Consider the following 57,671-nt stretch of genomic DNA (forward strand, 5'->3'; position numbering starts at 1 on the left):
AGCTGTTGCTGCCGAGCTGGTCTTTATCGCCCTTTTTCACCTTGTCGCCAAACGGTGGGTTACCCACCACCAAGTCGAATTGCTCTCCACGCGCAAGCACAGGGTTGGAAAACGTGCTGTCAAGACAGCTGCGATCTCCCTCTATATTAGAGTTACCGTCGTGGTGGATGAGCAGATTGATTCGACAGATCTGAGCCAGCGTTGGATGGATTTCGACGCCGAATACGCAATTCTGCGAGTACTCGAGTTTGTTTTGGGCGACGAGGAGGGGTCGACCGGCGTAATCGCGGTCTATTTTCTGCCATACCTGAAGTATTGCCTCAAGCAAAAAACCGCCGCTGCCGCAGGTAATATCGATAACCTTCTGGTTGCGCGTGGGATTGAGCATGGCCACGGCGAAGCGCGCCAGTGGGCGCATGGTGAAGTACTGCCCCAGCTCGCCACGGAACACGGAACCGAAGAAGAACTCGAATGCCCTGCCAATGGCATCGAGGTCGGTCTCCATGAATGAAACGTCCTGCAAAACGGAAACCACTTGGGTGATTTTGTCGTCGGGCAGATTTATTTCCTCGTCACCCGAAAAGATATCGGGGTTTTTAGCGCATGCCTCGCCAAACAGGGCATGCACCCTATTGGCTATTTCCACGTCATCTTCGTTCGTGCCCACCTGAAATTGACGGGGCTCACCCGTCTTAGCGCTCTTTTCGTCTTCTATCTTGGTGAGGATAAGCTTGCTCCACTCGCGAAACGCCGTAAGCGGATCGCGTTTGCCGCCAGCCCAAATGAGCGAATGAGCACGACGCACTTTCGCCTCGAGCACCTTCGCTCCCACCGGCTTGATATCGGCATTGGCGTCGCCGGCAATAAGACCGTACCGAGGGGCCCTGCCAAACCGCTCGGGAACCGAATCGCGTGTGCCCTTCCTATTCTGTTCGCGCTCCTCGGGCGGATAATTCAGCACGTCAAACAACACCGACCCGTCACCCGAGTCTAACAGCCCCCATTTGCTGCGCAGGCTGTTAGCGTTGCCGAAAAGCTGCTCTATGCCCTGGTCCTTTTCCCTGGCAGAAATCCCTTCGCGCTTTGCCTCAACCACAAGAAAGGGTATCTTGCATTCCTTGTCCTCGTAAATCACCACGTCGGCCCAATCATTGGGAGTACGACGCGGCACCTTGACCTCCGTTTTCATGCAGGAAGGCGCATACGCCTTGACGAGGATGAGATGCGCGATGACCTTCGCACGCACCAGCTCCTCAGGATCGCTCAGCATATATCCCTTCGTCACGCGCAGATGATAATAGATCTTGTCGCCCTTGAAAGAGAAATACCCCCTGCGCAGCGCTTCGGCCACCAGATGGTTTTCTTCGTAATCTAAGGTTGTTATCACTGCCTACGCCTTTCGTGCCATACACCAGTCACAACCCATAATACAGGAACATTCGTTCTAAATTATCTAGAAATCGTAGCTGGGATACAGCGGGTGCGCATCCAGGATGCCGCGAACCTCGGCCGCGACGGACTCGAGCTTGGCATCGTCGCCCTGCGCGAATACGGTTGCGGCAATGAGCTCGCCTACGCGGCGGAACTCCTGCGCGGTGAGGCCGCGCGTAGTGGCTGCAGCCGACCCCACGCGAATGCCGCTTGTCACAAAGGGGCTACGCGGCTCGTTGGGAATGGAGTTCTTGTTCACCGTAATGCCCACGCGCTCGAGCAGCTTCTCGGCATCTTTGCCGGTCACGTCGGCGGGAGTGAGATCAACCAGGCACAGATGGTTGTCGGTGCCGCCCGAAACAAGGCGCAAGCCGCCCGCCGTAAGGCCTTCCGCCATCGCGGCGCAATTGGCCACCACGCGGTCGATGTACTCCTTGAACTCGGGGCGCAGCGCCTCGCCGAACGCCACGGCCTTGCCCGCGATCACATGCATGAGCGGGCCGCCTTGGCTGCCGGGGAACACCGCCTTGTCGATCTTTTTGGCGATTTCTTCATCGTTGCACACGATCAGGCCGCCGCGCGGACCGCGCAGCGTCTTGTGGGTGGTAGAGGTGACCACATCGGCATAGGGCACGGGGCTTGGATGCGCGCCCGCGGCCACGAGCCCGGCGATATGCGCCATGTCCACCATGAAGTAGGCGCCCACCTCGTGTGCGATAGCCGCCATGCGCTCGAAATCTATCACGCGCGGATACGCGCTCGCGCCGCCCACGATGAGCTTGGGGCGCAGCTCGTGAGCCATGCGCTCAAGGGCGTCGTAGTCGATGGTCTCATCCTCGGTGAGGCCGTATCCGTGGAAGTCATACAGGCGACCGCTGAAGTTAACCGGCGAGCCGTGCGTGAGATGCCCGCCGTTATCCAAGCTCATGCCCAGCACCGTATCGCCCGGTTTGATAAGCGCGAAATAGGCCGCCAGGTTGGCGTTGGCACCGCAGTGGGGCTGCACGTTGGCGAAGTTGGCGCCGAAGAGCTCTTTGGCGCGATCGCGCGCGAGATCCTCCACGATGTCGACTTTTTCGCAGCCGCCGTAGTAGCGCTTGGACGGATAGCCTTCGGCGTATTTATTGGTAAGCACGCTGCCCACGGCCTCCATGACCGCAGTGCTGGTGAAGTTTTCCGAAGCGATAAGCTCGATGGAGCCACGCTGACGAGTGAGCTCGGCCGAAATGGCGGAGGCAACAGCGGGGTCGGCTTGGGCAAGATAGGTGAAGGGCATGGCGGATCCTTTCTTTGGGGCGCCGTTGGCAAGACGAGCCAAATGGCCCTGAAGACATGCGGCGAACCCCAGCCTTGAAGCTCCGAGGCGCGCAGTCGTCTTGCCGCGATTCGTTAGAACCTCGCCATCCTACCACCGACGGCGCGCGACCCACACGCGAAAACGGCCACGAAGCCCAAGCGCCCCGTGGCCGTTACGAAGATTACACAGAATGCTCCACGCCCGTCGAAAGGCGGCGCGTTCTACCCGCGCACCACGTTGCCGTTGGCATCCGTGCTCACGCCACCCTTGTCGGCGTCGAGGCGCATAATTTTGGCGACGCGCATGGCATGGCGGCCACCCTCGAACTTGGTGGTGAGGAACGTATCCACGATCTGCTTGTTGGTTTCCAAATCCACGAAGCGACCGGAAAGCGTAACCACATTGGCGTCGTTGTGCTGACGGCACAGTTCCGCGAACTGCACGTTGATCACGTTGGCGGCGCGAATGCCCACAACCTTGTCAGCCGCGAGCGCCATGCCGATGCCCGTGCCGCACACCAGCACGCCGCGATCGGCGGTGCCGTTCGACACATCGTGCGCCACGGCAGCCGCGTAATCGGGGTAGTCTACGCGGTCATCAGAATCGGGGCCGCGGTCGATGACCTCGTAGCCCTCGCCTACCAGATAGTCCACCAACTTCTGCTTCTGCTCGAAGCCAGCGTGGTCGCTTCCGATGGAAATAATCATGTGTGCATCCTTTCGACTGCAGGACGATTAGCTTGATCCTGCGCCATCATACCGTATTTGATAGGCATGCGGCCCGCATGCGGCACCCGCTCACTTGGTCATCACGCGGCGGACGGCCTCGTGCCAGCCCGCCATAAGGCCCTCGCGCTCTTCGGCATCCATCTTGGGCGTAAAGTGGTCGTCGTGTTCGCGTAGCGCAAGAATCTGTGCCATATCCTCCCAGAAACCAGTAGCAAGGCCCGCCAAAAACGCCGCGCCTGCGCCGGTGCTTTCGATGACTTTGGGGCGGTTGAGGCTCGCCCCCAAGATGTCGGACTGGAACTGAAGGAGGAAGTCGTTGCCCGAAGCGCCACCGTCAACGTTGAGCTCGGTGATGGCGATGCCGGAATCCTTCTCCATGGTGTGCGCCACATCGGCCACCTGGAACGCCATGGACTCGAGCGCCGCGCGGACGATATGCGCCCTGTTCGCACCTCGCGTAAGCCCCAGAATGGCTCCGCGTGCCTCGGAATCCCAGTACGGGGCGCCCAGTCCGGTGAACGCCGGAACCACGTACACACCCGCGGTGTCATCCACGCTGCGGGCGAGCTCCTCGCTTTCAGACGCGCTAGAGATGATGCCCAGCTCGTCGCGCAGCCACTGGACGAGCGCGCCGGCCACGAACACACTGCCCTCGAGCGCGTATTCCAGCCCCTGCACGCCCGGAGCACTCGCCGCCACCGTGGTGACCAGGCCATGCGACGATGCGACCGGCGTGGAACCCGTATGCATGAGCAGAAAGCATCCGGTGCCGTAGGTGTTTTTCGCGCGACCAGCCTGCGTGCAGCACTGGCCGAACAGCGCCGCTTGCTGGTCGCCCGCGACGCCACGGATGGGGATGCCCTGAGGCATGCCCGGATACGCCGTAACGCCGAAATCGCCCGACGAAGAGCGGACCTCGGGCAGCATTGAGGCAGGAATGCCGAACAGGTCGAGCAGCTCCTGGTCCCATGTGCCCTTGTGAATGTCGAACAGCATGGTGCGGCTAGCGTTGGTCACGTCGGTCGCATGCACCGCCCCGCCCGTCAGCTGCCAGATAAGCCACGTATCCACCGTGCCGAATGCAAGCTTGCCCTCTTCGGCCGCCTCGCGCGCGCCCTCCACGTTGTCCAGGATCCACTTGATTTTGCTGGCCGAGAAATACGCATCGGGCACCAGGCCCGTCTTGGCGGTCACGCGGGCGGCTACAGCGGGATCGCCGCACACGGCTTCCACGATGTCGGTTGTGCGGCGGCATTGCCATACGATGGCGTTGTATACCGGCTCTCCCGTTTCGCGATTCCACACGATGGTTGTCTCGCGCTGATTGGTGATGCCGATGCTATCCACCTCTTCAGGGCGCACCCCGCTCGACACCAGTACCTCAGTCACAACGCCCAGCTGGGATGACGCGATTTCGCGAGGATCGTGTTCCACCCAGCCCGGCTGGGGGTAGATCTGACGAAACGGATGCTGGGCAATGCCGCGAATGAGTCCGGCGTGGTCGAACAGAATCGCACGGGACGAGGTGGTTCCCTGGTCGAGTGCAAGCACGTATTTCTTGGTCATGATGGTCGCCTATCTGTTGAGCTACCGCGAACGGGGCGCCAGCACGCCCCGCGTCCCCAAACATTTATCCCCTCAATTATACGATTCGACGCGCATGACGCCCGCCGCAGCCCGCACCCGGCCCTGACCCGACCCGATGCGTGCCGTTGGTTGAGCTAATCCTCGATGCCGTAAATCTCGAACATACCCAACGTGGTTTTGAGCGCGACTTTCTGCGCAAGCAGCTGATTGCCCACCGCGCCCTTGATGGTTCCGGCCGCTTTACGCTCCTCCACTTTCACTTCGAGATCCTCATAGCGCGCTTCAAGATCGTCGTGCATGTCCTCATAAGCGGCAAGACGCTGAATCGCCTCCTGCATCATGTCCGGGTCGACGGACGCCGTACCGTCCTCCGCCCTCATCGTCAACCTGCGCGCCATAGCGTCCTCCTTGTTGAGCTTCTTTCATTTCGTCGGAAGTATTGTAGGCCAAATCATGGCGGTCGCGCACATCGCACCGCAGGGAACGGCGCCAGCAGAGGCCGGCGGCACACCGACGGATTCATCGGGGCGACGCGGCGGAGGGGGCGTCCCCGGCATCAGCGCGACGGGTTCGCCACAGCGACGCGGCGGTGGGGCAAGCGGCAGCGGACGCGACGGAGCCAGCAGACGCAGGGCAGGACGCCTGGGCTTCGGCGCCGCCTCCGGAGTCGGCGAGGGGCAGATTCCGGCGTCCGGATGCAGCGAACGCCGATTCGCCGCAGCATAAACGTCGCTCCGCAAACGAACGCCGATTTGCTGCAGATTTTGCGCGGTGCCTCGAGTACACCGCCGTTTGGCTTCGCGTTTCCCCAGCTCATGGCCTCGCTCCGATTGGGCTACTCGAAGGGGTGTCCGAAAACTGCAGCAAATCGCCGTTCGTTTCTAAACCCCACGCCTCGGGCGTCCCCGGCAGCGGCGGGGCGGACGCGGCGGCGGGAGCCGGCGGCACACCGACGGGTTCGCCAGAACGATGCGGCGGCAGCGGGGGCGGAGCCGGCCTTTGCCCGATAATGGACGTGGCACACGGAGCTGCTGGCGGCCGCCCCGGAAGCCCCTCCCCCGGGCGTCAGACTCCCTGGGCGCCCCAAACGTCCCCGGAAGCCCCCAGGGCGTCAGACTGCCCGAGCTTCGAGTCGAGCGGCAATCAAGTACGCGGCTCTCTCTTACTTTCCCTGCGCCTTCAGCGACTCAATCATTTTTTCGAGCGATCCGTCTGAAAAGCCCTCGGAATATGCGCTGGGTATGACCACTGTGCCTCCTGAACCCTTTACGCTCTCATAGAGCAGGTGCATGGTGCGCAGGCGCAGCGCGACGTCATTGCCTTGATATTGCTCGGCAGCCTCTACCAGCATGCTGGAAATATCTTTCTCCACCTCGGCGAGCACCATACGGGCATTCTTTTCACGTTCGGCCTGAGCCTCGGCACTCATAGCCTCCTGCAGGCTTTCGGGAATTACGATGTCGCGAATCTCCACCGAGAGAATGGTGATGCCCCACTCGCTGGTTTTCTCCTCGATGACCTCCTGCAACTCGGCATCCAACTGGTTGCGGCGCACGGCAACCTCAGAGGCGCTCGCGCGGCCAATGGCATCACGCAGAGCGGTTTGGGCCACCAAGCTCACGGAGTTGTAATAGTTTTCCACTTCGAGCGCGGCCTTCTCGGCATCCCACACCATCCAAAAAAGCACAGCATCCACGTTGATGGGCACAAGATCGCTGGTTAACGTCTCCTCAGCGGCAAACCCCGTGAGCATCACGCGCTGGTCGGCGCACAGGGCAATTTGCTCGATGAACGGAATGGTGAAATAGATACCCGGTCCTTTGGTACGATGGAACTTGCCCAAACGCAAAACCACCACTTTCTCCCACTGCAGGGCAATGTGGATAGACATGGTGGCGAGCAAGGCAACAAGCGTGGCCACCACAAAACCCCACACGCTTGGCTCGCCCATGAGCAATAGTTCGACGGCGACAACCGCACAAAACGCCGCGACGAACACGAATGCTGAAAACATCATGGCGCCATTTTGCGAGGTACGCCGATCTGCACGTGAATTGTATTTTTCTATAGGAAACGTACGGCGATCCTTGCCGAAACGCTTAGAGGCCTTTCCGTCTTTCGTTTCTCTCATAGAGCATCCTCTTTTCCTGAGCGAGCGCGCCGCCCTCTTCTTGCACCTTGTGAGCAACGTCCAGCATGCGAAGCTTCACCTCATCAAGCGACATGCCCATGGACATGCAACGTTTTATGGCGTCCTCAATAACGGTGTCCACCGCGCTGAGCATTTCTTCGCGGGAGGATTCGGGCGTCTCGCGCACGAATACACCACGACCGCGCACCGACATGACGTAGCCCGTATGCTCAAGATCCACGTAGGCCTTGCTCACGGTGTTGTAGTTGATGGAGATTTCAGCGGCAAGGCTGCGCACGCTGGGCAGCTGATCACCGGGTTTGTAATAGCCGGTTTTAATCAGATAAATGAATCGGTTGCGCAGCTGGACCCACACGGGCAGACCGGAAGTTTCATCTAATTTGAAGTCTGGCATGCGGGTTTCCTACTACGCTTTCTTGAATAGATGGCATGCAGTTGACGAACGCAAGGGTGCGAGCGCCACAGCACCCCAAGGCGCTCGATGGGCCGTAAAACGGAATTTGCTCAATTGTAACCATTCGAGCATCGTTTGTGCGGCACGACAACAAAGAGGTGCAAAGCAACCCCATTTTGAGGACAAGCTGCATTTCACACGCACTTTGTACTCCCCTTCTGCAAAAGAGGGCCAGTTTGCATTCCGGATTTGCATTTTGGAGTCGTTTTGCACTCCCGAAAGGTACAAACCGGCTCTCACTCGAAAACGAGCTGCAAAACAGATCCGCTTTGCGCCTTCCTCTGCATTTCGGAGTTGCTTTGCACCCCCTCGGTTCTCTGCGCTTCCTCTACGCTTCGGGTCGTTTTGTGCCCCAGCATTTAGGGTCAAATTGCGTTCCGGCCTTCGTCACCCCGCTCGAAGCCTTTTGACGCCTTTCACCATCTCAGTGCAACCCGGCTGCCACCAAGCAGTATCGTAGCGCATAGCCTCCGAACAGGCACAACGCATCTGGCAAAGGGAACGTGCGCGTGCGGCGCAACAACGCACATGCGATTTCACTCCCCAGGGGCACAATGATGCCGGCAATGCATACGCCGCCCACAAACCATACGCGCAAATCGCCCGCGAACAACAGAGCGAGCGAAGAAGGCGCCTCACCCCGACCGGTAGCCGACACATACGCAAATGCCGCAAGCGCAAACGCCTCCAGCACAAGCACTGCGACATGGATGCCATGCAGGCGAATAAGCCCGAAGTCAATGTGCCACGAATCTCGCATGAACGCAGCGAGTATGACAACGATCGCGACACCCGACGATACGGCCGAAAGCACGAACAATATGGGAACAAGAAGGGTATCCCAGAACGCAACCGCCTTGGTGGATTGCAGATACACCCCCGTATACGTCATGACGGCGACGGCGAGAATCGCGCAGATGATTTCGGCAGCTGCCTTCATACGAGCTGACACGCGAGGCGCGTAGAAGTTGTTGGCAATTGCAAGAAATCCCGATACCGCAATCATGCCCGCAAGCACAAACGTTCCGAACGCAATGACCGATGTTGCAGAGGGGCGCAGGAACAGCAGCACGAAGCGCTCGGGGCGCCCAAGATCGGCAAGCAGACACAGTGCCGCAAGGCATGCGACTACAAAGCCCACGGCAAACGAACGATTGCGCAACGCACGAAAGGCGTCGGTTTCGGGTCGCGTGCGATCGGTGCCCAGGTGAAATGCGAAGCTCCAGAGCGACGACACCAGCAACACGCCAGCGCTACATCCGCCAAGGAACAGATATAAAACCACGAACGGACCGAACACGGCGCACTCCCCCCTTTCGCCGTGACGCATTATAGTGCCTTCGCGTCTCATGCATACCCGGCCGCTTGCCGAACGTGATGACTACGCCCCCTCTTCCTCACGCGCCTTTGCGCTCAAGACGTATGAAAAGGTCCCATCCTCCTCGTTGCATTCGATGCCGAATCGCTTCGCATATGCACGCTCGAGGCCAAACACCAACTCGCCTACGCCGCGATAATAGTCGGTCTTGGCGTGATTTTTCACCAGAAAGCGCCAGGCAGATGCCCAAGGCAACATATGGGCAACCAGGAAACTTTCGAGCGACTGAGCGGCTTTTGCAGCTGCGGCAGAATCGAACGCCTCCAGGGCATCTAGCTCACGGCCCATGAGATAGGAGCAGAACGCCAGCATGATGCCGAGGGCATCGTCAGGTTCATGTGCCTTACGTTCAAACTCAAGGCCCCATTCCTTATAGGCAGCACGCACTTCAAGCGTAGAGCGCCCGAACATGGTGGAGTTTGGCTCAGTGTAATACGACTCCCAAACCGGAGCCTCGGGCGTCCCAAGTCCGACAAACAACCGCAGCCATTCGCGCTGAATGGCGGCTGTTTCCTCTTCCAGATTGTTACGGGCAACAGTACACCAAGAAGAAAGCAGGGCAAGGCCCGAGGTAACCGCCTTGTCGCCCTCGCCGAACGGAGCGGCGGCGAACATATCATTGCCGATGCAGGAATGTACCCATTCCTCGGTGGGATCCTGGCTGATTAAACCGGCAGCGAAGCCGAACGCCGCCTGAGCGGCCTGGAGTGTTTCCTTGTCGAAATCCATAAGGAGCCTCTTTCTCGTTCCATTGGGCAGCATGCCCAAAGCGCTCGCGCGATTCGTTCGCTTTTTGGCTATCCGAACGATAACCCAAAGCGCTCCTAGTATAAGACCGGCGCCGTGAAGCCTAAATGCCTCACGGCGCCGGAAGCGGGCGGATTAAGGGAGGGATGGAGAGGAGGGGTCCGCCCGCTGGAAGATGCCTCTCGCGCTGAACCCTGCCAAGTAGGGTTCCGGTGCGATAAGGACTGCCGGAAGCTACTCGGCCAAATCGAGCTCTTCAGCGAAGCTCACGACCGAACCAGTACCCGATCCAGTTGCCTGCGCCGCAGGATGCGGATTGATGATGATGCTCGGGTTAGTGGTGTTTTCGGGCAGCGGCTCGATTTCCACGTTGCCTTCGCCATACTTCTCGCGAAGCTCGTCGATATCACCCCAGTCGAGAGCACGCATGGGGCAAGCCGCCACGCACACAGGCTTACGGCCCATGGCGATTTCGTCAGCGCACATGTCGCATTTGGTGACCAGCCCTGTTTCCTCCACGAACGTAGGAGCGCCGTAAGGGCAGGCGGGAATGCAGGTTTTGCAACCGATGCAAGCTTCCTGGTCGATAATCACCATGCCGGTTTCATCATCCTTGGAGATGGCGCCAGTCGCACAGTTCGCCATGCAGGCAGGCATCTCGCAATGATTGCAGGCCATAGAGACCTGATAGCTGAATACATCCTTGGGTACGTAGAAACCAGCTTCCGTCGATTCCCAAGATCCACCTTGATAGCTATATACGCGACGCCAAAGATTGTTAGCGGCAAGTTTATGGTTTTCTTTGCAAGCAACCTGGCAGGTCTTACAACCAGTGCACTTTGCGGAGTCAAAATAGAATCCATACGTCATGATGTCCCCCTCCCTTTATTCCTCGATGCCGACGGGCACAACAATGGGGCGATCCTTGTCGGGAACGAGCTCCAACGGACCATCGTATTTCTCAACTTGACAAATGGTACCGGTCCACGCCTGGCAACCACCACCGGAAGACTTGGGCGCCTGCAAGACATTGGGGCAACCACCAATATCGATACCGGTCTCTTCATCGATTTCAAACCAAGCTCCATCCTGGATGGCAACCGCACCCGGAACGAGCGTAGGAGACACCTTGGCAGGACGCAAAACTTTGCCGTGCGGACTAGTCATCAAAACGGGATCGCCGTTCTTGATACCGCGAGCCTCGGCATCGACGGTGGAGATGAAGCACTCCTGTGGAAATGCCTCGCGCAGACTTACCACATTGTCGTTTACCGAATGGGCGCGACGCAGGCTGTGCGGCGTCCATAGCAGCAGCGGGTATTCATCGGTACGAGCAGTAGCACCCTGTTCGGGATCGCCCACCTGATACATACCGATAGGCTGTATAGTCGAGTAACCCACAGAGTTAATCATGTATGCCAAAGTTTGGCAATAAATTTCGAATTTGCCGGATGCAGTAGCCAGCGGGCTGCCCTCGGGATCCGCTATGAACGCAGCGTAGGGCTCGGGCACAACCGTGTCCTCAGAAAGCTCCGCCTTAATAATGCCCTTCTCTCGGAACTCCTGGAACGTGAACTTGCCCTCCTGCGGCTGCCCACCCGCTTCGGGGAAGTACTGATCGAGCTCTTCCTGCGTGATAGTGAGCAATGGCTCGCTTTGGAATGTGGTGCCGTCAGTGTAGGTAGCGTCACGTACAGTGGCATAGGTGCGCTCTGCGTCGGTCATCGTATTGACCGTCTTAGGGTCAAGCCCCAAACGAGTTGCCAGTTGCTCGGCAATCCAGCTTTCCGGTTGAGCTTCGTACAGCGGATCCATAATCTTGTCGAACCAAAGCATGGAGGAGCTATCTCCGCCAAAAGCCTTGTTCGGCTTCTCCCAGAACGTGCAGCACGGCAGCAAAACATCGCAGTATTGACGTGTGGAGTCGAAGAATGGATTGCAGCCCCATACGAAATCAAATCCACGAACAACTTCAATACCAGTCATGGTGTCAGGAATCTGGTTCAACGTGCTCATATGGCCACCGAAATAGGCTGCATGGATATCCAGCTTGCGCTTCCCAGTGGGCCAACAATCACGACCATACTCGCCAGCCTTGATGGAACGCCAGCATTCTGACGGCTCAAGATTCAGCCAACTTTCCGGATCCTCTAATACATCAAACTGAGGAATTGGATAATACATGTAGGTAGGCGAGCCCGCAGGGGCAAGCGGATTCGCAGGGTCTGCGTCCACAGGACAATACGAACCGGGAGCGACGCTGCTGCTCATAAAGTCCTTGATGCCCGACCAGCTAAAGTAATGACCGGGGGTTCCAATGCCACCATGCATGAGGGCCATGGTATAGAAAGCTTGGACAAACTGCTCACCTGCAGGAATCTTAGAAGTAGATTGCGATGAGAAGAAATCCACCTTATCCGTTGCAGCAATTTCTTCAGCAAGCGAGCGGATGGTGTCGGCAGGAACACCGCAAATTGCCTCTGCCCATTCGGGCGTCTTCTCCACCATATCGTAGCCGGTGCCCATCACGTAATCTTTCCAGGAGGAATTCGCCGGGGCGCCCTCGGGCATATGATCGCCGTCAAAACCGATGGTGTATGTGTCAAGAAATTCCTGGTCGTAGGTATCGTTCGCAATCCACTCGTGACAAATAGCGACACACAATGCAGTGTCGGTGCCAGGCAGGATGGGAATCCACTCGTCAGCGATGACCTGAGCCGTCTGGTTCAGCCACGGATCAATAACGATGACCTTGGCACCGCGTTTGCGGCATTCGTCCATGTACCATGTATGGTTGCCCGCCTTGTTGGCCGCCCAATTACAGCCAAACATCACATGCAGCTCACTTTGAAGCATTTGCAGATGGTGCGGTGTATTGGCCATAGCGAAGCCACCCACCATGTGCGTATCGGCGACCGCCCAGGAGCCGAACGAAACCGTACCGGCCTCAATATGGACGGAGCCACCCAGCGCATCAAGCAGACACACATTTTGATCGTAATAGCCATCACCAATATTTGAAGAAGCACCGCATAGAATGCCAGTGGGGCCATACTGATCGAGAGTCCTCTGAATGCCCTCCGCCACCAGGTCAAGCGCCTCTTCCCAGCTGATACGTTCCCATTCATCTTTTCCGCGCAATTCACCTTGAGGATTATCCAAGCTGAAATTCTTGCGCTTCATGGGATATTTGATTCTGACAGGAGAGAGCACCTCGCTCATCTTGGCGCGACCACGCAAGCATGCACGTCGCTGTGGCATAGCGTAGGTATCGTCTCCGTCCTCATCAGTGCGTGTTTTAAGAGGCACGCCATCCTCAACGTACACCCGATTGAGGCAACGCGACGAACCACAACTACAGTTGTTGTAGCACGGAGCGTTCATCCACGTTCCTGTCTCTTGGACCTGGGTTTCACCTCCCTGCTCACCCTCGGTTGAAGGAGCGCAGCTTGCCAGACCAACCATAGAGGTTGCACCTGCCGCCACAGCACCCCATTTCAAGAAGTTACGACGAGTCAACGATGTATCCACGTTTCCCCCTTCCCTCGCCGCGCAGACGCTCAATCCAAGCATCTAGGTAATTTGAAATCTATCCCACTGTCCTATTTACATAGGATAGTTTTCATAGTGCCAGAGTATCCACATTTCCTCCATATGTCAATAATCCTGATATATCTCATTTGAGCATAATGGGAGTTTTTCAGCATATTCGACAACCTGTTTAATATGACAATAGTACTGTTATTCGGAAAGACTGCCATTCTATTTTATAAAGAACTGTACTAAGATACTGTGACAGATAGAAACGACGTTCCGGCATCATGTCTCAAGGGGGAAGATATGAGATTCATCGTCGCTTTCGCAATCGTCTTCACGCTCGCATTCTTATGCGCCAAGCCCGTCAGAAAAGCGCCCGTTGCGCTCTACGCCATTGCGGTTGCGCTTGATCTACTCTACCTTTACGGTATGACGAGCGGCGCGAACACCGGAGCATCCACCGGGTTTTGGGCTGCATTCCTCCCCTTCATGCAGCGCTGCACTCTGGCATTCGCATTTTTTGCCGTGGTTATGTTCATCGGCGTGCTTAAAGAGGGGTCGCCCGTCAAAACTAAGCTCATGGCCATTCGCCGTCAACTTTCCATTACGGCATGCATTCTGACGCTATGCCACATCGCGTACTATGTGTACACGTATTTCTTCCAGGTAATTCAGGCCACCGGCGACGTGCCCACAGCGAATCTCGCCATATCGTTCACCATCTCGGGTATTCTGCTGGTGCTTTTCGTCGTGCTGCTTATTACGTCGTTCAATGTCGTGAAACGTCGCATGCATGCCAAAACCTGGAAAAGCGTGCAGCGCTGGGCATATGCATTTTTCGGGCTAATGTATGTGCACTTGGCAGTAATTCTTCTGCCGCCCGTACTTGCAGGAAAAGAGATTGCCATCACGAGCATGACCGTGTACACCATCGTATTCGCCGCATACGCTATTTTGCGCATTTGGCGAGCCAGAGCGGACACGCCCAAATAACGCCCCGTCCAAACCCGCACAGCCCGATTCCGCACGTCGCCGCCCCTTTTTCAAAAACGCGTACGGCATTCGGGCTCATGCGCGTTTCATCGATATCTATTTCTCAATCGCAGACGACGAAGGCATGTTCCTTATGAGAGATGGATCTTCGAATAGCGCCTCGCATAGCATGTCGCGCGAACGCAAATCGTTATCTGCCCCGCAGAGCATGTTCTCCAAAAAGCGAATCAAATACTTCAAATCCGGCATGATGCCCGCTTTGGCGTTGCGGTAATTAGCTCTCACAAGCGCGTTACGAAAATACCGGGCATTATTGGCAAAGGGCTCGTTTGCCGCATCGAATCCCAAATAATCAAGATACAGTTCCGTGAATGCGGCAATCGTCCTCGTGTTGCCTTCCTTGAATGGATGCACCTGCCAGATGTGCGAAATAAATTCCGCAAGATGAGCAACATCATCTGCCGATGTAACGGGGCCGTATACATACGATGCCTCACTGGCGAAAAACATCGCGAGAGCGTTATCGATGAACTCCGGGGCACCGTACAAAACGCTGTCCCCATTCAAAATATACTCTCGCTTTACAAGCTGATCGGTCTTGTACAAGCCCGGAGCGTATGTCTTTTCGTCGAGATCCTGGAAAAGATGCTGATGGATATGGACAAGCATCGACGGTGCCATAATAAAAGCGCGGCGGGACAACAACTCGGTTATCCGCTGGCTTACGAGATCGGCTTCGCGTTCGCCCATATCTGTGGCTTCACCAGATTCATCCCGCAGCTTGTAATAGGCGCGAATCGCCTTGCCAGCAGCACTAAGCGACAAGTCGCCTTCTATAGTTTCCGCAGCTAGCGAATGCAAGTATTTCGACGGCTTCAACCCATCAACATCTTGCAAGCCAATAGCAACGCGCCACGATGCATCAAGGTTGTTGGAGGTCATAGGCTCATACGGGTAGTCCCCTTTATCGCATGCAGTCATGAAACCTCCTCCTAGGCCGTTTTCGTTTGGGATATTGTAGGCCAAATCACGGCGGTCGCGCACATCGCGCCGCAGGGGCCGGCGCCAGCGGGGGCGGACGCAGGGGCGGGGCCGGTGTCGGCTCGGCGGATTCGCCAGGGCAGCGCGATGCCAGCGGACGCAGGGGCGGGACCGACGGCGGCGGACGCGGGCCAGGACGTCCGAGCTTCGGCGCCGCCTCCGGACTCGGCGAGGAGCGGACCCCGGCGCCCGGATGCAGCGAACGCCGATTCGCTGCAGCATAAACGTCGCTCTGCAAACAAACGCCGATTTGCTGCAGTTTTCGCGCGCCTCCCGAAGTAGCCCAATCGGAGCGAGGCTGTGACCTGGGGAAACAGAGAGCCGAACGGCGGTGTACTCGAGGCACCCCTCGAAAACTGCAGCAAATCGCCGTTTGTTTCTAAGCCCCGCGCCCAGGCGCCCCCTCCCAAACGCCCCCGGGCGCCCCGTAGGCGTCAGGCGCCCTGGACACCCCAGCGTCCCCGGGCGTCCCGGGCGTCAGATTCCCTGGGATTCGAGCCAGGCGGCGACGTCCTCGCGAACCTGTTTACCCTCGGGACGATTCACGATCTCGTGGCGCATCCCCTTATAGAGGCGCACATCCACCGTTCGCACGCCGGCGGAACGGTATTCCTCAACCGCGGCAACAACACCTTTGCCCTTACCGCCCACCGGATCCTCCGCGCCTGATATAAACAGCATCGGCAGGTTTTTGGGAACACGACCGGCACATTTAGGAGACACCGCCTCCAAGGTGGCACCAGTCAACGCTGCATATCCGCCCACGGTGAACATGAACCCGCATGACGGGTCGGAGGCATACTCATCCACGGCGGCGCGCTCGGGCGAAATCCAATCGTATTCCGTCTTAGCGTTGGGTACCTGACGCGAAAACGCGCCCACGCCCAAAGAGTCAACCAAGCCGCTGTGGTAACGCTCGCCATGCATCGCACCCAGCAGATGCGTCACCGCTATGCCTACGCGCGACAACCACTGCGGCGTCTGGCCCGTGCCACACAAAATGGCAGCCGCCAGTCCCTCGCCGTGCCTCGTGACGTACGCGCGCACCACATAGCTGCCCATCGAGTGCCCGAACAGCACATACGGCACATCGGGAAATCTACGCTGCATCATGCAGCGCAGCGTATGAGTGTCTTGGATGAGGATATCTGCGCCGTTGAGTTGCTTGCTAGAGGAAGCGCCGTCATCGGAATCGGCATGAAACGGAATATGCCCGTACTCTTTTGGGCTCGGCGCCGTTCTGCCGTGGCCCACATGATCATGAGCGCACACGACAAACCCCTGATCAACCATAAACTCGGCAAAAGGCACATAGCGGCTCTTGTGCTCCGCCATGCCGTGAACGAGCTGGACCACGCCACGCACATCGGCATCGGCATCGGCGACGACATCCGGACGCCACATGAGCGCCGCGGCTGTCGAGGCGCCATCGGCGCTAGGAAATGCGATTTCGGTTGTCTTCATCCTTCTCACCTTCGTAAACGCAAACACCTTCCGAAACCTTTAGCGGCGTGCGGCAAGATCGCCCGGCTTAGCTTGCAAATCTTCGTATGCCTGCCTTTCAAACAGCTCGATGAGGCTGTCTTTGCCGGAGGTTGCGGTTTTGGCATAGACGTTCTTGATATGCGTCCACACCGTGTTCTCGGAAATCACCAGCTCCTCGGCGATATGGCGCGCAGACCGTCCACGCACAAGATAGGAGCAAATTTCGGACTCGCGGCGCGTGAGGCCGTAGCGTTTCGAAAACGTTGCCAAAATGGCAGGCCAATCAGGCTGCTCAGCACCTCGATCGGAAAGCTGGTCGGGAACTTGCCCGGGAGACCGTTCGAGCCGGCCAGAACCCCAATCGGACGACTGGTCGGGAATTTGCCCGGAAAGTCGCTCGGAAACCTCACTGGAGAGCTGCGCCGAGCCCTGATTTGAAAGACGCTCGGAAACCTGCTCCGACTCCGCAGAATGACTTTGCTCAATTTGAGCACCCTCGCGCTTCTTGCCCCTTCGCATAAGCACGACAAAGGCAATCCCCAGCGGATACATGGCGGCAAACGCCAGCAGCGTGAGCAACGACACGCCATAATCGGCACTCGCAGCGCCCAATCCAAGGCCAATGGCCAGCCCAAGGCATAAAAACAGGTTCGATCCGCCCAGGTACACGCCCGACAGCACATAGCTGCGCCATCCATGACGATGCGCGGCGCCCACGATGTAGAACAAAAACAGCATGCCGCACACATCATTGCAGGCAATCATTACCGTGCCGGCGAACGAGCCCAGCAGCTGTCCAACAAACGGAAGCAGTGAAAGCAGCACCAGCATTACCGGCAAACACGCCTTGTACACGGCGGTCGGATCGGGCAGACGCATGGCCACCACGGCAAACGCCGCCGTGATAAGCGTGGCGACGCCCAGAGGAACCGCCATAGAAACGTCTCCGACGATATGCTCCGATGCCGAACCGAGCACGGAGGTATGCAGGATTCCCACGACGCCCACGAGTACAAACAGGCACATGAACGGGTTGCCGAATCGGTGCAGAAAATCACGCACATTGACACGCGAGCGCGATTCCGTCCGAGCGAGCCCTATGGCATCGGCATCGTGCTCTCTGTTCACCACGGCGAAGCAAAAAGCCGATACGACCAAGAATACCAGCGCCGAAACCACCAGAGCAACCTGAGAGAGCACGGCAGACGCAGCAACTGCGACGAGCTGGATGAACAGTCCTATTACCATATGCCGCGGAGCCTCACGCGAGCTTTGGCGAGCGAATTCCTCCAGCCACGTGCACGAAAGCATCACCGACGAGATGCCGTAAAGCGCACCGAGCACGCCCGCACCCACAGCGGCAGGGATGTTCGCCAGCGCGCCCGATGCGCTCAGCGCGAACCCCGCGGCAAACGTCACCCACGCCGGCCACTGAGGAACCGTCGCGGATTGCGGCGCCTTTGCCGCCCAAGCAACTATGATGCAGGCGAGAACGATGGATACCGCCTCGCTTGCGAGCATGAACCACAGCTCGGTTACGAACCCGATATTGTGAACCACCGATCCCATGGCGGTGAGATATCCGATCGAGGTGGCCGCCTTGGACATGCCGAAGCCCAGAGCAGAGCAGGCACCCCGCTTTGTTATAGATCCGACCACTGCTCCCCTCCACTGCTTGCAATTGGCCTGACGCCATTGTACCCGACCGCGTAGGGCGCGCCCAGCCGACACGAAGTCATGGGTGGATCGAGAGCCCGCGAAAACCCGACTTCTGCTCTCCGAAGTGCGGCCTCTGTGGACGTTGTGACAAAAACCTTCGTTTGCTGCAGTTCGTATTCATAGGCGATTCACCAGGCGATACGTAAATCTCACCGATAGTCGGTGAGGACTTTGACGGCGCGAGCGCGTACTCTCGGACCATTCCGGATGCCAATTATTGCGCAGGAGGGCGCACGGCATCCGAGCTTTCGGCCATTCCGGCGCGGAAGCATATCCAAGGAAGGGGATACACTATGGATTTCGAACTCTCTCGCCGTAATTTCCTCAAGGGAACCGGCGCAGTTGCCGCTCTTGGCGCCGTAGCCGCGATGGGCGTGGGCTGCTCCCCCGCCGCCGACTCCGGCACCGACGCTGCCGCAGAAGCGGCCGCGCCTAAGAGCCCGGTTGAAACCACCTATGCCGCAGCCTCCAAGCCCACCGATGGCAAGTACGTGACCAAGGCGATGGGCCACGAGAACTGGGTGTTCGTAGAAACCACCGTCACCGGCGGCGCGCTTGCCGGCCTGCGCGTGCTCTCCCACGACGAGACCGTGGGCGTGGGCAGCCTTGCCTGCACCATGTGGCCCGCTAAGGCTCTCGAGGCGCAGAACCTCGATGTGGACGTCATCTCCGGCGCCACCACCACCTGCATGGCCATCAAGAACGCCGCGCTGGAGGGCCTTGCCAACGCGGGCGTGGATTCCTCTGCGTTTTTGCTTGGCCCCGAGGAGCTGACCGGAGGCACCGCGCAGGAGATCGAAAGCGATGTGGTTGTGATGGGCGCCGGCACCGCGGGACTCACCGCCGCCACTCGCCTTTTGGAGAAGGGCTACACCGTGACGCTCTTCGAAAAGCAGGACATCCCCGGTGGCTCCATGTCCATGACCTACTCCGGCCTCGCCTGCGCCGGCAGCCAGCTGCAGAAAAACTACTCGCTGGGCCGCTTCGACGACAGTCCGTACTTCGACAAGACCGCCATGCTGGCGCTGCTGTCCAACTACGTGAACCCCGAGTTCGACCGCTACGACAAGGCGATGCCCTACGACGACGCGATGTACACCGCCTCCCCCAACCTGGTGGACTGGCTGCATGAGATCGGCGTGGGCTTCTACAGCCTGGGCGTAAACGCCGCCTACGGCGTGACCCCGTACCTGGCTCCCGGCTGCTATGAAGGCGGCTGCGGATATGCCATGCAGTACCTAGTCGACCGCATTGGCGCGCTGGGCGGAACAATCATCTACGGTGCCACCGTCACCGACATCACCATGACCGACGGCCGCGCGACCGGCCTGGTGGCCGAGGGCAAGGACGGCTCCACCTACACCGCCACCGCCAAGGCCGTGCTGCTGGCCTCCGGCGGCTTCGGTGCCAACCAGGAGATGGTCGATCAATACTATCCCGATTACGCGGGCCGTTCGTTCAACTGCTGCCCCGCTTCCACCGGCGACGGCATCGTGCTGGGTCAGAAGGTGGGCGCCGCCATCGAGTGCATGGGTCGCGAGCTCGGCGCATTCATGAGCACCACCGGTCAGGCGGGCAGCCGCATGGAGATTGCCTTCATGTACCAGACCACCCCGGGTATCATGGTGAACGCCACGGGCGACCAGTTCGGCAACGTGATGAGCTCCAACCACTTCGTCATCGGCCGCGCCCTGTGCGACGACGCCAACGGCGGCAAGTTCTACTGGATCACTGACGAGTCCGGCGCCGTGACCACCATGAACAACCTCACCTATGCCTTCGACACCTACAAGGCGCTGTTCGAGCGAGGCGACATGGTGCACTATGCCACCGTGGAAGAAGCCGCCGAGGCCACCGGCATGACCAACCTGGCCGCCACCATCGACACCAACAACCAGCATGCGCTGGCAGGCGAAGCCGACGAGTTCGGCCGCGAGAACCTGCCCTTCATCGACACGCACGACGGCATCTGGGTATGCGGCGTTGAGCCCACGTTCTATCTGACCACGGGCGGCCTTGCCATTGACACCGAGGCCCACGTGCTCGACGAGAACGAGGAAATCATTCCCGGCCTGTACGCCGCCGGCGACGTGTGCGGCTCCATTGAGGAGAAGGACGGCAAGCAGTACGGCATGGGCTTCGATGCGGCCATGAACTTCGGCTACATCATGGGCGAAACCGTGGCAAGCGAAATCAAGTAAATTCGCAAGCGACGTAATCCTTCGCCGAGACTCTCGCAGCAGACGTTCTAAAGCATCGGTGCGCAAAAGCAAGATGACCGATGAGATTGGGCTAGACATCAACTCAGCTTGAACGCCTGCCACACATAAAGCGACGCGGCACCTCCCTCCCTTGGCCGCGTCGCTTTTTTGCACGAAAATGCCCCGCACCGGAATGCGATGCGGGGCATATAGCACAATCTGATTGCCGAAATACGTCAGGCTCTGGCGAAAAACTACGCCCTTGCCAGGCCGTCTACGGAAAGCACCACGCCCGTGACGTCGGATGCAAGGTCACTTGCCAGGTACAGGTACGCATTCGCGATGTCCTCAGGTTCGGTCATGCGGCCCAGCGGAATGGTGGCGATGAGCGGCTTGATCATCTCGTCGGGCAGCGCGGAAACCATATCAGTGCGGGTGATGCCCGGCGCGACGGCGTTCACACGAATGTTGTCGGGCGCCAGCTCGCGGCCCAGCGACTTGGTGAGGCCGTTGACGGCGAACTTGGAGGCAGGATAGGCGCAGCCCGACGGCTGGCCGTAGATGCTTACCATGGAGCTGGTGTTGATGATCACGCCGCCGCCCTGCTCCTTCATGATGCGCGCAGCAGCCTGTGAGCAGTAGAACACGGCGTTCACATTGAGGTCGATGGTCTTGCGGAACGCCTCGGGATCGTAGTCGTAGATGCTCTCGCGCGCCGAGACGCCGGCGTTGTTGCCCATGATGTCGATGCGGCCCCATGCCTCTTTGACCTGGGCGAGCGCCTCTGCGACCGATGCGGGGTCAGTCAGCTTGGGCGCAATGCCCATGACCTCCCAGTCGGGGTTCTCTTCCTTGAGCTTGGCAACCGCGGCGTCGGCCGACTCTTGGCGGCTTCCGCACAGCGCAACCTTGGCGCCGTTTTCCAGGAACTTCTTCACGATGGCGAATCCGATTCCGCGCGTGCCTCCCGTGACGACGGCGACCTTTCCTTCGAGCAGCTTATCCATCGGAGAACCTCCAATCATGTCGGGCACCACACGTTAGGCAAATTGAAACGGTTTCTACCCATCGACGATAGCCCCTTGCCTTGCGGCGCAGCGTGCGCATTTTCTATGCGATGGCCTAATTGTAAGTTCGACGCTCGCATTTAACTCTGTTAACCGCTCCGCGCGTTCGCGAACGGCGTTCGTCGCTGCGGAGCGGCGCTCATTTGACGGCGCATCCACAGAACCTCCACCATCGCGCGCATCTTTTGCCTTGACTTGAAGCGCACTCAAATGAGTAAAGTATGAGCCGCACTAAATCGAATTATGAGGGGGAATTATGAGCAACGACCTTCTGAACACGCCTAAGCTGGGCTTTGGATGCATGCGCCTGCCGCTTTTGGACGCAAATGACCAGACCAGCATCGACATCGAGCAATTCAAGCAGATGGTCGACGAGTTCATCGCCGGCGGCGGCACGTATTTCGACACCGCCTTCGTGTATCACGAGGGCACCTCGGAGGCCGCCGTGCGTCAGGCGCTCGTGGAGCGCTACCCACGCGACGCCTACACCATTGCCACTAAATGCCTCGCATGGGCGGCTCCCGACGCCGAGACCGCTAAGGGCAATCTGGCCATTTCGCTGGAGCGTTTGGGCGTGGATTACGTCGATTTTTACCTGCTGCACAACGTGGGCGGTCCGCGTACCGCGAAATTCGACGAATACGGTATGTGGGATTTCGTGCGCGAGATGAAGGAGCAGGGAAAGATCAAGCATGTGGGCTTCTCCATGCACGACGGCCCCGAAACGCTCGATGAGCTTCTGACCGCGCATCCCGATATGGACTTCGTCCAGCTGCAGGCAAATTATCTGGACTGGGACGACCCGGTGGTGCAGTCCCGTAAGTGCCTGGAAGTGGCGCAGAAGCATGGCGTACCCGTGGTGATCATGGAGCCCGTGCGCGGCGGCCGTCTGGCCGATCTGCCGGAACGCGTGGCGAACGTGTTCAAGGCGACCGACCCCGACAAGAGCCTCGCCTCGTGGGCGTATCGTTTCTGCTACAACCTCCCCAACGTCATCACGGTGCTCTCCGGCGCATCCACGCTTGAGCAGATGAAGGAGAACGTGGCGGAATGGAAGGCGAACGCGCCCTTCAACGAGGCCGAGCAGAAAGCCATGACCGAAGCGACCGAAGTGCTTCGTTCGATGGCGAGCATCCCCTGCACCAACTGCCGCTATTGCGTGAAGGACTGCCCGCAAGGCGTGGCCATCCCCAACATTCTGGGTCTTTTGAATCTGGAGGCCATGACCGAGAACAACGAGTTCGTGAAGGGCCAGTACGCTTGGCAGGCGAAGGCGCCGGCGAGCGAATGCATCGAGTGCGGCGCATGCGAGGATATGTGTCCTCAGGGGATTGATATTATTAACCAGCTTAAGATTGCTGCGGAGCATTTCGAGTAGCAGCGCGTTCCAAAGGGGGAAAGGAGAGGGGATGTTTCCCCTCTCCTTTCCCCCTTTGCATCCCCCTTTTCTCACCCCTCGCTCCAGTTCACATGAGAAACCGGCAAATCGGAGCTTCATCGCCCACATGGCGGGCATCGCTTTCGCTCGCCCGCTTCCTAGGCGGGACGTTCTCCCATTTCGTCGAGGTGTTGGACAATCCAGGTTTTGATGACTGCTTGGCGGCCTACGCCTATACGCTTTGCTTCGCGGTCGAGCGCCTCTACCACCCATCTGGGAAAATCCACATTCACACGACGTGTTTCGTCATCGGACCCAATCTTGATGTGCCTTACGGCAACCTTTTCTTCTGGGTAAACCATCGCTCCATGTTCAAAATCAAAATAATCCGATACGTCCTCACCTGCATCGAACTTTTCGAGGAGATTGTCAGGGGTTATTTTCGTTTCGTCGCCCGTCATAATAGGATGCCTCCTTCTTGATCGATCGTCGAACAGAAATGATTCGAACGTGACCCTTGCGATCTGTTGCGATAGCGGTCCAGTACTCCCCTCCGATTTTCCCAACGACCGAATAACGACGTTCCCCCTTGAATTCCACAGGAGTGACAAAATGCGGACCATCCCACAACTCTTGAGCTTCTTCAAAATCGATGCCATGTTTTTCAGCATTCAGAAAGCTCTTTGCCTCATCGTATTCGAACTCTGGTCGCTTTATCGCATTGTATGGAGAATACAATCGCAAATCAAGAGAGTAATTGGTACTAATTCTATTCTGAAATTCTCCATTATCCATATCAAATCACCCCATATGTGATAATTACAATGACGGCTGAGGCGATAAACGGCACAAAGGGGAGCGTTTGAGCTGGCAGGGCGCGGATACGCCGAATTGATAGTTCGTTAGACAGGGTTGTGCAGCAAGGGGCACACCGCGGCGACGTTCTCGAAATCGCCTGAGAGTTTCGAAAGCGAGCATGACAACTTGCCACAGTAACGCGAGTACGCATGACAGACCGAGCGCCACCATACCGCCCTCGGGACCTAAGTAAAGGCCCACGATGAAGAACAGCTTTATGTCTCCCCCGCCAAGCGCGGTGACCCCCGAACGCCTTTCGAGAAGCATCGCACAGACGAGAGCGACCCCCGCCGTTATGGCGCCGCCGGCCACGCCAGCAAGAATCCAAGACGGATTCTCGACCTGCCCAAACGCATACGAATACGGGCAAACGCCTATAACAGCGCATACCAGGGTTGTCAAAAGCCAAGCACTCATTGCTGCAGCAGGTGAAACCGTGGGCACCACGCGCGTTCTTATATCGACAAGTGAGGCATAGAAAAGTGCAGCGATCAGCACGGCATGAGACGCTATAGCCGCCGCAGTAGATACGTGCGCCAAGAGACACCCTGATTGCCGCATCTCTTCGTAAAGCGGCGCTGTACATAATGCGGCACATGCCGCGCCATCGGCAGACTGCATACAGTACGCAAGGCCACGATGCAGTGTCGAGTCCAGCACAGCAGGCAGAAGCGTCACGCATATAGCGTATACAAGGTATGTAAGAAACATGCTCATGCAAATCAGGCTACCCTAAAAACCTTGCCAAGCCTTTTCCCAAACCTTGCCCGCATCTTGCCGGAATCTTGCCGAATCAATCTCCCGAAGTCGCGAAAAACCTACCCGAACCGCCTGCGCATTTTGGCAGCACAATCGCCCCGAAAACGCAAAACCTTCCCGCACAAATCTCGCCCCGAACGCTCTTTCGGAGCCTATGCGCTTCGAGGCTCATGCTCCCCTTGGAGCCCATGCGCTCTTCGCGGCATCGAAACCGCCCGTTCAACATTCCCTTCATGTTGGCGCTTCAGAGTCTCTGCACTCTTCGCGACATCGAATTCGACACAGCTTGCAAGAAGAACCCCGTTCGCATGCAAGGAACCATCTGGATAAAAGCGGGACACTGGAGCACAATCCCTTTATCGGATGAAGCGAATTTCCTACGCTTAAGGGGGCAAGCCATGAAGGTACTTGCAATCAACGGAAGCCACCGCACGGGACGAAGCACCTCGAAACTGCTGCAGATGGCGCTGGATGATTTTGCGGCGCAAGGATGGGATACCGAGCTTATCGAACTCGCTGACAAACACATCGAATACTGCATCGGCTGCAATTCCTGCCTGCGCGACAAGCCGTGCCCGCTGCTTTCGCGCGAGGGCGATCAGATGCAGGAAGTCCTCGATGCGATCATGGAGTCGGATGCCGTGATCGTAGGAAATCCCAACTATTTTGAGAATGTGACCGCTCGCATGAAGACGTTCATCGATCGCACGTGCCCGCAGTCGCATATGGAAATCAATCCCCTCGCCGGCAGGGTGGCGGGCATCGTGTGCACCACGGGGCTCAGCAACTGCGGTATCGACGTAACCGCCGCCGTGCTCCAGCGCTTCTGCAACGCATGCGGTTGGATCACCGGATATTCGTGGACGGTCGCCACCTGCGAATCGGGCGTGGACGAAAACGGCGAGGTTACGTACCGCCGAAGCGCCGATCTTGACCCGCAGGCGCAAGCTTCGCTCCATAATCTGACCGGAAGCATGATGAACCTCGCCCAGAAGCTACACTGAGCGCAGCCGGCACACAAGCCGCTCCATAACACCAGAGGGGGCCAGACGGCCCCTTCTTCATGCGTGCAGAATGCAACGCGTACAAATCGCGTCTCTTGTGCGAGCCACGCCCTCAGCGAGGTTCGCTAGCGCCACACCTTGCGAGCGCCCGGATGAGCCTCCAGAATCTCATCGCGCAAGGCGTCCAAATCGTCGCTGTAATCCTCCACCCCGTCGATGTACTCAAGCGTTTCCACGACGCGAATGGAGAAGCCGTCTTGGCCGTACCGCGTCCACAGCTCAAGCAGCCGCTTATTGGGATGGAACCCGCTCTCAAGTTTCATCGTGGTGCCGTTGATATCGGCGGCGGTATCCTTGGCGGCGCTCAGAAACACATCGCCCGTTGCCGTGCATTCGTATGACACAATGCCCATCTGCGGGCGCCGCTCTTTGTACGCTTGCAGCATTTCTTTCTTGCGCTGCTTATCCATTACGCCACTCCCAACTCTCCACCGCGAATTGTGCATGCAAACGGAATCGAACCTCTTTCAGCGATTCCTTAGTCGCCGTCGTTGAGCAATGGGCACACGCCGGCAATATCGTCCTTCGTAATCGACCCCACACGCACGATCCGCGGGTTTGGCCCCGTGCAGTCCACGATTGTGGAGGAGATGCCGCTGCGCGGCTCGTCATCGCCGCATGACGCTGCGAGCTGCGCCAGAAATGCAGGATCGATATCGGCATACGATTGCGGCGGCGTATGTCCCTGAAAATTCGCGCTCGAGTTGGCGATGGGGCATCCGACGCTCGCGATGAGCTTGAGCGCCGTCGCATCGTTGGGCACACGGAGCGCGACAGTGCGATTTTCGGAGCCGAACGCCCACGGCACGCCGCCCCCTGCGGAAACAATGAGCGTCAACTGGCCGGGCCAGAATTCCCGCGCCAGGTCATAGGCATACGAGGGAACTTCCCTGCCGAAAATGTCGAGCGCGGTTAGGCCGTCCACCAACCACGGCAGCGGCTTATCGTGGTCGCGGCGCTTCGCGTCGTAGACCTCGATAGGCGAAGGAGCCCGCGTTACCGCAACGCCGATTCCATACACCGTATCGGTGGGAAACACGGCCGCACGCCCCGCGCGCAACGCTTCGGCCACCTCATTCACAGAGCCGAACTCAGTCATGTGCGCTCCCTTCCCCCATTCCTTGCCACAATGCGTCAACAAGATTCTACCGCACACGCAGCATGCCCAGCCGACGCCACAAAAGAAACCGCAGACCGCACCTCGCCGACGCATTTGGAAACGAGGGGAATGGAACCGCCAGTAGAGATTCGCAAAACGCAGGGGAGGCTTCCCATAGGAAAGCCTCCCCTGCTCATTTGATTCTCAGCGGCTTCGCAGCGCCCCTCGAATGTTGTCGATGACGGTGCCCCTCGGGCATTGCCGATGGCCGTTACGCCATCGAAACAAGTTCGCCGGCCGCCTTCACCTTCACGCGGTTGGTGTGACCGGGATAGTACTGCAGCGGCACATCTTCGGAATCGATGATTTCCACCGTCTCACGCACGGCGCCAGCGCGCACGGCCTCCTCGATGGCAGCGGCGCGAGCGTTTGCCAGCGCCTCTTCGCGCGGCGTGACATCGTAATCAACGAGCGCCTCATAGGTGCCGCTCACCTTGGAGATGGCCGAACCGATGGCGTTGGCGCAGCCGGAATGCTCGGGCTTGACACATTTGGCGGTGCCGGCAAGATCGGTAGGCAGAATGATGCAGCCGCCGCCCACCAGGATGGCGTCGATGTCCTCGTTGGACACCTTCATCATGTCGATGCCTTCTTCCACCATCTCGCGCATTGCGGCAAGCGCCTTGGTGGCGAGCTCCTCATCGATGTTGGCAACCTTGGAGGCATCGCCCACCTCGGCCATACCAAGACGCACCGCGATGTCGGTGGCCGTCATGGTGTCGCCGCCGAACACCAGCGCGCGCTTGGTGATCTCATAACCCACCGAATCGGGGCCCACGGTTACGGTGCCGTCCTCGCGCTGGCGCACGATCGAACCGCCGCCCAAGCCAATGGAGATCACGTCGGGCATGCGGAAGTTCGTGCGCACGCCGCCGATGGTCACAGCCACGCCGCTCTCACGCGGAAAACCGCTGGAGAGCACGCCCAGGTCGGTGGTGGTGCCGCCCACGTCGATCACGATGGCGTCGTCCATGCGCGACAGGTAGCTCGCACCGCGGATGGAGTTGGTAGGGCCGCATGCGATGGTGAGGATGGGGTACTGGCGCGCATGCTCGATGGTCATGAGCGTGCCGTCGTTTTGCGACAGGTATACTTCGGCGTTCACGATGCCGCGTTCCTCCAGGCTCTTTGCAAAGCCCTCGGTGAAACGCTCTGCCACCTTGTGCAGCGCCGCGTTCAGAATGGTCGCGTTCTCACGCTCAACCAGGCCCATCGAGCCAATCTCGGAAGAGATGGACACATGCACGTCATCGCCCAAGACCTCGCGAGCAATCTCGGCGGCGCGCAGCTCGTCGTCGTTGCGCACGGTGGAGAACACGCAGCTGATCGCCACAGCGCCCACCTTGCCCGCTACGCCCTCGAAGAAGGAGCGGCAGGCCTCCTCGTCGAACTCGGCCAAACGCTTGCCGTCGAACTCGAAGCCTCCGCCGATGATGGCGTGGTCAACGGCCACGGACGCGATATCCTCTGCCCAATCGACCATGGGCGGAATGCCCACGCTCGCCGGTGCACCGATGCGCAGAATGGCGATAGGGGCCAAACCCTTGCGCTCCACGATAGCGTTCGTGCACTGCGTGGTGCCGAGCATCGCCTGCGTAATCTGGGTGCGGTCAACGCCGCTCTCAGCAAGCACCGCATCCACAGCGCCCATGATGCCCTCGTAGATGTCGCCCGAGGTGGGGTTCTTGATAGCTGCCACCACGTTCAAGTTCTCGTCGATCAGCACCGCATCGGTGTTGGTGCCGCCAACGTCAATTCCCAACTTGTACATTGTTCCTCCTGGCAATCAAGCTTCAGAATATTCAAGTTTGTCGGATAGTACCAATTGCGGCTTCGTTCGGGACTGGCAGGGCATCCCACGCGCAGTTCCGCACGAGCCAAACACCCCAGTGGGGTGTTTGCGCGAGCCAGGACTGTTTGAGCATGGGTGCCCTGCCAGTCCCGAACTCGGGCATCGTTACACCAACTCCTTCACCCGCTCCTCCACAGGAATGTAATCCGTATCGATGCCGAAGTAGCGCGGGCCTACGAGCTCGAGGCCGCGCTCCGTGCGCCACAGGTGGTAGCACGGCAGGCCCACGGCCAGCACACGCTTGCCGTACTTGAGCGCGTCAGTGGGCACGGGCGTGAACGTTTCGGTGTCCACCAGGCAAATCAGGTCGGGCGCGGTGGCAACGATCTTGCCATTCACCGTGCAGCACAGATTCTCGTTCTGGAACTCGATCTGCGCCTCGCCGCCCTTGTCCTCGCCGATGCCCTCCAGCACCACGCGGCCGAAATTGAAGCCGCCGCGCGTCTCGCGCAACACGTCGGCGATCTTGCCCTTGAACAGGCGATATCCCTTGGTGTACTCCAGGAAGTACTGCTCGGGCGTCATGCCTTCGGGGCAGTTCTTGATGGCGCGGATGGTGCGACCCAGCTCCTCGCTGTAAGTCACGATGCCGCGCACGCCGTACTCTTTCACCTGGTCGGCGGTCATCACGTATTCCACGCTCACCACGCTGCCGCCGCATGCGGTGCAGCCGGCGCGGCAGATGTTCTCCACCCACTTGTTGGTGACGGTTTCCATGAGGCCCAGGTTGCCCTTTTCGTCGATGAAGATCATAGGGCTTGCCGAGATGTCGCCGATGGAGAACGTGACCATCTGGATTTCGGGGAACGCGCGGCCCATTCCGTCCACGTCCACCATAGGCAACCCCAGGCGCGCGGCCGCAGCGATGGGCAGCATGGAGTTCACGCCACCTGCCTCGATGGGCATGACGGCCGTGACCCTCTTGCCGTAATAGGTCGAAATCATATCCAGCAGGCGGTCGAACTCGCTCTCGCCCACGCCCTTCTCGGTGAGGATGGTGGGCGCGCCCACGCTTGCCACGGGCACCACGATATCGTCGTCGGAGAGTTCATCCACATCGATGAGGCTTACCTCGCCGCATTCCTTTACGGCACCGATGGCCAAAAGCTTGCCGATATAGGGATCGCCACCGCCGCCCGCGCCCAGAAGGGCCGCGCCCAAGGCGATGTCTTCGATTTCTTGAATGCCGATCTTCCTCATGGCTAGGCCTCCTTCTTTTGGGCTGCCTTGCGTGCCATGTGCTCCGCGTAGCATTCCTCGAGCGGGCGGTAATCCACATCCAGCCCAAACCAGCGCGGGCCCGCAAGCTCCAAGCCGCCCGGCGTGCGCCACGCGGGGTCGCACGGAAGCGCCACCACTAGCACGCGCTTGCCGTATTTGAGGTTTTCGGTGGTCACGGGCACGAACGTGGCGGAATCCACCATGCAAATGAGGTCGGGCACGGTTGCGGCGATCACGCCGTCAACCTCGGCGTAGATGTTCTCGTTCTGGAACTCCACGACCGCCTGGCTACCCTTATCCTCGCCGATGCCCTCGAGCACGGCCTTGCCGAAGTTGAAGCCCTCGCGCGTCTCGCGCAGCACATCGGCGATCTTGCCCTTAAAGAAACGGTACGCGCCGCTCTCGCGCAGGAAGTATTCCTCGGGGTTGTCCTGGTTAGAAGCGGTGCGAATGATGCGCCCCAGCTTCTGAGCGTAGTCGACGGTGCCCACCACGACGCTGGTCTTCATCTTCTTGCCGGTCATGGGGCTGGCAAGCGTAGTCACCTGGCCGCCGGAAGCGGACGTGATCTCGCGGCCGATTTCCTCGGTCCAGTCGTTGTTGATGGTGTAGAGCACCGTGCAGTTGCCCTTTTCATCAGCGATGACGAAGGGGTTGGTGGACACGCCGTTCAGGCTGAACGTGTCCTGCTGGATGCCGGGGAACGCACGCCCCATGCCGTCGGCGTTAATCAGCGGCATGCCCGCACGCGCCGCAGCGCTGATGGGCACCATGGAATTCATGCCGCCCGCCTCGGACAGCAGAAACGCGTCGAGCTTCTTGCCCAGCATGCGCTCCATCATGGCGCGCACCTTGGGATATTCGATGCCGTTGGTTCCCTTCTCCAGCGAGACGCTCGGAGCGCCCACGCCACAGATGGGGGCAACGGTCCACTCGTCGGGCACCTCGTCCACGTCGAGCAGCGTCACCGGGCCGTGCTCTTTGATGGCGGCGATAGCCTCGAGCCTACCCATGTACGGGTCTCCGCCACCGCCCGATCCGAGCAGCGACGAGCCGAGCGCAATATCGTCGATATCTTCGATTCCGATCTTTCGCACGCTTCCCCTCACTTTCCTTCAATCGTGCCGAACGCGCATCGCGTCGGCTTGAGCACGCGACCAGCCATGTTGGATGCGCAATGTACCCAATGGCCAGGCGCTTCGCGCAAACACAAGGATGCGCGGCGCCCCAAGCGGAACGCGCGCGCACCCGGTTTTCCGTATATTGCGTCGATAGGGACATCATACGCCACTCTGACCGAATAGAGCGCGACAGCGGCGCACCGACGCATGCACTCTGTTATTTCCTCACAACCATGATCTTGCCCGGGAACGCCGGAAGCTTCATGGCCTTGTAGATGAGCACGTAGAGCACCATGGACACCACGATGCCGTTCACGGGACCCAGGAAGAACGGGAAGTCCAGGAAGGCAAGCGGCGTGCCCACGAAGGTGCCGCCGGTGATCATGGCGATAAGAGCGCCCACCACGAAGCTCACCACGCCCGGAACGCTCACGCCGTCGAGCGGCTTGAAGTTCTCGGGGCGAGCCTTGCGGATGAACCAGTAGTCGGCGATCATCGAGCCGGACAGCGCGGGAATCATGGCGGAGAGCAGCGTCAGGAAGAACGTGAAGTAGTCCATGATGCCAGCGGCCGCCAGCACGATGCCCACGATGCCGGAGATGATGGTGGAAATCTTGTAGCCGCGCTCGCCCTTGTTCACCATAACAGCGAAGGCCAAGCCGGCGGAATACGCGTTGGACACGTTGACCGTCCAGGTGCTGGCGATAAGCGCGATCATGCCGATGACGGCGAGGCCCAGACCGCTCATGATGAGCGTGATGTCGCCGCCGGACTCGGGGACGACGATGGCGAGGATGGCGCCCATCATCATCACGACGACGTTGGCGGGCCACACGCCGCCCACGGAAGAGATGACGGAATCGCGACGGCTCTTGGCATAGCGCGTGAAGTCGCCGATGGTGGCGCCGCCCAGCGCGAACAGGCCGACGGAGATGTTGATGCCGGCAACCAGGCCCATGCCCTCGACGGGCACGTAGTTGAACACGCTGTCCATGCCGACGCCCGCGATGGACACGATCAAGCCGTACATGCAGATGACGAACAGGAGCGGCAGCGCGATGTAGTTAACCCACTTCACGCCGTCGAAGCCGTACACGGCGGAGGCGAGCATCAGCGCGCCCAGCACCACCGAGGGAATCCACACGGGGATATCCATGCCGGTGAGCTCGAGCATGGCCACCGAGAACGACGAGCCACACACGGCCGCCTGGACGCCGAACCAGCCGATGAGCGCGATGCCCACCACGAGGCTGATCAGGTAGCGACCGCCGGATTTGCCCAGCGCGGCGGTGGACATGGCGGAGGTGGGGAGTCCCACGTCGGCGGACTCCATCGCGATGAACGCCATGTAGGCGGAAATGATGCCGAAGCCGATGACGGCGGCAAGGAAGCTGTCCGCGAGCGTGAGCGCAGCACCCAGCGCGGCGCCCGTCATGAGCGTGGAAACGTTGAACGCGTTGCCGATCCAGATGACCGTAAGCGGCCATAGGCCGCGGCGTTCGGATTCGTCCACGTGCATGCTCTCGGCGTCGAAGCTCATGACCTCAGATTCGGATGACATGATGGTCCCCTTCTTGTCGATTGCACTACCCATCGCAGATGAGGGCCGCTCGGAGCTTCCGCAAGTCGTCATCCTGGATTCGCCGGCATTTTCGCCTATGCCTGCCTTTCCACGCATTCTCACTTCGAAACACCCGCGGGCCGCCTTTCCCCGCGACGCATCGCATGCACGCCCAAACATGCTGGAAATGTTCCGGCATCCATGCGATTGCAGGCAGTTTAGCACAGCGAAGCGCCAGTGTGTATGTCCAGGCAAATATGCATGTTTGCGTATATTAAAAGTTGGTTAACGCCGAATGATGCATGGGATGTATGGAAGGCCGATTCTATTGCCGGGGCCAAACTCAGCCAGAGATTCCGTATTTGCGCTTCACGCGTTCGAGCTTGCGATGCCACGGGGCGTAAAGCGCCAACAGGAACACCACGGTGGCAACGCCGTGCACGATGTCGAACGGCAGCGCGGCGGCGTACACCAGCGCAAACTGCAGCGCATCCTGCGGATGGTAGAACCCGATGATGCTCCACAGGTTGAGGATGACGCCGTAGAGCGGACCCGAAATAAACCCGTATAGGTAGAGAGGCGACGCCGTAATGACACGGCGAAGTTGAGATGAGGCCGCTTTCTCGCCCGTGTCATTGTGCGCGATTGCCCCGTCGAACAGGCCCGTCTGCGCGAGAGCGCCGGCAAGATAGCCTATCAAGCCCCACGCGTACATTTGCCACGGTGTCCAAGGGCCTTGGCCGAAAAAGAAATTCGACGCGAGCGCTGCAAGCGCGCCCACCATGAATCCGCTGCGACGCCCGAACGCCACGCCCGCGATGATGGCGATGGCACTCACCGGCTTGAAATCGGGGAACGGTGCGAACAGGATGCGCCCCGCCGCCGCCAATGCGGCAAGCACCACCGTGGGCATGACATCGCGCATACGCGGACGGGCGCCCTCGAACCCGGCAAAAAACACGCCAAGCGAAGCGAGCACCACAATAAAAGAGAGAAGCGCGGTTTGCTCGAATCCGCTAACCGCGCACGCAACAAGTACGACAGGTACCGCGATTATCGCCAACACCTCGGCGGCAAAGGCGCAGCGATGCCCCTTGCAGCGCCCTTTGCCGCTCATAGCAGCGCCCCAAACAGACGCGACTCCCCATTGGGACGATACACCAGGTTCTCGACAAAAAAATCACCCGTGGGCTGCGTGCAGGCGATTTCCCCATCGAACAGCATGGACACCTCATCGGCGCAGGCGAACGCGAAATCCAGGTCGTGCGTCACCAGCGCCACCGTGCGCCCCTCATCCGCCAATCCACGCACGATGCGCACGGCATCGGCGCATGCCTGAGCGTCAAGGCCCTTGGTGGGCTCGTCCAAAAGCAGCAGCCGAGCGCCCGTGAGCAAAAGCTTCGCAAATGCGAGTTTCTGCTGCTGGCCGCCTGAAAGGTCGTATGGATGCTGCGCGGCATGTGCGGCCAGCCCAAAACGCTCGAGCATCTTCGCCTCGTCGGCCTTCGCATACCCGCAACGCTGGCGCCACTCATCCAGCTCCTCAGCGACCGAGTCACACGCGAACAGCGTTTTCGGATCCTGCGGAAGCATGGCCTGCGAGGCGCGCAAGGCATTGTCTAGACGACCCCGCTGGGGTTTGGCGATGCCCGAAAGCACCTTGAGAAGCGTCGATTTTCCGCAGCCGTTTCCCCCGACGAACGCATGCACGCTCCCCTGACGCACGCGCACGTCAACGCCCCGCAGCACCCAGGGCGCAGTGCGCTCGTAGCGGAAGAACACCTCCTGGGTTTCGATCGCCGGCACAGGCTGCGGCCCATTCAGAAGCGCGCGGCGGCCGCCCCACCGCGTGAGCAAGGCGCGTTCGACATCCGCTCGCTTGCCTGGCTCGCCGATCGGCCCCATTTCAACGCGCTGCGTGGCCATGCGCTCCACATCTTCGGGGGCGTGCGTAGCCATGATCACCGTGATACCCAGCTCGCGGTTCACGCGCTCAAGCGCCATCAGGAACAAGCGACGCGCATTGGGATCAAGCTGCGCGGTGGGCTCGTCCAAAAGGAGCAGACGCGGGCGCAGCGCCAGCACGCCCGCCAGATTAACAAGCTGCTTTTGACCGCCGGAGAGCGTTTCGGTGTTCGCCCGCATCCACGGTTCGATGCCAAGGAAGTGCGCCACTTCGGCGATACGGCGGCGCATGGCGTCTTGCGGCATGCCGATATTCTCGAGCCCGAACGCAATTTCATGCCACACGGTATCGCACACGATCTGCGCGTCTGGATCCTGCATCACGTATCCGATGAGCGCGGCGGAGTCGCGCGGCGCCATGGAATCAGCCGTCCCGCCATCGATCACCAGAGGAATCCCCAGCACATCGACGCGGCCCGCACGCTTCCCCACCGGCGCAAGCTCGGGCTTGAGGGAGCGCAGCAGTGTGGTTTTGCCGCACCCGGTAGGGCCGGTGAGCACGCAGAAGGAACCCTCCTCTACGGAGAGCGTTACATCGCGAAGAACCCACGCGGCGTCACGATCGGCCCCATCTCCCGGATAGGCGAATGAGAAGCCGCATACATCCACTATCGCCATTGCCACCACTCCTTAAGCGCTAACGCCGGCGCAACGGCCATTAGCAGAACGTACGGAGCGTACGCCCATAAGGGGGCAAACCCCTCCAAAGCCGGATAGAACGAAAACCCTGAAACCGCGAACCATGCGCATGGCACGTTTGCTATCGCCAGCGCGAAAACAGCGGCAAGCACCGCAGCATCCGCGCGGCGGATTCTGTACCGTTTGTACGTGGTGCGCCGCACGCCGCACCCGTAGCCGCGGGCGCGCATGGCATCGCCGCGAACCAGGCCGTCCTCCATGCCCCAGCCCGCCAGCACGCTTATGGCGCGCAGCCTGTCGGAAGCAGCGTCGCGCTTGGTACGCGCCTCGGCGGAAGTCACCGCATCTTGCGAGGCGACAATCGTGCGACCGCGGGCGACGAACTGCGGCACCAGGCGCAACACCTGCGACACCATAAGCGTGACCGTAGGCGCAACGTTGCCGAACAACGCCATTGAAGCATCGCTGCCCATGCATGCCGCATACGACGAGAACCACAGAAGCACGCTCGCCAGCATGCAGCCGGAGCAGACTCCGTACACGAGAGATTCAAGATAGAACGCGCGCGCACCCACACGGAATAGCTCCGTCGAACCCGCGGCAACGAACACGACGTTTGCCGCCGCAGCGATACAAGCGAGCACGGCAACGCCGCCGAGCGTGCGCAGCGTTTTCCGCACGCCGCGCGTCACGCACGAGCACGCCACCGCCCCGGCAAGCGACAACGCGGCATACACGGGCTGCATGATCGCCATGGTGAAGGCGATGGCGCACGCCAGATAGACGAACGCCACCGCAGGGTGATATGTCAGGAAGGGATTGCGCATGAAGCCCTATTCGGTCACGTTGACGTACGTCCAATACACCGAGTCGCCATCCGAAAGAACGCAGCTGCTGCACGACGTGTTGACGAACGCGCCGTTCACGTAGTACGTCCATCCGCTGCTTGCGCCGTGCTGCTTCTCGGCCAGCCCGCCGATAGACGACACGTATACGCCGTACGCGGTCTGGCTCGCCCCCACGGCAACGCCCGTACCAACAAGCGCGTCGTAGACGGTCGCGCCCTTCTCAAAGGTAAGGGTCGTGGAAAGCGAAACGGGAGAACCCGCCGCGCTCGAGTCGATGGTCACCGTGACGGTGACGGTGTTGGGCACAGGCGTTTGGCTCCCGGAAGAGCCCGCGTTGGAGCCAGAATTGGAGTCGGCGTTAGGGCTGGAGGGCGCAGTGGACCCGCCGGACGAAGAGGCACCCTGGCTGGATGACCCTGACGAAGAAGGCTGATTGCCCGAAGTGCTGCCAGCAACGTCGGCTTGCGCGCCGCTTGAGGACGTCACGCCAGCGGTATTCGCGTTTTCGGGCTGAGCTGTAGCGGTAGCGGTATCCGGCGCGTCACCGGCTTCGTCGGGCGACTTGTCATTCGTCTTGGCATCGTCCTCTGACTCGTTTTCGGCGGCCGCCGCTTCGTCGGCGGAATCGTCGGTGCTCGCCTCTTGCGCGTCATCATCATGCGATGCTGCCGCCTGCTGGGCTTGCTGCCCGTCATCGTGCTGCAGCGCCGGCGAGGCGATGGCCCAGCCGCACACGACAATCGCCACGACAGCGACGGCCATCACGCACCATGCCGCGATACGCGCCGCACGACGCGGCTGACGCGGCGATGCGGTTGCCTCCCCCTCCGAACCTACCGTCAGCGCCGCTGCAGCAGCCGAATCATTCTTGGTTTTGTTGTCGATCTCTGACATGCTGCACTCCCCTTCCCTACGGACGACGCGTGGCAAACAGCCAGAATCCAGCTGCGACCAGACATACGACGCCGGCACCAAGGCCAACGAACGCCCAGGCAGGAGCACTTTCGGTCAAGACGGGAGCGATATCCTCACCGCCGTTCGACGATGCGGCAGAACCACCGGCGGCGATGCCGCGCGCAGAGGACGACGAAAGGGCAGTGGCCTTGGCCTCAGAGCCAGTCGCTTCACCCCGCGTGACACCCTCGTTCGTCTGGGCAGCCTTCTGCATCGATGCGACCACGGAAGAACCCGCGGCGATAGGACTCATGCCGGCAGCGACCGTGCCAGCCGGCACGACGAATGTCGCACCCTGGTTCACCTGCGGATGAACGGGGTTCGCGCCAGCAGACGTTGAGCCACCTTGACCACCTGCGCTCTCGCCACTGGAGCCGCCAGAGCCGCCCGTATTCCCACCGTGCTGATCGTCGCCAGGCTTGCTACCGGGCTCATCGCCGCCGCCCGTCACGACGCCCTTCACGGCGAACAGCGCGCCGGAGTCGTTGATGTAGTACAGCGTGCCGTCGGAATCGCACGCGACGGACGACATGGTGTAGTTCTGGTTGCCCTCCGCCGGCGTGTATATGAGATGCGCCTCGGCATCGCCCACGCGATAGCGGTAGATGCCGCCCGGCTCAGCGTTGCACGTGAAGTAAACGTAGGTCTGACCGCCTTGCTGGGACACAAGCGGAGTGGATTTGGAATCGGCGGGCAATTTAGAGCCGTCCGCCTGCGTGACCTGGTGCTCGATGGCAAGCGTCGCCTCATCGATCACGGAAAGCTGGCCGCCGTAGACCATGTAGCCCCACTGGTTGGGCTCGCCCTCAAGCGACGCACCGCCCACATACACCCTGCCGCCCGAAACCACGGGCGTGGACGTGCTGGAGGATCCGAACTTCACGCTTGCCACCTCGGTCAATACGCCGTCGCCCCCAAGAGCAACCTTATGAAGCACGCCGTCAGTGCTCACCGCGAAGAACGTGTTGGTCTCGGAGCCCGCGACAATCGTGGAACGCACTGCGGAGCCCAGGCTGATCGACGACGCCTGCGCACCCGTGGACGCGTCTACCGCGACAAGCGAACCGGAATCGTCGCCCACGATGGCCCAGCTGCCCGAAAGCGCCACGCCCGACCAGTAATATCCCTTGCTCTCGTTGACGTTATGCCAGATGGTCGAGCCATCCTTCAGGCTCACGCACATGAGATAGCCGCTGTAGCTACTCGACCAGCCGGCAGCCGCCGTGCCGTAATACACGCAGCCATCACCCACGGTAAGCGTGGAAAGGGACTGCTGAACGCCCGTATCGTTGATCTGGTCCGTCGCCTTGGTTACCCACACCGTGGTCAGCGTATCGGCCGTAAGCGCCTGCAGCCTGCCGCCGTCGAGCGGCACGATGACCAGACCCTGCGTATATACCATGCGCGTGACGGAGTTGGTGGCGGCAACGAGCTTCGCCGTGGCGATGGTCTCGCCGGTCGCCTTGTTCTTCGCATAGAGCGTCGTGCCGGCTGCGACATAAACGTAATCGCCCGCCACGATGGGCTCGGACACGTTGGTCGCCCAGTCGGACGACTCCTTGATCTGCGACACCCACGCTTCTTCGACGTCTCCCGCAGGAGCGCTCTGGGCGCCTTCGCCCGATGCACCGAATCCCGGCCAGGAGCTATCCCAATCGGGGCGCTCGGCGTCGGGGTCAATCGTTACGCCGTCCACTTCCGTGGTGCCGTCGCCCTCGCCAGATTCTTCGCCGGAGTCTTCACCGGAGTCGCCTTCGGAGCCCTCGCCCTCTTCACCGGAGTCTTCGTCCGAACCACCGGGAAGCGTCGACTCGTCAGGAAGCTCGTCGCCATAGGCGGAGTAATACCACACCACCGAATCGCCGGAGGCAAGCTCGACGCTGCTGGCCCCCAGGTCGGAAGCCTTCCCATTCACGAAAAGCTGCCAGTAATCCCACGTCTCGGAGTCGAATGCGAGCGTGAGCGACGGATCGTAGGGCGACGTAACGGAATCAAGACTCCAGCCGTATTCGCTCATGCTGGTCTGCGCGGTTATGCCATGCTCTTTGAATGCCTTGTCGGAAAGATCGGCGGCAGAAGACCCCTTTTCGACTTCGTAGTCCGCAGATGCCAGCCAAAGCTGATCTTTGCCCTGCGCGTCCACGCCGATGATAAAGAACGCAACGGTTATCGCTGATTCATCCTGCTGATCGTCCGCGTCCTGGGACTCGCCTTCGCCGTTGGCGGCAGGCGTCTTTTCCGTGTTGTTAGATGTGACGGAGCTCGCTTCCGTATTCGTCGCGCTTGAGCTCACGTCCTGGCTCTGATTGTTTGCGCCAGACGCTGCCCCGTTCTGGACCGCATCCTGAACAACGTTCGATGACGCATCTCCGGAACCCTCAGGGTCAGGAGCGGAAGAATCGCCCCCGGTCACCGCCCCCGTCTGAGCGTCCGAAGGGGCAGACGGATTTTGGCCGTCGTCTTCGGATTCGCCGGAATCCTGCGATGCCTCGTTGGTTGCGTCAGACGCAGCCGATGAAGAAGGGTCGTTTGCAGTGTTTGCGCCTGCGCCGTTGTCTGCGGCCATCGAGGATTCAACAGGCGCGTTGTCGCTTGAGGCGGCCGCCTGCGCCCAGGCGGCGGAAGGAATGAGTCCGCATACGAGCACAAGGGACACCATACAAGCGAGCAACCTCTTGGACACGCTCGCGAATGCCGCATCGATTGCGCGGCGAGATTTGCATCCGTTCATTCGGACACCTTTCATCCAGGGCTCTACAAGGATGGACAGGTATTCCGACTCATCGTCATCCGCGTGCGCCTCTTCGCCCGATTCGCGAAGGGTTGAGCGCTCGCGTCAGAATTACGGTTACTGGTATAGCCGGGGATTCTCACCCCGATTCCCCCAAGTTAATCCACAACGAACGGTGCAATGCCTTGCATCCGGCACTTTCTCGCATCCCTCGCGAACGAATCGCCTGGGAACGCTTGCGCCGGCAAGCGCGGTACATTGCGTGATGCCGCCTGGATAAACCCGCACGTCGCCGTGCATCCATCATGGCCATTTTCAATGCGCACGCATTGTAGCATTCGCACCGCCGCAAGCCCCAGGCCGCACGAAAAGCCACGAATCATTCGATTTTTCGGACGCACGTTACGAGAACAACGCCTTCACGCCGATGGCCACGAGCACGATACCGCCCACGATCTCGGCTCGCTCGCCCAGCATGGTGCCGAAACGCTTGCCGATGATGAGGGCGACCAGGCAGCAGAGGAACGTGGTCAGCGTGATGATGCCCGCTGCCTCGACGATATTCACGCTGGCTGCGCGCAGGCTGACGCCCACGGCGAACGCATCGATGCTCGTGGCGACCGCTTGGATCAACACCACCTTGAGGGTGAGCTGGGCGGCATCGGAAGAGTTGTCACGACTGCCTTCGTCGGCATCGGTCGCGCAGCCGGCGCTATTGCCCGCAATCTTCGCCTCGCGTGCCTCACGCAGCTCCTGAATGCCTTCTTTGATCATGTTGCCGCCGATGAGACCCAGAATGATGAGCGTCACGATGCCGGCGTACTGTTCGATGATGTCGCCCACCAAACCACCCAGGAAGTAGCCAAGCAACGGCATAAGACCCTGGAACAAGCCGAACGCGATGGGAAGCATGAGCAGACGCGCACGCGATGCCCCGCGATAGCAGAACACGTTAGATATCGTGACCGCAAACGCGTCCATGGCCAAGGCGATGCCAAGGATGACGATTTCAATTATTGACATGGGGTTTCTTTCGAAATAGGCTCCCGATCCATGGGTCGCGCGGCCCCTTGTGCGACGCGTCTCACGAAATCGATTGCAGCGTACGGCCCTCCCAGCCGCCGCCCGCAGCAGCTAACGAACGCGCATTGTATCAAAACATGGGCAGCAGGTTCATCACGGCGCACACGATGATAGGCAAAAACGCCGCGGGAAGGAAGTTGGCCACCTTGATGTCGGTGATCTTAAGCATATTAAGGCCGATGGCGAGCAGAAGCAGGCTGCCCGCGCACACCATCTCGTTGATCACGGCATCGGTCAGAAACGGCGCGAGCGCACTGGCGCCCAGGCTGAGCAGCGCCTCATACACAAACACGCAAACGCCCGAAAACGGCACGCCAATTCCCAGCGTGGTAGCCATCACCATGACCACCACCATGTCGATAAGAGCCTTGGCATAGAGCGTAGAATGGTCCAGCTGCAGGCCGCTTTGGAGCGACCCCAAAATGGCCATCGCCCCAATGCATATGAACAACGTGGATGCCACGAACCCATCGGAAAAGTTGCCGAACGCCGTCTTGCCCTTGAACGCCCCGTTGATGCGCTCTTGCACCCAATCGCCAAAACGGTGCACCGCCCCATCGATGTCGATCCAATATCCCAGCGCGCCGCCAATGACGATAGAAAGCACCGTAACGATCACGTCGCCGCCCTTGACCATGCCCTGAACAGCAACCAGCACCACGCACAGGCCCAGGCCGCTCATCAGGAAATCGCCCAGTTTCTGCGACACGCGGCGCTTGAAGATGAGACCCAGCACGCCGCCAAACACGGTGGCAATGCCGTTGACCAGCGCACCAAGAATGATCATCGTGCGCTCTCGCTCTCGGCGGAGGCGGAGCCGGATTCATCCGATACGGATCCATCAGCCGCATCGCGAAATACGGCGGCTGATTGTGCGGCGCGGCGACGAGGCACGCGCACGGTCACGTCAAGATCGTCATGGGCCGAAACGCCCGCAACTGCAGCATCGCCCGCGGCAGGCGAACCTGCGCGCTCGTCGGCACCTGCCCCCTTTGCGACCGCAGCGGCGCCCTCAGTAGCCTGCATCTTCTTACGACCCTTGCGGCCCCCTGCGCGGGGCGGCTTCTTGGTAACGTGCGGGTCGCCCAGCGTAGACGCCACTTCGGCATCCAGCTTGCGCAAAATGGGAAGCGCACCCAGCAGCACACCGCACAGCGCGATGACGGCGCCGGCGATGATGAACCAGTTGCTCACGCCCGTGAACTCGGCGCACGTGCCCGCAAGCGACAATCCGATGGGCGACGAGAGCGCCGACACCGTGGTGAACAGGCCCATCACGCGGCCCAGCTTCTCAGGCGGCACGCGCTTCTGGAGCACGGCGAGCAAGGGGCCGTTGAAGAACGCCTCCACCACACCCGACGCACCGGTGAGCACAACGAACCACATGAACATATCGGGCGTGAGCAGACCGGCCGCCACCAGCAGCAAGCCCGCAAAGAAGCCCGACACCGAGACGGTACGCAGCAGATGCCGCCCGCCGCCCCAGGCGAACAGGATGCCCATGCCAACCAGACTCATCACGCCGTACGCCGCCTCAACGGTGGACGCCATGTAACCGTCACCGTTGAACTGGTCGTATGTCATCAGCGGGAACAGCGAGTTGATGCCCGCGTACATGGCCATAACGCCCATCACGATGCCCGCCATCACCAGCAGGCCGTAATCGGCGCGCAGCACGTTGAAACCGGCCTTGAGGCTCTGGATGGGATGACGCGCCTCGTCGGAAGTGTCGTGGAAATCGGGAATCTTCGCGAACACGAGCGCCAGGCAGGCGAGCGCGCAGCCGACGGCGTTCAGGAACAGCACCATCTGGAATCCGATGACCGTATACAGGAAGATACCGAACACCGGGCCCACGATAAGCGCGAGCGACCACAGGCTCTGGTTAAGCGTGTTGATACGCACCAGATGCTTCTTGGGCACCAGCATAGGCGTGGTGGATTCCATCGCGGGAATGTGGAACGCCTGGCCAACGCTGCGCAGCGCGCCCATGATCAGGACGAGCGGCACCGACACGTGGCCCATCAGAATGATGACGCCCATGATGAGCGCCACCGTGCCCACGAACGCGTCGGCGGCGATGAGCACGTATTTGCGATTGAAGCGGTCGGCCACCACGCCACCGAGCGGCGAGAGCAGGCCCTGAGGCAGCATGGAGCACAGCGAGGCCAGCGCCAGCATGAGGGCCGAATCGGTGGTTTCGGTGACATACCACACGCCGGCATAGATGGACGAATACGCCGTGAGAATAGAGCACGCCTGACCAATCCAAATGGTCACGATGACGCGCAACCAGTTTTCGGGCAAAGGAGGCTCGTTAGCTGCCACTGCGGCCTGGTTACCAGCGGTTTTTTCTTCGATGGGGGTGGCTTCTTCACGCATCTGCACGTTTCCTCCTGCGTCGCATCGGTAGCACCTTCGGACGCCGAATTCACCGGCGGAATATTATGCTGAATCATGAATCGTGTTGAGGGATTCTAGCAGCTTGGAGCGCAAACGCAATCCGCCACGCTAAAGCGGCACGTCAAATTGGTGAAAAGAGCCTACAAAGTAGGGGGAAACAGCATGCCTGCACGGCGTGCGGCCTCGATCCTGCCAGATCGAAACGACGCACGAGGGGCGGAGGGGCGCTTTCGCGAACGCGTCCAAACGTCCCGCGCCTTTACTCCCCTGCAGGCACCTCCAGCGTGAACACCGTGCGACCGCCTTCGCTCGTCGCGCCGATCGTGCCTCCGTGCGCCTGCACAATCTCGCGCGCGATGGCGAGGCCCAGCCCCGCACCGCCCTGGTTGGTAGCGCGTGCATCGTCTTCGCGGTAGAACTTGTCGAAAATGCGATCCAGGTGCTCGCGACTTATCTCACGTCCACGGTTGGTTACCGAAATGCACAGCGTGCGGCCTCGCTCCTTTTCGGTGGAGACTCCCGCTTGGGTGGAAGCCTCCAATTTTGCGGATGCCATCGCCTTTGCCTTTGCTGCCGTCTGCTGCTCCAGGCTCATCTTCACGTCGATCACGCTGTTCGCGTCGGCGTAGGCCACCGCGTTCTTCACCACGTTGGACAGGGCGCGCGAAAGCTTACGGGCGTCGGCGAACACCTCGCTGCCCTCCTGGGCATCCACGTGAATCTCGATACCACGCGACGACGCCTCGGGGTAGAACTCCTCCGCCACCTGGAAGCACAGCAGCGCCGGATCGACATGTTCGCGCTCGATGGCGATGGCGTGCAGGTTGTAACGCGTGATCTCGAAGAATTCGTCGAGCATGCCGTCGAGGCGATAGGCCTTCTGCAACGCCGTATGCGCGTAGCGTTTACGCTGGTCTTCGGGCATATCGGGCGCCTCCTCCAAAAGCGAGAGATAGCCCGTGATCGAGGTGAGCGGCGTCTTGGTGTCGTGCGCGAGATACGCCACGAGCTCGTTCTTGCGACGCTCGGCAGCTTCGGCAGCACGCTCATCGAGATCGTTGCGAAGACGGATGTCGTCGATGGTCTTTTGCGCAATGGCCAACTCAGACGGCAGCTCAGGCGCATCGTCCGACGAGGCTCGCTTGGAGAGTATGGCGCCCACCGAATCGAACAGCGTATCGAAATACCCCAGGCTTTTACGCACCGCGAACGCCATAACCACCAAGCACCCCAACAGATACACAATGAGCGCCACGGGCAATTTGAGCTGCTTGATCTGGTTATAGGCGGTCAGATCGCGCGTCACGCCATGGCCATCGGCGTAAATCACGACTTCCTGCTCATCGCCGAGCGAGATCGTGCTGTACACGATTTTCTGAGAAATATCGGCGCACGTCGCGTTCGCCGCCTCGGCATAGTACGAATCAAGCGCACTGTTGGCGTACAGGCCCTTCGTAAGGAGCCACATTCCGTCATGAACGCTGACGGCCGCGCCCGCATTGCGCAGGTCGACGGCAAGCCGCACGAAGTTGATCATGGAATCGCTCGCGTCCGCATGCTGCGAGGTCGACTTTGGGGAGCCTACCGCATCGCTTGTCGTCAATCCCTGAGAGCGCGCGTCGGCGTAATCGGAATCGCGCGCGATGGCAACCAGGTACGCCGCGCGCATATCCGCAGAAAGCGCATATTGGCTAGGATTGTGCTTGCCGTACTCCTCGGCGTAGGTCGAAAGGGCTTTTGTTATGTCGGAGGCGCCTTCATTTACTTTTCCGATTACATCCTCATAGGTGAGGCTGTCCGCGTTTATGGCAGCAATCGCCTGCATGAGCTCGGAGTCCGAAGGGTTTCCGCCCGCATCGCTCGAAACGGCATCGACCTGCGGAGACCCTTCGCTCGCATCTGAAATCGCAAGGCCCAAATCGGTATCGGGCACAATATCATCAGCCAGCGCGTTGAGATAGGTGCGCACAACATCGGCTTTGACTTCGTTAGTCTTTTGGGCAATGGTCGGGTTGCCCTCGGTGTAGCTCATCACATCCAACGTGGGCATGTATTCCCACGGCGACACCGCGTTTGCCACGGCGTTGCCCAAAGCGGGGGCGGCAAACCGGTCGAATGCTCCGGCAATCGCGCAAAACGCGAACGTATAAACGGCGAGCACCACCGTGGTCCACGCCAGCATTTTCCTGGTGAGGATGCGAGCTTGTTCGCTTCGGTTTTTCATGAAGCTCCTAGAAGGATGACGAGCGCCCGCCCGAGGAGGCACCGGGTCCTCCAGACGAAGGCCCATCCGCGGGAGCATGGGAAGAAGCCGCGGCGGAATCGATCGCCGACGTACCGCTCACACTCGCCGCAGGCGTCGGGGCGATGCGGTAGCCCACGCCCCAGACGGTTTCGATGAACTCCTCCGAGGAATCGAGCTCGGCGAATTTCTTGCGCAGATGACGAATATACACCATCACGGCATTGTGCGAGGAGGCGTTGTAGTCGGTTTTCCAGACGCGCTCATATAAATCGCGCGCCGAAACGGGAGAGCCGCCCGCGCGCAACAGCTCTGCCAAGCAGTCGAATTCCTTAGGGGAAAGAGCCAGCGGCTCGTCATGCAAACGCACCTGGTGGCTGGCTTCGTCGAGCTCGATGCCGCGCGCGCTGAGCACGCCCGCCGGAGCATCTTGCCCGCGACGCCGACGCATGCGCGCCTTGACGCGCACCACAAGCTCGCGAGACTTGAACGGTTTGGTCACGTAGTCATCGGCGCCGATAGTGAAACCGAGCACCTTATCGAACTCCTCGCCCTTGGCGGAAAGAAAGATGACAGGCGTGTCGGCCACGCGGGCGTCCTGCAAAGCACGCAACCGACGGCACACCTCAAAGCCATCCATGCCGGGCATCATGATGTCGAGCACCGCCAGGTCGAACGCGCCAGAGAGCAACAGCTGCAGGGCCTCTTCGCCCGCATAGCACGTGCGCACGGCAAAGCCTTCGCGCTCAAGAAGGTGCGCCACCAGGTCGGCGACCTCGCGTTCGTCATCGCACACAATAATATGTCGGGTGTCAGTCATGAGCGAAATCCTACCACGCGCGTTCCTCGCTGAAGGCCGCTCGGGGACTTTTTAAGGTCGCTTTAAGCCTTTTTTCAGAGGATTCTCACGCGCCCTTATGGGACTTTCAACGCGGTCTCTTTCTAGGATGGGCATGCCGATAAGACGTCGCGTAATCGTGGCATGCGCCGTCTTTTCGGCGTAGCTCAAACAGGATTCCGAGGGAGGCGATGACGATGTCTGATATGACCTACAGCGAGCCCCTCCCCATGGGCAAACGCCCTTCACGCGCCATATCCGCTCAGCCCCAACAGGCCCTTCGCCGCAATTTCACGCCCCGCAAGCGAACGCCCAAACGACGCACGCGACCCCCAGCGAGCAAGGCGGGCATTTTGTTTCGTCCACGCATCGCGCGCGCGTGCCCGAACCCGGCATTGAGCACCTACGGCGGACGGCCGTCGCGCCTTTCGGCCATTGCGCGCGTTGCACGCATTGCCGCAAAAATCGCGGGCGTCCTGGTCATTCTCGCCATCATCGTGCTCGGAACGCGATCGCTTTCGAGCGCCATGGCAAGCGAAGCGGCGGTGAGCCAGGCAGAATCGAGCGTATCGCCCCTTCTCAAAGCCTCCACCGACCCCATCGACGAGAGCGAGCGCGCAACGCTCATAGACAACCTCGTCGCATCGCCTGTCGGTTACACGGAGAACGTTCCCGAAGTTCTGCAGGGCGACGCCTATCCTTCCGGTTGCGAGCCCGCGGCGTTGGCGAGCGCCCTGCAGAGCACGGGCATCGACACATCGCTTGAAGACATGCTTGCCTATCTGGATTACGACCCCGATTTCATCGACTTTGTATACCACTACGCCGGCGACCCCGCCGGCAGCGGTAGCGCCTGGCCGCCCGCCATGGTAGACGCCGCCAATCGCTATTTGGATGATGCGCAAACCGCAGAGAACGACACCGCAAGCGCCGCCGATGACGAATCGGACGCATCGACCGACGAGCCTTCCGCCGACGCTGCGACGCTGCAGGCCGTCAATATCAGCGGCGCATCGTCAAGCCAGCTAGCAGAGGTGATGGGCGCCGGCTACCCCGTGATGGTGTGGACGACCATCTCCATGGAGGAGCCCCAGTTCAGCGGCTACGAGTTTTTAGGGTATTCCTTCGTGGTGAACAACCACTGCGTAGTGGTGTATGGCACGGCAAACGACGGCGAAAGCGTGCTGGTCATGGACCCCCTCGACGGTCTGGTCGAACGTGACGCTTCCGCCTTCTGGAGCATCTACGAAGAGCGCGGATGCCTGTGCATGGCGCTTGTCCCGCAGAGCGCACTCGCCTAGGGAACCCATGCGCCTCAGCCGCGCGACGAAAAGCCAAGAAAGACCCCGAGGGACCTTTCTTTGTATGCACAAGCGCAGTGGAGGGGAGCTGCGCATGCAGCCAGGTGGGATGTTAGCAGGCGCGAGCGGCCAGATTGCCGGTCGCTACAGCGGCCTGGATATCCCACGGATCGGCGCAGTCGCCCACGGCATACACGTCGAACTCACCTTCGAGTTCGTCGGCAAGCGCAGTGTTGGGCGCCATGTCGATTGCGTTCACCACCGCATCGCAGGCGATGGTGCGTTCGATGCCGGCGCCGTCGGTCACCGTCACCTGCCCGTCACCGATAGCGTCGATCGTGGCATTAGGAATCACGCGGCAGCCAACGGCATAGAGTGCCGGCAGCACAAAGGAAAGCATCTTGGCAGACTGGCCCTTACCCAGATTGGCAATGTCGTCTTCCGCCACCATCGTCACGGTTTTACCGTGAGCCAGCAGATACAGAGCCGAGTCAAGCGCCTGGGCGTTGAAGCCGGCAACTACCACATTGTCGCCGAAGTCGGTAAGGCTGAACTCCTCCACAGACAAAACGGGCGTGGATTCGGTTCCTTCGAGGCCAAGCTCTTGGCGCGCACCGCCAACGGCGACGATTACCACATCGGGATTCTGCTCGCGCACGAAGTCGGCGGTCACTTCCTGCCCCGTGGTCACGCTCACGCCCGCAAGCTCGAGCGCATGCGACAGATAGCTGCGATACTGGCTGAGGTTCTCGTGCGGACCCTTGATGGCCTCGGCGAACGAGAGCAGGCCGCCCAAGGAGTCGTCGTCTTCGTACAGGCTGACGGTGTACCCGCGCTCAGCGGCCACGCGAGCCGCCTCCATGCCGGCGGGGCCGCCACCCACCACCATCACGTTCTTTTGACCGTCGGCCGCAGGAGGCTCATAGCCCTCGGGCATCTCCTCGCCAAACACGCGGCCCTTGCAGGGGTTCACGCGGCAGCCTTCCATCATGCCCAGATGGTATATGAAGAGGGGTAAAACACGCATCGAACGGATAAAAACTCGCGTTTAGAATGATTCCTGGATTTCTCGGAAGTGCGGCAGAATCCTCTGCTGAAAATGCCACGCTTAGCGCGATTCCCTGATTTCCCTGCTGAAAAACTCGCGTTTAGCGCGAATGGCAAGCCACGTCGAAGAGGACGGCGGGGCATCTTGCGCACGTTTTCCCAGGTCGCAACTTTTGCCGCGCTCTATGTCGCCCATTCCGCACCTAACCGGTCGTTCTAAACGCGACTTTTTCAGCAGCGATGCGCCCAAATCGCGCTAAACGCGAGTTTTTCAGCACCGGCACGGCCGAATCTCGCTAAACGTGCTCTTTCTGACCTGTGGGCCATGCGGCAAAATGAGAACCAGACCAACTCCTGGCCAGCCCGACAGGAAAGACGAGCCCTAGCAAAACCCCATCGAACTTTTGCGCGGCTACGCCCTGCGCGACCCTCCATAGGCAGAATTCTTGCGATTGCCAAACGCGCTGCCTTTGCGGGCGGTCTTCTTAAGGTCGGCTAGCACGTCTTTCTCTGATGAGCCCTCAACCTGAGCACGCAGCTTCACTACCTGATCGCGCAGGCGCGCCGCCTCTTCGAAGTCCATGTTCTGCGACGCAGCCGCCATCTCTTCCTCCATGCTGGAGATGATGCGCATGACTTCGCCGCGCGACATCTCGGCGAGCGCCTTGTTCACCTCTTCGGCGCTGCCCACCTCGTTGCCGTCGGCGTCGTTCATGAAGCCCATCATGTCATTGATGGCCTTGCGCACCGTCTGCGGCTTGATGCCGTGCTCCTCGTTGTATTGCATCTGGATGGCACGGCGGCGGCGTGTTTCGCTGATGGCACGGTCCATGGAATCAGTCAGCTTGTCGGCGTACATGATCACCTGGCCGCTCACGTTGCGCGCCGCACGACCGATGGTCTGGATGAGGCTGCGATGGTTGCGCAAAAAGCCCTCTTTGTCGGCATCCAAAATAGCCACCAGGCTTACCTCGGGAAGGTCCAAACCCTCACGCAGAAGGTTGATGCCCACCAGCACATCGAATTCTCCCTTGCGCAGGTCGCGCAGGATTTCCACGCGCTCGAGCGTTGCGATATCCGAATGCATATAGCGCGCTTTGACGCCCTGGTCCAGCAGATGGTCGGTCAAGTCCTCTGCCATCTTCTTGGTGAGCGTGGTTATGAGCACGCGCTCGTCGCGCGCGGCACGTTCCTTTGCCTCGTCGATGATGTCGTCGATCTGGCTGGCGATGGGACGAACGATAATCTCGGGGTCCAACAGGCCCGTGGGGCGAATGATCTGCTCCACCTCTTGCTGCGTGACCTTCTCCTCGTAATCGCCCGGCGTGGCAGACACATAAATGAACTGCGGAACGCGCTGCTCGAACTCGTCAAAACGCAACGGACGGTTGTCCAAGCAGCTGGGCAGACGGAACCCGTGCTCGGCCAACGTGACCTTGCGGCTGCGGTCGCCCTCGTGCATGCCACGAATCTGCGGCACCGTCACGTGGCTCTCGTCGATGATACACATGAAGTCGTCCGGGAAGTAATCGATGAGCGTGTACGGCGGCTCACCCGGCTCGCGACCGTCCAAATGACGCGAATAGTTCTCGATGCCGCTGCAGAAGCCCATGGTTTCCAGCATCTCCAGGTCGTAATTCACGCGCATTTCCAACCGCTGCGCTTCGAGCAGCTTGCCCTCGGCTTTGAACTGCTGCAGGCGATCGCGCAACTCGTCCTGAATCGTCTTGATGGCGCGGTCCATCTTGGGGCGCGCGGTCACATAATGCGACGCGGGCCAAATAGGAAGCGCCTCGTATTCGCCCAGCACCTCGCCCGTCACGTTGTCAATCTCCTGGATGCTCTCCACCTCGTCGCCCCAGAACTCGATGCGTACGGGGTTGTCGGCGTACGGCGGGAACACGTCCAGAGCATCGCCGCGCACGCGGAAGGTGCCACGCTTGAGCTCGTAATCGTTGCGGTCGTACTGGATGTCGATAAGTTCATGAATCACATCGTCGCGCTCGGCGGGCTTCTCCTTGTCCACGAACACGGCCATACCCGCATAATCGGCCGGGCTGCCTATACCGTAGATGCAGCTCACGGACGCGACCACGATAATGTCGCGCCTCGACAGCAGGCTGGCGGTTGCCGCATGGCGGAGCTTTTCCACCTCCTCGTTGATGGAGGCGTCCTTTTCGATAAACGTATCGGTGGAAGGCACGTAGGCCTCAGGCTGGTAATAATCGTAGTAGCTGACAAAGTACACAACGGCGTTATGGGGAAAGAACTCCTTGAGCTCACCAGCGAGCTGGGCGGCGAGCGTTTTATTGGGAGCCATGACCAGCGTGGGCTTTTGGACGGCCTCGATGGTTTTCGCCATGGTGAATGTTTTGCCCGAACCGGTAACGCCCAAAAGCGTCTGGTAGCGCAAGCCGCGGTTGATGCCCTCGGCGAGCTTCTCGATGGCCTGGGGCTGGTCGCCGCTGGGCTCGTAAGGGCTCACCACCCTAAACGGCGTGGATGCGAGTCGCACGTCGGGGAGCTTCCCCTCCATGACGGCGCCTTCGATATTCTGCAAATGGGTGGACATGCAATCGCCCCTTCAAGTACCTGCAGGCTGGTTATCTGAGTTATTAAGCTAGTGAGCTGCCGCTTGTGCGGAAAGGGCATCCACGAGTTCTTGCTCGGAAGAGACGAAGGTGTAGGGCTCGTATTCGCCATAGGCGGAAGGACGCGTGATGGTAACGAGCTGCAGTCGATCATGACCGAACTTGCCATCGATTCGACGCTTCATTTCGACAAGACCCATACCCGCACACGTTTGCAAAGCCAGACAGCCCGTTTGATCGAACCACTTAGCCACGAGATAGCACATCGTTCATCCTCCTTTCGAACTCGGCCTCATTCCTTATATCACCGGACTCATACGCTTTGCGCAAAGCCCTACCAACTCCCACATCTTGCACACGCTTATATAGGTATTTGTGCAACCAATTGTTGAGCTGTCGGTCATAAAAAGTGTTGTATTGAATCTCAATCGGATAATGACGTGAACTCAATTGAAAATATACGCGCACACCGCGATATCCATCATCCGATAATATTAATCATGCGCATCACAACTAACAACCCATACAATAAGCAATGGAGCATTTGCCAGCTACGCCGCAAAGGAATCGCCATGGAAACCAAGCTCAGCGCCCGCATTGCCCTTCCCGTTGCCGCTTTCGGATTGCTTGTGCTGCTCGCACTCATCGGGAGCGTGGTTTCTTTGGGAAACCAGTTATTCTCTGCGCACTGGGTTCTCGGCGCGGCTTTCTACCTTCTCGTCGTGGCACTTGTTGCAGCAGGTATTGTCTATCCCGTCGTCCGCACCCTAAGTCGTCCCGTGTTCGGGCTGCACAAGTTGCACGAAGGCAGCGAACGCTCGCGGAGGAAATATCTTCGCATGCTTAGCGAAAATCTGCAGCGCGCGAATATATCTGGCGAAGCAAGGAAAAGCATCCCTTCCGGCACGGACGGCGTTCCCGCAGCCGAATTCGCCGAGTTGTACAGGGCAAGCCTTTCGCCCGTGGTCGACTTGCACATCAAAGAGGCAGCCAAAGCGTCTTTTACCACCACCGCCATTTCGCAGGCACCCGCCTTTGACATGATTTCTGTCCTGGCGGTGAATCTGCGCATGGTGCGCGCCATCGTTGAGGCCTGCGGGTACCGACCGTCTGCCCCGGCGTTGCTCGGCTTATACGTGCGCGCAATGAAGGCGACGCTTATCGCCGGCGGCATAGAAGAGATGGATCTTGAGGAAATCGTGGCGCTCATCGGCGGAAATGCTGCAATAGCCGCATCGAGTGTGGTGCTTTCCTCCGCGGCGCAGGGCGCGGCGAACGCGTATCTTACGGTGCGCGTAGGCGTGATCACCAAAGCACTGCTGTTCACGGAAGATGGGCCGACGGACATGCGTGAGCTACGACGCGATTCGTACGGAGAGGCGCTCTCGTTCCTGAAAAACTGCGGTCTGGTAGAAGACCTGCGTGAGGCCATGGCATCCGCCGCCGGAGCTGCCCGCGACGCCGCAGTTGCCAAGGCCGCCGAAGCACGCGATACCGCCGTTAGGCAAATGGCGGATTTTCGCGACGACACCGTGGAGAAACTGACCGATTTCAAAGACGCTACCGTAGAGCGAATCGCTGATTTCCGCGCCCCGTGGAGAACCTCCAAGATTTCCGGCACCTCAACCGACGACCCGCATCCAGGTTATACGCAAGCGAGACCGAAAAAGTAGTCAAACCGGCTAGGTGACGAACAGCCCGTTCCCCCATCGGACGCCTCAAGCACAGATTGCAGCAAACCGCCTTGTACGGAGGCAGCAGGCGGCGGGGCCGGAGGCAGCGGACGCGGGGCAGGACTCCGAGCTTCGGCGCCGCCGCCGGAGCCGGCGGGGCGGATCCCGACGCCCGGATGCAACGAACGGCGATTCGCTGCAACACAAACGTCGCCCCGCAAACAAACGCCGATTTGCTGCTGCTTAAACGTCGTTTCGCAACCGCGTAAAAATCGCCCCCGCAAACAAACGGCGATTTGCTGCAGTTTTCGGACACCCCTTCGAGTAGCCCAATCGAAGCGAGGCTGTGACCTGGGGAAACGCGAAGCCCAACGGCGGTGTACTCGGGGCACCCCGCGAAAACTGCAGCAAATCGCCGTTTGTTTCTAAACCCCGCGCCCCGGGCGCCCCGCTAACGCCAGCGAGGGGCAGCAGGCGACCACAACACTACCGCGCCAACTGTGCACGCCCCGCCTTCATACCGCGAAGAATAGATTGACGGAGAGCGGGAATGCGGGCTTTGTTCATGGCAGGGGTTTCGGCGAGCGGGTATTCGATGCCCAATTCGGCGTACTTCTCCACCCCCATGGTGTGGTACGGCAAAACCTCCAGACCCACCACGTTGCGCCACGGCGCAATCAGGCGCCCCAGCGCTTCGCACTCTTCCTCAGAATCGGTGATGCCCGGCACAGCAACATGGCGAATGACCGCAGGAATATTCCGACGCGCCAGCTCGCCGCCGAACGCAAGCACGGGCGCCAAATCGCATCCGGTAAGCCGTTTGTGGGCATCGGCATGGGCATGCTTCACATCGAGCAGAACCAAGTCGCACTCCCCCAGAAGCTTTTCGAATCGCTCCGGCTTGCCCGGCAGCCACCCAAAGCCGCTTGAATCAAGACACGTATGCACGCGTCCGCCCGGCGCCTCATGCATGGCGGCAAACAGCTCCCCCACAAACTGAGGCTGCAATAGAGGCTCGCCGCCGGTCACCGTGATGCCACCGTTGCGATAGAACGCACGATTGCGCTCGAATTCGTCCACAATCTGCGCAACGCTCGTCTTGCACCCTTCGCCCGGCTTCCACGTATCGGGATTGTGGCAATAGGCACAGCGCATGGGACAGCCCTGCATGAACACAACGAAACGAACCCCCGGCCCGTCAACCGTGCCGAAGGTTTCGATCGAGTGTATGTTTCCCAGCATCCCAGACACTACAGTTCAGAATGGAACGTGCGGGAAATCACCTCGTCCTGCTGCTCTTTCGTGAGGTTGTTGAAATTCACGGCATAGCCGCTCACACGTACGGTGAGCTGCGGATACCTCTCGGGATGCGCCTGCGCGTCCAGCAACGTCTCGCGGTTGAACACGTTCACGTTCAGGTGATGCCCGCCTTTTTCGGCGTACGCGTCCAGCATGCTCACCAGGTTATCGGCCTGCGCCTGAGAAACCTCTTCGATCTTCATAACGCTCGTTCTCCTCATATCCATATCTTGCGCCACGCACCACGGGCGGCGCGTCCCGTTCTCACAACCGCGATGGAGACGCCGGACATCGCCAACGGCTCCACCTGCCGCGCATTGTCATCGCCCCATCAGCCGCACAATGCCGCTGAACAGGCAAACCCCGTCGCACTCAGCAGCACCTCTTGCAGCAAGCCGCTATCGATCGCCGTCGATCGCACCATCGGGCGCACTGGGATCGTCGCAGCACGCGCCGCACACGGCGTTCTCGAACGACACATCGTTCGCCCAATCCACGCCGTCTAAATCAAGCTCCCCGAAAAACACCTGGTCGTCTTTGCCCAACGCCCCCGGCACAATGGAGAACGTGTTGGAGATGCCGTCCTGCGCATCGCGGAACGGCAGCTTGGACACGCTGGCGAGCGACGCGATCGCCCCATGCGAATCGCGATGATGCATGGGGTTGGCACCGGGCGCGAACGCCTCGCCTCGTTTGCGGCCGTCAGGCGTGGAGCCTGTTTTCTTGCCGTACACCACGTTGGACGTAATGGTGAGCACGCTCGTAGTGGGTACCGAGTTGCGGTAGGTGTCGTTCATGCGAATGAAGCCCATGAAACGATGCACCACGTCGCGCGCAATCAAGTCGACGCGATCGTCGTCGTTGCCGTACTTGGGGAAATCGCCTTCGATCTCGAAATCCACGATCACGCCGTCCTCGTCGCGCACAGGATGCACCTTCGCGTACTTGATGGCGGAAAGCGAATCGGCCACTACGGAAAGCCCAGCGATGCCGGTAGCGAACCAGCGATGCACGTGCGCGTCATGCAGCGCCATCTGCATGGCCTCGTAGCAATACTTGTCGTGCATGTAGTGGATGATGTTGAGCGAGTTCACATACACGCCGGCCAACCACTGCATCATATCCAGGTACTTGCCCATCACGTCATCGAAATCGAGCGTGTCGCCCTCTACGGGGCGGTACTTGGGACCCACCTGTTTTTTGGTAATCTCGTCCACGCCGCCGTTGAGCGCATACAGCAGACACTTGGCCAGGTTGGCGCGAGCGCCAAAAAACTGCATCTCTTTGCCGATGCGCATGGAGCTCACGCAGCACGCGATAGCGTAGTCGTCGCCATGGTACACGCGCATGAGGTCGTCGTTCTCGTACTGGATAGACGAGGTGGCAATGGATGTGCGCGCGCAGAATTCCTTGAACGCGCGCGGCAGGTGCGTGCTCCACAAAACGGTGAGGTTGGGTTCGGGGCTGGTACCCATGTTCTCCAGCGTGTGCAGGTAGCGATACGCCGTTTTGGTGACCAGCGTGCGGCCGTCAACGCCCATGCCGCCGATGGACTCGGTTACCCACTGCGGATCGCCGCTGAAAAGCTCCTGGTATTCGGGCGTGCGCGCGAACTTGATCATACGCAGCTTCATAATGAAGTGGTCCACGAACTCCTGGATCTGCTCCTCGGTGAATGTGCCGCGCGCCAGGTCGCGCTCGGCGTAGATATCCACGAACGTGGTGGTGCGGCCCATGGACATAGCGGCGCCGTTTTGCTCCTTGGTGGCGGCGAGATACGCCAGGTAGATCCACTGGATGGCCTCCTGCGTGTTGACGGCCGGGCGCGAGATCTCAAACCCGTAGATGCGGCCCAACTCGATCAGCTGCTTGAGCGCGCGAATCTGCTCGGAAAGCTCCTCGCGGTCGCGAATATTCTCTTCGGTCATCACGTTGGGCGTGGAGGCCTTTTGGCGTTCTTTGTCGCGGATGAGAAAATCGACGCCGTACAGCGCCACACGACGATAGTCGCCGATGATGCGGCCGCGACCGTAGCCGTCGGGCAGGCCCGTGATAATGTGTGCGCTGCGGCAGGCGCGCATCTCGGGCGTGTACACGTCGAACACGCCGGCATTATGCGTCTTGCGATGATTGGTGTAGGTATCCACGATCTGCGGGTCGACCTTGTATCCGTGCTGATCGCAGGCCTGGACGGCAATGCGAATGCCGCCGTTCACGTGCAAAGCGCGCTTGAGCGGCGCATCGGTCTGCAGGCCCACGATGGTTTCACGCTCGGGGTGCGCGGCGTCAATGTAGCCCGCACCGTGAGAGGTGATGCCGGTCACCACATCGGTATCCATATCGAGGGCCCCGCCACGCTTGCGCTCCTCCTCGAGCAGGGAGAGCACGTCGTTCCAAAGGTCGGTCGTGCGTTGCGTGGGCCCGACGAGAAACGACTCATCGCCTTCGTAGGGGGTATAGTTGCGCTGGATGAAATCGCGTACATCCACTTCGTTCTGCCAGATGCCGCCCGCAAAACCGTCCCATGCGCCGGCTTGCGTGCCCATCCCGTGCATTTCATGCGTCTGCTGCATGCGTTCACACTCCTCAATCGATGCGCGCTCGAGGCGCGCTGGGCGCATGCGCGACCCATATTGCTGCGTCGAACGTTCCGCAAAAGCGGCAGCGCAATGGCACGGGAGGCGTCATGCGAGACGAATGGGGCCTTTTTGTCTCGCGAAACCGTTCGCACGAGCAAACCAGCCGTTCGCCGATGATTTCAAAGCAGAATAGCACAATCAACAGGTGGCTGAGATGACGCGAGGGCGCTGCACGCCGTCTCCATGCCGCATGCGTCATGGACGCGTATGTGATGCCGTATGCGTCATGCAGCGCATACGATGCCGCACGTCACTTCCTGACGAATCTTCTAACGAGCCCCCTAACAAAGGACGCCATTTTACGGTAAAAGCGTGATTTGAAAAGCGTTTCACTGTACAAATAACGACCCTTCTCGGCGGCGTGGGCTATTGGCCAGATTCGGCGGCGCCTGTCTAGATGGCATCGTCCTCGGCATCGCCGCTTTCGGCTGGATCCGCCTGCGTATCGCCCGCCGGCCGCCCTTTTGCGCGCTGCGTCGCGTAGCCACCGGCATAGAAGCCCTTTGCCCAGATGTCAAACTCATATTCATCGTAAGTGCGGTATGCCTCTTTGATGCGGGCCTCCTGCGCATGAGTAAGCGTCGGGTCCTCGATGTCGCCCTCGGCTATGGCGCGCAGGTGATCGGTC

At 60.0% G+C, this 57,671-nt stretch carries 47 protein-coding genes and 1 riboswitch (2 of these 48 cut by a window edge); of the genes, 6 read left to right on the top strand and 41 right to left on the bottom strand.

Annotated features, from left to right (window positions below; genetic code table 11):
• From DMP06_RS01165 to DMP06_RS01215, 11 genes are all read right to left on the bottom strand, one after another.
• Positions 1-1,387: the 5' portion of an N-6 DNA methylase gene (locus DMP06_RS01165; protein ID WP_123207909.1), read on the bottom strand. It extends 1,292 nt beyond the left edge of the window; 1,387 of the gene's 2,679 nt are visible here — the first part of the coding sequence; the start codon lies at positions 1,385-1,387; the stop codon falls past the left edge of the window.
• A 66-nt stretch (positions 1,388-1,453) separates the two neighbouring features.
• A complete protein-coding gene (glyA, locus tag DMP06_RS01170; protein WP_123207910.1) occupies positions 1,454-2,707 on the bottom strand; it encodes a serine hydroxymethyltransferase in 1,254 nt (417 codons plus the stop codon).
• 242 nt (positions 2,708-2,949) lie between these two features.
• Complete coding sequence (rpiB, locus tag DMP06_RS01175) at positions 2,950-3,435, bottom strand: ribose 5-phosphate isomerase B (protein WP_123207911.1); 486 nt, start codon at positions 3,433-3,435, stop codon at positions 2,950-2,952.
• 90 nt (positions 3,436-3,525) lie between these two features.
• Complete coding sequence (glpK, locus tag DMP06_RS01180) at positions 3,526-5,022, bottom strand: glycerol kinase GlpK (RefSeq protein ID WP_123207912.1); 1,497 nt, start codon at positions 5,020-5,022, stop codon at positions 3,526-3,528.
• Between the two features lie 155 nt (positions 5,023-5,177).
• A complete protein-coding gene (locus DMP06_RS01185) occupies positions 5,178-5,441 on the bottom strand; it encodes a hypothetical protein (protein WP_123207913.1) in 264 nt (87 codons plus the stop codon).
• 764 nt (positions 5,442-6,205) lie between these two features.
• Positions 6,206-7,174, bottom strand: coding sequence for a slipin family protein (locus DMP06_RS01190; protein ID WP_123207914.1), 969 nt, complete (start codon positions 7,172-7,174; stop codon positions 6,206-6,208).
• Complete coding sequence (locus tag DMP06_RS01195) at positions 7,143-7,589, bottom strand: GntR family transcriptional regulator (RefSeq protein ID WP_123207915.1); 447 nt, start codon at positions 7,587-7,589, stop codon at positions 7,143-7,145. The genes DMP06_RS01190 and DMP06_RS01195 overlap by 32 nt, the downstream gene beginning before the upstream one ends.
• 484 nt (positions 7,590-8,073) lie before the next feature.
• Complete coding sequence (gene nrfD / locus DMP06_RS01200; RefSeq protein ID WP_161957776.1) at positions 8,074-8,979, bottom strand: NrfD/PsrC family molybdoenzyme membrane anchor subunit; 906 nt, start codon at positions 8,977-8,979, stop codon at positions 8,074-8,076.
• 51 nt (positions 8,980-9,030) lie between these two features.
• Positions 9,031-9,756: a TorD/DmsD family molecular chaperone gene (locus tag DMP06_RS01205; protein WP_161957777.1), complete on the bottom strand. Its 726-nt coding sequence runs from the start codon at positions 9,754-9,756 to the stop codon at positions 9,031-9,033.
• Between the two features lie 252 nt (positions 9,757-10,008).
• The gene (locus DMP06_RS01210) at positions 10,009-10,644 is read right to left on the bottom strand and encodes a DMSO/selenate family reductase complex B subunit (protein ID WP_338056782.1); all 636 of its coding nucleotides are present in this window, start codon (positions 10,642-10,644) and stop codon (positions 10,009-10,011) included.
• Positions 10,645-10,659: 15 nt separating this feature from the next.
• Positions 10,660-13,305, bottom strand: a complete 2,646-nt coding sequence (locus DMP06_RS01215; protein ID WP_123207919.1) for a molybdopterin-dependent oxidoreductase — start codon at positions 13,303-13,305, stop codon at positions 10,660-10,662.
• A gap of 309 nt (positions 13,306-13,614) precedes the next feature.
• Between DMP06_RS01215 and DMP06_RS01220 the strand changes: the two genes are divergently transcribed.
• Complete coding sequence (locus DMP06_RS01220) at positions 13,615-14,304, top strand: ferric reductase-like transmembrane domain-containing protein (RefSeq protein WP_123207920.1); 690 nt, start codon at positions 13,615-13,617, stop codon at positions 14,302-14,304.
• A 96-nt stretch (positions 14,305-14,400) separates the two neighbouring features.
• Here the strand turns inward: DMP06_RS01220 and DMP06_RS01225 are convergent, their stop codons facing one another.
• The 3 genes from DMP06_RS01225 to DMP06_RS01235 all read right to left on the bottom strand — a co-directional run bounded on the left by DMP06_RS01225 (position 14,401) and on the right by DMP06_RS01235 (position 18,489).
• The gene (locus DMP06_RS01225; protein WP_123207921.1) at positions 14,401-15,285 is read right to left on the bottom strand and encodes a Fic family protein; all 885 of its coding nucleotides are present in this window, start codon (positions 15,283-15,285) and stop codon (positions 14,401-14,403) included.
• Positions 15,286-15,822: 537 nt separating this feature from the next.
• Complete coding sequence (locus DMP06_RS01230) at positions 15,823-16,809, bottom strand: alpha/beta fold hydrolase (RefSeq protein ID WP_123207922.1); 987 nt, start codon at positions 16,807-16,809, stop codon at positions 15,823-15,825.
• 39 nt (positions 16,810-16,848) lie between these two features.
• Positions 16,849-18,489: a helix-turn-helix transcriptional regulator gene (locus DMP06_RS01235; protein ID WP_245962311.1), complete on the bottom strand. Its 1,641-nt coding sequence runs from the start codon at positions 18,487-18,489 to the stop codon at positions 16,849-16,851.
• Positions 18,490-18,842: 353 nt separating this feature from the next.
• On the opposite strand from DMP06_RS01235, the gene DMP06_RS01240 reads away from it, so the two are divergent.
• Positions 18,843-20,750, top strand: coding sequence for an FAD-dependent oxidoreductase (locus tag DMP06_RS01240; protein WP_123207923.1), 1,908 nt, complete (start codon positions 18,843-18,845; stop codon positions 20,748-20,750).
• Between the two features lie 254 nt (positions 20,751-21,004).
• Here the strand turns inward: DMP06_RS01240 and DMP06_RS01245 are convergent, their stop codons facing one another.
• Entirely contained in the window at positions 21,005-21,757 is a 753-nt protein-coding gene (locus DMP06_RS01245) for an SDR family NAD(P)-dependent oxidoreductase (RefSeq protein WP_181443000.1), read from the bottom strand.
• A 316-nt stretch (positions 21,758-22,073) separates the two neighbouring features.
• On the opposite strand from DMP06_RS01245, the gene DMP06_RS01250 reads away from it, so the two are divergent.
• The gene (locus DMP06_RS01250) at positions 22,074-23,195 is read left to right on the top strand and encodes an aldo/keto reductase (protein ID WP_123207924.1); all 1,122 of its coding nucleotides are present in this window, start codon (positions 22,074-22,076) and stop codon (positions 23,193-23,195) included.
• Positions 23,196-23,353: 158 nt separating this feature from the next.
• Here DMP06_RS01250 and brnA read toward each other — a convergent pair whose 3' ends face one another.
• The 3 genes from brnA to DMP06_RS11860 are packed head-to-tail and all read right to left on the bottom strand — an operon-like array spanning position 23,354 to position 24,770.
• Positions 23,354-23,656, bottom strand: a complete 303-nt coding sequence (gene brnA, locus DMP06_RS01255) for a type II toxin-antitoxin system BrnA family antitoxin (RefSeq protein ID WP_123207925.1) — start codon at positions 23,654-23,656, stop codon at positions 23,354-23,356.
• A complete protein-coding gene (locus DMP06_RS01260; protein WP_123207926.1) occupies positions 23,625-23,990 on the bottom strand; it encodes a BrnT family toxin in 366 nt (121 codons plus the stop codon). Before DMP06_RS01260 ends, brnA begins: the two co-directional genes overlap by 32 nt.
• A 24-nt stretch (positions 23,991-24,014) precedes the next feature.
• A complete protein-coding gene (locus DMP06_RS11860; protein ID WP_123207927.1) occupies positions 24,015-24,770 on the bottom strand; it encodes a prepilin peptidase in 756 nt (251 codons plus the stop codon).
• Between the two features lie 440 nt (positions 24,771-25,210).
• Between DMP06_RS11860 and DMP06_RS01270 the strand changes: the two genes are divergently transcribed.
• Entirely contained in the window at positions 25,211-25,816 is a 606-nt protein-coding gene (locus DMP06_RS01270; RefSeq protein WP_161957779.1) for a flavodoxin family protein, read from the top strand.
• Positions 25,817-25,941: 125 nt separating this feature from the next.
• On the opposite strand, the gene DMP06_RS01275 is transcribed toward DMP06_RS01270, so the two are convergent.
• From DMP06_RS01275 to DMP06_RS01350, 16 genes are all read right to left on the bottom strand, one after another.
• The gene (locus DMP06_RS01275; RefSeq protein ID WP_123207929.1) at positions 25,942-26,286 is read right to left on the bottom strand and encodes a GIY-YIG nuclease family protein; all 345 of its coding nucleotides are present in this window, start codon (positions 26,284-26,286) and stop codon (positions 25,942-25,944) included.
• Between the two features lie 68 nt (positions 26,287-26,354).
• Positions 26,355-26,975: an L-threonylcarbamoyladenylate synthase gene (locus DMP06_RS01280; RefSeq protein ID WP_123207930.1), complete on the bottom strand. Its 621-nt coding sequence runs from the start codon at positions 26,973-26,975 to the stop codon at positions 26,355-26,357.
• 271 nt (positions 26,976-27,246) lie between these two features.
• Positions 27,247-28,806: a hydantoinase/oxoprolinase family protein gene (locus DMP06_RS01285; RefSeq protein ID WP_123207931.1), complete on the bottom strand. Its 1,560-nt coding sequence runs from the start codon at positions 28,804-28,806 to the stop codon at positions 27,247-27,249.
• A 186-nt stretch (positions 28,807-28,992) separates the two neighbouring features.
• A complete protein-coding gene (locus tag DMP06_RS01290) occupies positions 28,993-30,087 on the bottom strand; it encodes a DUF917 domain-containing protein (RefSeq protein WP_123207932.1) in 1,095 nt (364 codons plus the stop codon).
• Between the two features lie 2 nt (positions 30,088-30,089).
• Positions 30,090-31,205, bottom strand: coding sequence for a DUF917 domain-containing protein (locus tag DMP06_RS01295; RefSeq protein ID WP_123207933.1), 1,116 nt, complete (start codon positions 31,203-31,205; stop codon positions 30,090-30,092).
• Between the two features lie 241 nt (positions 31,206-31,446).
• A complete protein-coding gene (locus tag DMP06_RS01300) occupies positions 31,447-32,790 on the bottom strand; it encodes a cytosine permease (RefSeq protein WP_123207934.1) in 1,344 nt (447 codons plus the stop codon).
• A 343-nt stretch (positions 32,791-33,133) separates the two neighbouring features.
• Positions 33,134-33,907, bottom strand: coding sequence for an ECF transporter S component (locus DMP06_RS01305; protein WP_123207935.1), 774 nt, complete (start codon positions 33,905-33,907; stop codon positions 33,134-33,136).
• On the bottom strand, positions 33,904-35,373 hold the full coding sequence (locus tag DMP06_RS01310) for an ABC transporter ATP-binding protein (protein WP_123207936.1): 1,470 nt from the start codon (positions 35,371-35,373) through the stop codon (positions 33,904-33,906). Before DMP06_RS01310 ends, DMP06_RS01305 begins: the two co-directional genes overlap by 4 nt.
• Positions 35,364-36,221 (bottom strand): energy-coupling factor transporter transmembrane component T, encoded by an 858-nt coding sequence (locus tag DMP06_RS01315; protein ID WP_123207937.1) that lies wholly within the window; start codon positions 36,219-36,221, stop codon positions 35,364-35,366. Before DMP06_RS01315 ends, DMP06_RS01310 begins: the two co-directional genes overlap by 10 nt.
• A 6-nt stretch (positions 36,222-36,227) precedes the next feature.
• Positions 36,228-37,136, bottom strand: coding sequence for a DUF4430 domain-containing protein (locus DMP06_RS01320; protein WP_123207938.1), 909 nt, complete (start codon positions 37,134-37,136; stop codon positions 36,228-36,230).
• Positions 37,137-37,152: 16 nt separating this feature from the next.
• Positions 37,153-39,927: an outer membrane protein assembly factor BamB family protein gene (locus tag DMP06_RS01325; protein ID WP_161957780.1), complete on the bottom strand. Its 2,775-nt coding sequence runs from the start codon at positions 39,925-39,927 to the stop codon at positions 37,153-37,155.
• Between the two features lie 86 nt (positions 39,928-40,013).
• A riboswitch (adenosylcobalamin-variant (AdoCbl-variant) riboswitch) is annotated at positions 40,014-40,097 on the bottom strand.
• Between the two features lie 232 nt (positions 40,098-40,329).
• A complete protein-coding gene (locus tag DMP06_RS01330) occupies positions 40,330-40,950 on the bottom strand; it encodes a manganese efflux pump MntP (protein WP_123207940.1) in 621 nt (206 codons plus the stop codon).
• A gap of 130 nt (positions 40,951-41,080) precedes the next feature.
• A complete protein-coding gene (locus DMP06_RS01335; RefSeq protein ID WP_123207941.1) occupies positions 41,081-41,797 on the bottom strand; it encodes a DUF554 domain-containing protein in 717 nt (238 codons plus the stop codon).
• Positions 41,794-43,392, bottom strand: coding sequence for an MFS transporter (locus DMP06_RS01340; RefSeq protein ID WP_245962312.1), 1,599 nt, complete (start codon positions 43,390-43,392; stop codon positions 41,794-41,796). Before DMP06_RS01340 ends, DMP06_RS01335 begins: the two co-directional genes overlap by 4 nt.
• A 280-nt stretch (positions 43,393-43,672) precedes the next feature.
• Positions 43,673-45,637, bottom strand: a complete 1,965-nt coding sequence (locus tag DMP06_RS01345; RefSeq protein ID WP_161957781.1) for a sensor histidine kinase — start codon at positions 45,635-45,637, stop codon at positions 43,673-43,675.
• Between the two features lie 7 nt (positions 45,638-45,644).
• The gene (locus DMP06_RS01350; RefSeq protein WP_123207943.1) at positions 45,645-46,475 is read right to left on the bottom strand and encodes a response regulator transcription factor; all 831 of its coding nucleotides are present in this window, start codon (positions 46,473-46,475) and stop codon (positions 45,645-45,647) included.
• Positions 46,476-46,690: 215 nt separating this feature from the next.
• Between DMP06_RS01350 and DMP06_RS01355 the strand changes: the two genes are divergently transcribed.
• On the top strand, positions 46,691-47,794 hold the full coding sequence (locus DMP06_RS01355) for a C39 family peptidase (RefSeq protein ID WP_161957782.1): 1,104 nt from the start codon (positions 46,691-46,693) through the stop codon (positions 47,792-47,794).
• A 112-nt stretch (positions 47,795-47,906) separates the two neighbouring features.
• On the opposite strand, the gene DMP06_RS01360 is transcribed toward DMP06_RS01355, so the two are convergent.
• The 3 genes from DMP06_RS01360 to DMP06_RS01370 all read right to left on the bottom strand — a co-directional run bounded on the left by DMP06_RS01360 (position 47,907) and on the right by DMP06_RS01370 (position 51,698).
• Positions 47,907-48,767 (bottom strand): FAD-dependent oxidoreductase, encoded by an 861-nt coding sequence (locus tag DMP06_RS01360; RefSeq protein ID WP_161957783.1) that lies wholly within the window; start codon positions 48,765-48,767, stop codon positions 47,907-47,909.
• A 486-nt stretch (positions 48,768-49,253) separates the two neighbouring features.
• Entirely contained in the window at positions 49,254-51,413 is a 2,160-nt protein-coding gene (gene uvrB, locus DMP06_RS01365) for an excinuclease ABC subunit UvrB (RefSeq protein WP_123207946.1), read from the bottom strand.
• Positions 51,414-51,461: 48 nt separating this feature from the next.
• Positions 51,462-51,698, bottom strand: coding sequence for a DUF6718 family protein (locus DMP06_RS01370; RefSeq protein WP_123207947.1), 237 nt, complete (start codon positions 51,696-51,698; stop codon positions 51,462-51,464).
• A gap of 573 nt (positions 51,699-52,271) precedes the next feature.
• Here DMP06_RS01370 and DMP06_RS01375 point away from each other — a divergent pair.
• On the top strand, positions 52,272-53,105 hold the full coding sequence (locus DMP06_RS01375) for a YcjF family protein (RefSeq protein ID WP_161957784.1): 834 nt from the start codon (positions 52,272-52,274) through the stop codon (positions 53,103-53,105).
• A gap of 486 nt (positions 53,106-53,591) precedes the next feature.
• On the opposite strand, the gene pflA is transcribed toward DMP06_RS01375, so the two are convergent.
• The 4 genes from pflA to DMP06_RS01395 all read right to left on the bottom strand — a co-directional run.
• Positions 53,592-54,347 (bottom strand): pyruvate formate-lyase-activating protein, encoded by a 756-nt coding sequence (gene pflA / locus DMP06_RS01380; RefSeq protein ID WP_123207949.1) that lies wholly within the window; start codon positions 54,345-54,347, stop codon positions 53,592-53,594.
• 8 nt (positions 54,348-54,355) lie between these two features.
• Positions 54,356-54,625, bottom strand: a complete 270-nt coding sequence (gene grcA3, locus DMP06_RS01385; RefSeq protein ID WP_380783214.1) for an autonomous glycyl radical cofactor GrcA3 — start codon at positions 54,623-54,625, stop codon at positions 54,356-54,358.
• Positions 54,626-54,802: 177 nt separating this feature from the next.
• The gene (gene pflB / locus DMP06_RS01390) at positions 54,803-56,950 is read right to left on the bottom strand and encodes a formate C-acetyltransferase (protein WP_123208051.1); all 2,148 of its coding nucleotides are present in this window, start codon (positions 56,948-56,950) and stop codon (positions 54,803-54,805) included.
• Between the two features lie 486 nt (positions 56,951-57,436).
• Positions 57,437-57,671, bottom strand: partial view of a hypothetical protein gene (locus DMP06_RS01395; protein WP_148042473.1) — the final stretch only. The gene runs 350 nt beyond the window's last position; only the last 235 of its 585 coding nucleotides appear in the window; its start codon lies off the right edge, out of view; the stop codon is at positions 57,437-57,439.

Origin of the sequence: Slackia equolifaciens (assembly GCF_003725995.1) — a bacterium.
Classification (GTDB): domain Bacteria; phylum Actinomycetota; class Coriobacteriia; order Coriobacteriales; family Eggerthellaceae; genus Slackia; species Slackia equolifaciens.

Excerpts from the sequence above, each read along its gene's own strand:
- DMP06_RS01285 (WP_123207931.1), bottom strand. The coding sequence starts at position 28,806 with ATGTACAAGTTGGGAATTGACGTTGGCGGCACCAACACCGATGCGGTG.
- DMP06_RS01210 (WP_338056782.1), bottom strand. The coding sequence starts at position 10,644 with ATGACGTATGGATTCTATTTTGACTCCGCAAAGTGCACTGGTTGTAAG.
- DMP06_RS01370 (WP_123207947.1), bottom strand. The coding sequence starts at position 51,698 with ATGTGCTATCTCGTGGCTAAGTGGTTCGATCAAACGGGCTGTCTGGCT.
- DMP06_RS01195 (WP_123207915.1), bottom strand. The coding sequence starts at position 7,589 with ATGCCAGACTTCAAATTAGATGAAACTTCCGGTCTGCCCGTGTGGGTC.
- DMP06_RS01345 (WP_161957781.1), bottom strand. The coding sequence starts at position 45,637 with ATGAAAAACCGAAGCGAACAAGCTCGCATCCTCACCAGGAAAATGCTG.
- glyA (WP_123207910.1), bottom strand. The coding sequence starts at position 2,707 with ATGCCCTTCACCTATCTTGCCCAAGCCGACCCCGCTGTTGCCTCCGCC.
- DMP06_RS01290 (WP_123207932.1), bottom strand. The coding sequence starts at position 30,087 with ATGAGGAAGATCGGCATTCAAGAAATCGAAGACATCGCCTTGGGCGCG.
- DMP06_RS01230 (WP_123207922.1), bottom strand. The coding sequence starts at position 16,809 with ATGAAGACAACCGAAATCGCATTTCCTAGCGCCGATGGCGCCTCGACA.
- DMP06_RS01280 (WP_123207930.1), bottom strand. The coding sequence starts at position 26,975 with ATGACTGAGTTCGGCTCTGTGAATGAGGTGGCCGAAGCGTTGCGCGCG.
- brnA (WP_123207925.1), bottom strand. The coding sequence starts at position 23,656 with ATGACGGGCGACGAAACGAAAATAACCCCTGACAATCTCCTCGAAAAG.
- DMP06_RS01250 (WP_123207924.1), top strand. The coding sequence starts at position 22,074 with ATGAGCAACGACCTTCTGAACACGCCTAAGCTGGGCTTTGGATGCATG.
- DMP06_RS01185 (WP_123207913.1), bottom strand. The coding sequence starts at position 5,441 with ATGGCGCGCAGGTTGACGATGAGGGCGGAGGACGGTACGGCGTCCGTC.
- pflA (WP_123207949.1), bottom strand. The coding sequence starts at position 54,347 with ATGCTGGGAAACATACACTCGATCGAAACCTTCGGCACGGTTGACGGG.
- DMP06_RS01335 (WP_123207941.1), bottom strand. The coding sequence starts at position 41,797 with ATGATCATTCTTGGTGCGCTGGTCAACGGCATTGCCACCGTGTTTGGC.
- DMP06_RS01340 (WP_245962312.1), bottom strand. The coding sequence starts at position 43,392 with ATGCGTGAAGAAGCCACCCCCATCGAAGAAAAAACCGCTGGTAACCAG.
- DMP06_RS01260 (WP_123207926.1), bottom strand. The coding sequence starts at position 23,990 with ATGGATAATGGAGAATTTCAGAATAGAATTAGTACCAATTACTCTCTT.
- DMP06_RS01245 (WP_181443000.1), bottom strand. The coding sequence starts at position 21,757 with ATGGATAAGCTGCTCGAAGGAAAGGTCGCCGTCGTCACGGGAGGCACG.
- rpiB (WP_123207911.1), bottom strand. The coding sequence starts at position 3,435 with ATGATTATTTCCATCGGAAGCGACCACGCTGGCTTCGAGCAGAAGCAG.
- DMP06_RS01330 (WP_123207940.1), bottom strand. The coding sequence starts at position 40,950 with ATGTCAATAATTGAAATCGTCATCCTTGGCATCGCCTTGGCCATGGAC.
- grcA3 (WP_380783214.1), bottom strand. The coding sequence starts at position 54,625 with ATGAGGAGAACGAGCGTTATGAAGATCGAAGAGGTTTCTCAGGCGCAG.
- DMP06_RS01190 (WP_123207914.1), bottom strand. The coding sequence starts at position 7,174 with ATGAGAGAAACGAAAGACGGAAAGGCCTCTAAGCGTTTCGGCAAGGAT.
- DMP06_RS01315 (WP_123207937.1), bottom strand. The coding sequence starts at position 36,221 with ATGCGCAATCCCTTCCTGACATATCACCCTGCGGTGGCGTTCGTCTAT.
- DMP06_RS11860 (WP_123207927.1), bottom strand. The coding sequence starts at position 24,770 with ATGAGCATGTTTCTTACATACCTTGTATACGCTATATGCGTGACGCTT.
- DMP06_RS01225 (WP_123207921.1), bottom strand. The coding sequence starts at position 15,285 with ATGACTGCATGCGATAAAGGGGACTACCCGTATGAGCCTATGACCTCC.
- DMP06_RS01325 (WP_161957780.1), bottom strand. The coding sequence starts at position 39,927 with ATGAACGGATGCAAATCTCGCCGCGCAATCGATGCGGCATTCGCGAGC.
- DMP06_RS01270 (WP_161957779.1), top strand. The coding sequence starts at position 25,211 with ATGAAGGTACTTGCAATCAACGGAAGCCACCGCACGGGACGAAGCACC.
- DMP06_RS01310 (WP_123207936.1), bottom strand. The coding sequence starts at position 35,373 with ATGGCGATAGTGGATGTATGCGGCTTCTCATTCGCCTATCCGGGAGAT.
- glpK (WP_123207912.1), bottom strand. The coding sequence starts at position 5,022 with ATGACCAAGAAATACGTGCTTGCACTCGACCAGGGAACCACCTCGTCC.
- DMP06_RS01320 (WP_123207938.1), bottom strand. The coding sequence starts at position 37,136 with ATGTCAGAGATCGACAACAAAACCAAGAATGATTCGGCTGCTGCAGCG.
- DMP06_RS01305 (WP_123207935.1), bottom strand. The coding sequence starts at position 33,907 with ATGAGCGGCAAAGGGCGCTGCAAGGGGCATCGCTGCGCCTTTGCCGCC.
- pflB (WP_123208051.1), bottom strand. The coding sequence starts at position 56,950 with ATGGGCACGCAAGCCGGCGCATGGGACGGTTTTGCGGGCGGCATCTGG.
- DMP06_RS01220 (WP_123207920.1), top strand. The coding sequence starts at position 13,615 with ATGAGATTCATCGTCGCTTTCGCAATCGTCTTCACGCTCGCATTCTTA.
- DMP06_RS01300 (WP_123207934.1), bottom strand. The coding sequence starts at position 32,790 with ATGTCATCCGAATCTGAGGTCATGAGCTTCGACGCCGAGAGCATGCAC.
- DMP06_RS01375 (WP_161957784.1), top strand. The coding sequence starts at position 52,272 with ATGCTTAGCGAAAATCTGCAGCGCGCGAATATATCTGGCGAAGCAAGG.
- DMP06_RS01240 (WP_123207923.1), top strand. The coding sequence starts at position 18,843 with ATGGATTTCGAACTCTCTCGCCGTAATTTCCTCAAGGGAACCGGCGCA.
- DMP06_RS01275 (WP_123207929.1), bottom strand. The coding sequence starts at position 26,286 with ATGGATAAGCAGCGCAAGAAAGAAATGCTGCAAGCGTACAAAGAGCGG.
- DMP06_RS01350 (WP_123207943.1), bottom strand. The coding sequence starts at position 46,475 with ATGACTGACACCCGACATATTATTGTGTGCGATGACGAACGCGAGGTC.
- DMP06_RS01355 (WP_161957782.1), top strand. The coding sequence starts at position 46,691 with ATGTCTGATATGACCTACAGCGAGCCCCTCCCCATGGGCAAACGCCCT.
- uvrB (WP_123207946.1), bottom strand. The coding sequence starts at position 51,413 with ATGTCCACCCATTTGCAGAATATCGAAGGCGCCGTCATGGAGGGGAAG.
- DMP06_RS01205 (WP_161957777.1), bottom strand. The coding sequence starts at position 9,756 with ATGGATTTCGACAAGGAAACACTCCAGGCCGCTCAGGCGGCGTTCGGC.
- nrfD (WP_161957776.1), bottom strand. The coding sequence starts at position 8,979 with ATGCGTCACGGCGAAAGGGGGGAGTGCGCCGTGTTCGGTCCGTTCGTG.